This is a genomic window from Streptomyces sp. NPDC051173 (assembly GCF_040689515.1).
Taxonomy (GTDB): domain Bacteria; phylum Actinomycetota; class Actinomycetes; order Streptomycetales; family Streptomycetaceae; genus Streptomyces.
Genome location: NZ_JBFBBD010000033.1, coordinates 1 through 54418 on the forward strand (window position 1 = coordinate 1; position 54418 = coordinate 54418).

59 protein-coding genes and 4 tRNA genes (1 of these 63 cut by a window edge) are annotated in these 54418 nt (G+C 68.9%); 55 read left to right on the forward strand and 8 right to left on the reverse strand.

Features of this window, described 5'->3' with window-relative positions:
* Positions 1–177: 177 nt before the first annotated feature.
* A complete protein-coding gene (locus AB0435_RS18690) occupies positions 178–1410 on the reverse strand; it encodes a sensor domain-containing protein (RefSeq protein ID WP_366003502.1) in 1233 nt (410 codons plus the stop codon).
* 172 nt (positions 1411–1582) lie between these two features.
* On the opposite strand from AB0435_RS18690, the gene AB0435_RS18695 reads away from it, so the two are divergent.
* The 12 genes from AB0435_RS18695 to AB0435_RS18750 all read left to right on the forward strand — a co-directional run bounded on the left by AB0435_RS18695 (position 1583) and on the right by AB0435_RS18750 (position 13094).
* Positions 1583–2008 (forward strand): NADH-quinone oxidoreductase subunit A, encoded by a 426-nt coding sequence (locus AB0435_RS18695; protein ID WP_366003503.1) that lies wholly within the window; start codon positions 1583–1585, stop codon positions 2006–2008.
* Complete coding sequence (locus AB0435_RS18700; RefSeq protein ID WP_366003504.1) at positions 1999–2604, forward strand: NADH-quinone oxidoreductase subunit B family protein; 606 nt, start codon at positions 1999–2001, stop codon at positions 2602–2604. The genes AB0435_RS18695 and AB0435_RS18700 overlap by 10 nt, the downstream gene beginning before the upstream one ends.
* Positions 2601–3953 carry an NADH-quinone oxidoreductase subunit C gene (locus AB0435_RS18705; RefSeq protein WP_366003505.1) on the forward strand — a complete coding sequence of 451 codons (1353 nt, stop codon included), beginning with the start codon at positions 2601–2603 and terminating at the stop codon, positions 3951–3953. Before AB0435_RS18700 ends, AB0435_RS18705 begins: the two co-directional genes overlap by 4 nt.
* On the forward strand, positions 3946–4911 hold the full coding sequence (locus AB0435_RS18710) for a complex I subunit 1 family protein (protein ID WP_366003506.1): 966 nt from the start codon (positions 3946–3948) through the stop codon (positions 4909–4911). The genes AB0435_RS18705 and AB0435_RS18710 overlap by 8 nt, the downstream gene beginning before the upstream one ends.
* The gene (locus AB0435_RS18715) at positions 4911–5480 is read left to right on the forward strand and encodes an NADH-quinone oxidoreductase subunit I (RefSeq protein WP_366003507.1); all 570 of its coding nucleotides are present in this window, start codon (positions 4911–4913) and stop codon (positions 5478–5480) included. Before AB0435_RS18710 ends, AB0435_RS18715 begins: the two co-directional genes overlap by 1 nt.
* A complete protein-coding gene (locus AB0435_RS18720; protein ID WP_366427452.1) occupies positions 5477–6118 on the forward strand; it encodes an NADH-quinone oxidoreductase subunit J in 642 nt (213 codons plus the stop codon). The genes AB0435_RS18715 and AB0435_RS18720 overlap by 4 nt, the downstream gene beginning before the upstream one ends.
* Complete coding sequence (gene nuoK / locus AB0435_RS18725; RefSeq protein WP_366003509.1) at positions 6118–6483, forward strand: NADH-quinone oxidoreductase subunit NuoK; 366 nt, start codon at positions 6118–6120, stop codon at positions 6481–6483. The genes AB0435_RS18720 and nuoK overlap by 1 nt, the downstream gene beginning before the upstream one ends.
* Positions 6480–8471 (forward strand): NADH-quinone oxidoreductase subunit L, encoded by a 1992-nt coding sequence (locus AB0435_RS18730; protein WP_366427453.1) that lies wholly within the window; start codon positions 6480–6482, stop codon positions 8469–8471. Before nuoK ends, AB0435_RS18730 begins: the two co-directional genes overlap by 4 nt.
* Before the next feature lie 17 nt (positions 8472–8488).
* Entirely contained in the window at positions 8489–10048 is a 1560-nt protein-coding gene (locus AB0435_RS18735) for an NADH-quinone oxidoreductase subunit M (protein WP_366003561.1), read from the forward strand.
* Positions 10048–11577 carry an NADH-quinone oxidoreductase subunit N gene (locus AB0435_RS18740; RefSeq protein ID WP_366003511.1) on the forward strand — a complete coding sequence of 510 codons (1530 nt, stop codon included), beginning with the start codon at positions 10048–10050 and terminating at the stop codon, positions 11575–11577. Before AB0435_RS18735 ends, AB0435_RS18740 begins: the two co-directional genes overlap by 1 nt.
* A 164-nt stretch (positions 11578–11741) precedes the next feature.
* Positions 11742–12605, forward strand: a complete 864-nt coding sequence (gene htpX / locus AB0435_RS18745; RefSeq protein WP_366003512.1) for a zinc metalloprotease HtpX — start codon at positions 11742–11744, stop codon at positions 12603–12605.
* A 96-nt stretch (positions 12606–12701) separates the two neighbouring features.
* Positions 12702–13094 carry a YccF domain-containing protein gene (locus AB0435_RS18750; RefSeq protein WP_366003513.1) on the forward strand — a complete coding sequence of 131 codons (393 nt, stop codon included), beginning with the start codon at positions 12702–12704 and terminating at the stop codon, positions 13092–13094.
* Positions 13095–13229: 135 nt separating this feature from the next.
* Here AB0435_RS18750 and AB0435_RS18755 read toward each other — a convergent pair whose 3' ends face one another.
* Entirely contained in the window at positions 13230–13718 is a 489-nt protein-coding gene (locus AB0435_RS18755; protein WP_366003514.1) for a YajQ family cyclic di-GMP-binding protein, read from the reverse strand.
* Between the two features lie 187 nt (positions 13719–13905).
* Here AB0435_RS18755 and AB0435_RS18760 point away from each other — a divergent pair.
* A tRNA-Tyr gene (locus tag AB0435_RS18760) sits at positions 13906–13987 on the forward strand.
* 138 nt (positions 13988–14125) lie between these two features.
* On the opposite strand, the gene AB0435_RS18765 is transcribed toward AB0435_RS18760, so the two are convergent.
* Together AB0435_RS18765 and AB0435_RS18770 are read right to left on the reverse strand one after the other, a co-directional pair.
* Positions 14126–14788: an NAD(P)H-binding protein gene (locus AB0435_RS18765; RefSeq protein WP_366003515.1), complete on the reverse strand. Its 663-nt coding sequence runs from the start codon at positions 14786–14788 to the stop codon at positions 14126–14128.
* A 70-nt stretch (positions 14789–14858) separates the two neighbouring features.
* Positions 14859–16133 (reverse strand): amidohydrolase family protein, encoded by a 1275-nt coding sequence (locus tag AB0435_RS18770; protein WP_366003516.1) that lies wholly within the window; start codon positions 16131–16133, stop codon positions 14859–14861.
* 194 nt (positions 16134–16327) lie between these two features.
* Between AB0435_RS18770 and AB0435_RS18775 the strand changes: the two genes are divergently transcribed.
* From AB0435_RS18775 to AB0435_RS18800, 6 genes are all read left to right on the forward strand, one after another.
* Positions 16328–16400: transfer RNA gene (locus AB0435_RS18775), tRNA-Thr, on the forward strand.
* A 49-nt stretch (positions 16401–16449) separates the two neighbouring features.
* Positions 16450–16522, forward strand: a tRNA-Met gene (locus AB0435_RS18780).
* An 84-nt stretch (positions 16523–16606) separates the two neighbouring features.
* Positions 16607–16771 (forward strand): 50S ribosomal protein L33, encoded by a 165-nt coding sequence (rpmG, locus tag AB0435_RS18785; RefSeq protein WP_087927546.1) that lies wholly within the window; start codon positions 16607–16609, stop codon positions 16769–16771.
* A gap of 150 nt (positions 16772–16921) precedes the next feature.
* Complete coding sequence (locus AB0435_RS18790) at positions 16922–17374, forward strand: MaoC family dehydratase N-terminal domain-containing protein (protein ID WP_366427454.1); 453 nt, start codon at positions 16922–16924, stop codon at positions 17372–17374.
* The gene (locus AB0435_RS18795; protein ID WP_366003518.1) at positions 17374–17805 is read left to right on the forward strand and encodes a MaoC family dehydratase; all 432 of its coding nucleotides are present in this window, start codon (positions 17374–17376) and stop codon (positions 17803–17805) included. Before AB0435_RS18790 ends, AB0435_RS18795 begins: the two co-directional genes overlap by 1 nt.
* A gap of 377 nt (positions 17806–18182) precedes the next feature.
* Positions 18183–19238, forward strand: coding sequence for a UDP-N-acetylmuramate dehydrogenase (locus tag AB0435_RS18800; protein WP_366003519.1), 1056 nt, complete (start codon positions 18183–18185; stop codon positions 19236–19238).
* A gap of 10 nt (positions 19239–19248) precedes the next feature.
* Here the strand turns inward: AB0435_RS18800 and AB0435_RS18805 are convergent, their stop codons facing one another.
* Both AB0435_RS18805 and AB0435_RS18810 read right to left on the reverse strand, forming a co-directional pair.
* On the reverse strand, positions 19249–20268 hold the full coding sequence (locus tag AB0435_RS18805; RefSeq protein WP_366003520.1) for an adenosine deaminase: 1020 nt from the start codon (positions 20266–20268) through the stop codon (positions 19249–19251).
* A gap of 122 nt (positions 20269–20390) precedes the next feature.
* Positions 20391–21635 (reverse strand): pyridoxal phosphate-dependent aminotransferase, encoded by a 1245-nt coding sequence (locus AB0435_RS18810; protein ID WP_366003521.1) that lies wholly within the window; start codon positions 21633–21635, stop codon positions 20391–20393.
* 230 nt (positions 21636–21865) lie between these two features.
* Here AB0435_RS18810 and AB0435_RS18815 point away from each other — a divergent pair.
* From AB0435_RS18815 to tuf, 13 genes are all read left to right on the forward strand, one after another.
* Positions 21866–21938: transfer RNA gene (locus AB0435_RS18815), tRNA-Trp, on the forward strand.
* Between the two features lie 109 nt (positions 21939–22047).
* Complete coding sequence (gene secE / locus AB0435_RS18820; protein ID WP_366003522.1) at positions 22048–22338, forward strand: preprotein translocase subunit SecE; 291 nt, start codon at positions 22048–22050, stop codon at positions 22336–22338.
* A gap of 80 nt (positions 22339–22418) precedes the next feature.
* On the forward strand, positions 22419–23324 hold the full coding sequence (gene nusG, locus AB0435_RS18825; RefSeq protein ID WP_366003523.1) for a transcription termination/antitermination protein NusG: 906 nt from the start codon (positions 22419–22421) through the stop codon (positions 23322–23324).
* Positions 23325–23485: 161 nt separating this feature from the next.
* Positions 23486–23920 carry a 50S ribosomal protein L11 gene (gene rplK / locus AB0435_RS18830; RefSeq protein WP_366003524.1) on the forward strand — a complete coding sequence of 145 codons (435 nt, stop codon included), beginning with the start codon at positions 23486–23488 and terminating at the stop codon, positions 23918–23920.
* Between the two features lie 169 nt (positions 23921–24089).
* Entirely contained in the window at positions 24090–24806 is a 717-nt protein-coding gene (rplA, locus tag AB0435_RS18835; protein ID WP_366427455.1) for a 50S ribosomal protein L1, read from the forward strand.
* Between the two features lie 406 nt (positions 24807–25212).
* On the forward strand, positions 25213–25776 hold the full coding sequence (rplJ, locus tag AB0435_RS18840) for a 50S ribosomal protein L10 (RefSeq protein ID WP_361521904.1): 564 nt from the start codon (positions 25213–25215) through the stop codon (positions 25774–25776).
* A 110-nt stretch (positions 25777–25886) separates the two neighbouring features.
* Entirely contained in the window at positions 25887–26270 is a 384-nt protein-coding gene (gene rplL / locus AB0435_RS18845; protein ID WP_366003526.1) for a 50S ribosomal protein L7/L12, read from the forward strand.
* A 590-nt stretch (positions 26271–26860) separates the two neighbouring features.
* Positions 26861–30343, forward strand: coding sequence for a DNA-directed RNA polymerase subunit beta (gene rpoB / locus AB0435_RS18850; protein WP_366003527.1), 3483 nt, complete (start codon positions 26861–26863; stop codon positions 30341–30343).
* 123 nt (positions 30344–30466) lie between these two features.
* Complete coding sequence (locus AB0435_RS18855) at positions 30467–34366, forward strand: DNA-directed RNA polymerase subunit beta' (protein WP_366003528.1); 3900 nt, start codon at positions 30467–30469, stop codon at positions 34364–34366.
* Between the two features lie 437 nt (positions 34367–34803).
* Positions 34804–35175, forward strand: a complete 372-nt coding sequence (rpsL, locus tag AB0435_RS18860) for a 30S ribosomal protein S12 (RefSeq protein ID WP_003948652.1) — start codon at positions 34804–34806, stop codon at positions 35173–35175.
* A gap of 2 nt (positions 35176–35177) precedes the next feature.
* The gene (gene rpsG / locus AB0435_RS18865) at positions 35178–35648 is read left to right on the forward strand and encodes a 30S ribosomal protein S7 (RefSeq protein ID WP_030368420.1); all 471 of its coding nucleotides are present in this window, start codon (positions 35178–35180) and stop codon (positions 35646–35648) included.
* 39 nt (positions 35649–35687) lie between these two features.
* Positions 35688–37811 (forward strand): elongation factor G, encoded by a 2124-nt coding sequence (gene fusA, locus AB0435_RS18870; RefSeq protein ID WP_366003530.1) that lies wholly within the window; start codon positions 35688–35690, stop codon positions 37809–37811.
* A gap of 183 nt (positions 37812–37994) precedes the next feature.
* Complete coding sequence (gene tuf, locus AB0435_RS18875) at positions 37995–39188, forward strand: elongation factor Tu (protein ID WP_366003531.1); 1194 nt, start codon at positions 37995–37997, stop codon at positions 39186–39188.
* Between the two features lie 95 nt (positions 39189–39283).
* Here tuf and AB0435_RS18880 read toward each other — a convergent pair whose 3' ends face one another.
* Both AB0435_RS18880 and AB0435_RS18885 read right to left on the reverse strand, forming a co-directional pair.
* Positions 39284–40147, reverse strand: a complete 864-nt coding sequence (locus tag AB0435_RS18880) for a metallophosphoesterase (protein ID WP_366427456.1) — start codon at positions 40145–40147, stop codon at positions 39284–39286.
* A 123-nt stretch (positions 40148–40270) separates the two neighbouring features.
* Entirely contained in the window at positions 40271–42385 is a 2115-nt protein-coding gene (locus tag AB0435_RS18885; RefSeq protein ID WP_366003533.1) for a PIG-L family deacetylase, read from the reverse strand.
* 612 nt (positions 42386–42997) lie between these two features.
* On the opposite strand from AB0435_RS18885, the gene rpsJ reads away from it, so the two are divergent.
* From rpsJ to AB0435_RS19000, 23 genes are all read left to right on the forward strand, one after another.
* A complete protein-coding gene (rpsJ, locus tag AB0435_RS18890) occupies positions 42998–43306 on the forward strand; it encodes a 30S ribosomal protein S10 (protein WP_003948644.1) in 309 nt (102 codons plus the stop codon).
* A gap of 13 nt (positions 43307–43319) precedes the next feature.
* Positions 43320–43964 (forward strand): 50S ribosomal protein L3, encoded by a 645-nt coding sequence (gene rplC / locus AB0435_RS18895; protein WP_366003534.1) that lies wholly within the window; start codon positions 43320–43322, stop codon positions 43962–43964.
* A 7-nt stretch (positions 43965–43971) separates the two neighbouring features.
* The gene (gene rplD / locus AB0435_RS18900) at positions 43972–44622 is read left to right on the forward strand and encodes a 50S ribosomal protein L4 (protein WP_366003535.1); all 651 of its coding nucleotides are present in this window, start codon (positions 43972–43974) and stop codon (positions 44620–44622) included.
* Positions 44622–44954 carry a 50S ribosomal protein L23 gene (gene rplW, locus AB0435_RS18905; RefSeq protein ID WP_116212450.1) on the forward strand — a complete coding sequence of 111 codons (333 nt, stop codon included), beginning with the start codon at positions 44622–44624 and terminating at the stop codon, positions 44952–44954. The genes rplD and rplW overlap by 1 nt, the downstream gene beginning before the upstream one ends.
* Positions 44955–44993: 39 nt before the next feature.
* Complete coding sequence (gene rplB / locus AB0435_RS18910; RefSeq protein ID WP_366003536.1) at positions 44994–45830, forward strand: 50S ribosomal protein L2; 837 nt, start codon at positions 44994–44996, stop codon at positions 45828–45830.
* Between the two features lie 12 nt (positions 45831–45842).
* Positions 45843–46124, forward strand: a complete 282-nt coding sequence (rpsS, locus tag AB0435_RS18915) for a 30S ribosomal protein S19 (RefSeq protein ID WP_366003538.1) — start codon at positions 45843–45845, stop codon at positions 46122–46124.
* Between the two features lie 42 nt (positions 46125–46166).
* Entirely contained in the window at positions 46167–46514 is a 348-nt protein-coding gene (rplV, locus tag AB0435_RS18920; protein ID WP_004571827.1) for a 50S ribosomal protein L22, read from the forward strand.
* Complete coding sequence (gene rpsC, locus AB0435_RS18925) at positions 46514–47341, forward strand: 30S ribosomal protein S3 (protein WP_366003539.1); 828 nt, start codon at positions 46514–46516, stop codon at positions 47339–47341. The genes rplV and rpsC overlap by 1 nt, the downstream gene beginning before the upstream one ends.
* A gap of 5 nt (positions 47342–47346) precedes the next feature.
* On the forward strand, positions 47347–47766 hold the full coding sequence (rplP, locus tag AB0435_RS18930; protein WP_116212444.1) for a 50S ribosomal protein L16: 420 nt from the start codon (positions 47347–47349) through the stop codon (positions 47764–47766).
* Complete coding sequence (rpmC, locus tag AB0435_RS18935; RefSeq protein WP_116212442.1) at positions 47766–47990, forward strand: 50S ribosomal protein L29; 225 nt, start codon at positions 47766–47768, stop codon at positions 47988–47990. The genes rplP and rpmC overlap by 1 nt, the downstream gene beginning before the upstream one ends.
* A complete protein-coding gene (rpsQ, locus tag AB0435_RS18940; RefSeq protein WP_235484793.1) occupies positions 47990–48271 on the forward strand; it encodes a 30S ribosomal protein S17 in 282 nt (93 codons plus the stop codon). Before rpmC ends, rpsQ begins: the two co-directional genes overlap by 1 nt.
* 135 nt (positions 48272–48406) lie before the next feature.
* Positions 48407–48775 (forward strand): 50S ribosomal protein L14, encoded by a 369-nt coding sequence (gene rplN / locus AB0435_RS18945; protein WP_099199421.1) that lies wholly within the window; start codon positions 48407–48409, stop codon positions 48773–48775.
* Positions 48776–48778: 3 nt separating this feature from the next.
* A complete protein-coding gene (rplX, locus tag AB0435_RS18950) occupies positions 48779–49102 on the forward strand; it encodes a 50S ribosomal protein L24 (protein WP_366003540.1) in 324 nt (107 codons plus the stop codon).
* Positions 49102–49662 carry a 50S ribosomal protein L5 gene (gene rplE, locus AB0435_RS18955; RefSeq protein ID WP_366427457.1) on the forward strand — a complete coding sequence of 187 codons (561 nt, stop codon included), beginning with the start codon at positions 49102–49104 and terminating at the stop codon, positions 49660–49662. The genes rplX and rplE overlap by 1 nt, the downstream gene beginning before the upstream one ends.
* A 5-nt stretch (positions 49663–49667) precedes the next feature.
* On the forward strand, positions 49668–49853 hold the full coding sequence (locus AB0435_RS18960; RefSeq protein ID WP_030368403.1) for a type Z 30S ribosomal protein S14: 186 nt from the start codon (positions 49668–49670) through the stop codon (positions 49851–49853).
* A gap of 211 nt (positions 49854–50064) precedes the next feature.
* The gene (gene rpsH, locus AB0435_RS18965) at positions 50065–50463 is read left to right on the forward strand and encodes a 30S ribosomal protein S8 (RefSeq protein ID WP_087927570.1); all 399 of its coding nucleotides are present in this window, start codon (positions 50065–50067) and stop codon (positions 50461–50463) included.
* A 21-nt stretch (positions 50464–50484) separates the two neighbouring features.
* On the forward strand, positions 50485–51024 hold the full coding sequence (gene rplF, locus AB0435_RS18970; RefSeq protein ID WP_366003542.1) for a 50S ribosomal protein L6: 540 nt from the start codon (positions 50485–50487) through the stop codon (positions 51022–51024).
* A 3-nt stretch (positions 51025–51027) separates the two neighbouring features.
* Positions 51028–51411 carry a 50S ribosomal protein L18 gene (rplR, locus tag AB0435_RS18975; protein ID WP_366003543.1) on the forward strand — a complete coding sequence of 128 codons (384 nt, stop codon included), beginning with the start codon at positions 51028–51030 and terminating at the stop codon, positions 51409–51411.
* 46 nt (positions 51412–51457) lie between these two features.
* Positions 51458–52060: a 30S ribosomal protein S5 gene (gene rpsE / locus AB0435_RS18980; protein ID WP_116212431.1), complete on the forward strand. Its 603-nt coding sequence runs from the start codon at positions 51458–51460 to the stop codon at positions 52058–52060.
* Entirely contained in the window at positions 52060–52242 is a 183-nt protein-coding gene (gene rpmD / locus AB0435_RS18985; RefSeq protein ID WP_030368398.1) for a 50S ribosomal protein L30, read from the forward strand. Before rpsE ends, rpmD begins: the two co-directional genes overlap by 1 nt.
* Position 52243: 1 nt before the next feature.
* The gene (gene rplO, locus AB0435_RS18990) at positions 52244–52699 is read left to right on the forward strand and encodes a 50S ribosomal protein L15 (protein WP_361521864.1); all 456 of its coding nucleotides are present in this window, start codon (positions 52244–52246) and stop codon (positions 52697–52699) included.
* Between the two features lie 212 nt (positions 52700–52911).
* On the forward strand, positions 52912–54225 hold the full coding sequence (gene secY / locus AB0435_RS18995) for a preprotein translocase subunit SecY (protein ID WP_366003545.1): 1314 nt from the start codon (positions 52912–52914) through the stop codon (positions 54223–54225).
* Positions 54225–54418 carry the start of an adenylate kinase gene (locus AB0435_RS19000; protein WP_366003546.1) on the forward strand. The gene runs 463 nt beyond the window's last position, so only the first 194 of its 657 coding nucleotides appear in the window; the start codon lies at positions 54225–54227; its stop codon lies beyond the right edge, outside the window. Before secY ends, AB0435_RS19000 begins: the two co-directional genes overlap by 1 nt.

Sequence of the window (54418 nt, forward strand, 5' to 3'; positions counted from 1 at the left end):
ACCTCCCAGCGGTAGCTGGGGGAGTTTGAGGACGCGCCCGCAGGGCGCTGGGGTCCGGGGTCTCCCCGGTTTCGGGAAGGGGCGGGGTAGGGGAACAAGCCCGCCGTTGGGGGCACCTCCCAGCGGTAGCTGGGGGAGCAAGCAACCCGCCGCCCGACAACGCCGAGCAACCAAGAACTACCGGTCACGCCAAGGCAACTCCGCCGTCACCACCGTAGGCCCGCCCACCGGCGACTCCACCACGAACAGCCCGTCCACCGACCCCAGCCGCTCCGCCAGGCCCGCCAGCCCGCTGCCGGAGTCCGTCGACGCGCCGCCCTTGCCGTCGTCGCGGACCTGGATGAGCAGGCGGTCCTGCTTCCGCCACAGCTCGATCTCGGCGGTGCGGGCGGCGCTGTGCTTGCTGATGTTCTGGAGGAGTTCGGAGACCGTGAAGTAGGCGATGCCCTCGATCGCCGGCGCGGGCCGGGCAGCCAGGTCCACCGAGACGCTGACCGGCACGGTGCAGCGGGCCGCGACCGACGACAGCGCCGCGTCCAGGCCGCGGTCCGTCAGGACGGCCGGGTGGATGCCGCGGGCGAGGTCGCGCAGTTCCTGGAGGGCGAGCTTCACCTCGCCGTGCGCCTCGTCGACCATCCTCGCCGCGGCCTCCGGGTCCTCCAGCACCTTCTCCTTCGCCAGGCCCAGCCCCATCGCGAGCGCCACGAGGCGGGCCTGGGCGCCGTCGTGCAGGTCGCGTTCGATGCGGCGCAGGTCGGCGGCCGCGGTGTCCACGACGATGCCGCGGTCCGACTCCAGCTCGGCGACCCGCCGTTCCAGCTCGCTGGACGGGGACAGCAGCCCGCGCACCATGGCCCGGTCCACGTTCGCGAGCCCGCGCGCCAGGTGGCCGAGAACGGGCCACGCGACGAACAGCGCGCAAAGGGTCACGCCGAAAGTGAGAACACCCCATGGCAATCGTATGAACGAGTACAGCGTCGCCCGCCAGGCCACCGGGTCCTTCACCGCCGCCCACGTCCAGGCGAGGAACCCCTCGTTCCGGGGGTGCCGCGACAGCGGGATCGGCTCGTCGATCCGGACGCCCAGCAGACTTCGCGCCCGTCCCCGCTCCAGCCGGCCGAGGCCCCGCGCCCCGAGCAGTCCGACCGCCAGCACCGGCAGCCCGATCACGGTCACCGACAGGGCCGCGCCCGCGTACAGCCACAGCGACACATAGACGAAGCCCGCGATTCCCACCGGCAGATCGAGCAGGAGGTGGGCGACTTCCCGCCACGTCGAGGCGTCGAAGGCGAAGCGGACGGGCGGCAGCCGGTCCTGGTCGGACCCGGCCCCGCCGTCACGGGGGGTCGTGGGGCCGGTGCTCCCGGTGATGCTTCCGGTGGTGCTGCGTGCGGCACTGCTGGCGGTCATACGCCCAGCCTGCCGGGCCGGACGGGCCGACGCCATGGGGGGCGTGGGTGCGCCCGGGTGGGGATAACCCCACCTCCCGCCGGACAGCGCTTCTCATCGTGACCTTGTCAGGGCCTAGACTCCCGTGCGTAAAGAATCGTCGAAATGTGCTGGACAGGGAGCGAGGGCGGACGTGCCGGAGGCCACCGTGCGCACCGACAGTGCGGGCGTCCCCGACGTCCAGCTGGCGACGGACTACTTTCACAGCTATTCGGTCGTCGGACTGCTCGCGGTCGTCGGCGTGCTCTTCGTCGCCGTCGCCTTCGCGTCCGGGCGGCTGCTGCGGCCCGTGGTGCCGACACCCGAGAAGCTGCTGACGTACGAGTGCGGCGTCGACCCCGTCGGCGAGGGCTGGGCACACACCCAGATCCGCTACTACGTCTACGCCTTCCTCTACGTGATCTTCGCGGTGGACTCGATCTTCCTGTTCCCCTGGGCGACGGTCTTCGCCGCGCCGGGCTTCGGCGGCGCCACGCTCGTGGAGATGTTCATCTTCCTCGGCTTCCTGGCCGTGGGTCTGTTGTACGCATGGAAGAAGGGCGTCCTCGAATGGACGTGACACCGGTGGACCTGCCCGAGCCCCGACGGCTGGGCGCCCTGTCCCGGCTCGCGCCCGAACCCATGAAGGTGGTCCTCAACTGGGGCCGCCGCTACAGCCTGTGGGTCTTCAACTTCGGCCTCGCCTGCTGCGCGATCGAGTTCATCGCCGCGTCCATGGCCCGGCACGACTTCATCCGGCTCGGCGTCATCCCCTTCGCCCCGGGCCCCCGCCAGGCGGACCTCATGATCGTCTCGGGCACGGTGACGGACAAGATGGCCCCCGCGGTCAAGCGGCTGTACGAGCAGATGCCGGAGCCGAAGTACGTCATCTCCTTCGGCGCGTGCTCCAACTGCGGCGGCCCGTACTGGGACTCGTACGCGGTGACCAAGGGGGTCGACCAGATCATCCCGGTCGACGTCTACGTCCCCGGCTGCCCGCCCCGCCCCGAGGCGCTGCTCCAGGGCATCCTCAAGCTCCAGGAGAAGATCGCCCAGGAGTCCCTGCGGGACCGCTACGCCACCGCCTCCGGCCCGTCGGCCGCGGCCCTGAAGAGCGGCCTGGTGACGCCGCCGCCGGCGCCGGGCGCGGCCGACTCCGGGGAGGCCGGACGATGAGCGAGCCCACGAACCCGGACGAGCGGCATCCGGCCTCCGCCGATGACGGGGCCGCACAGGACGAGGCCGCCGGTGCGGCTCCGCAGGACGAGGCTCCTGAGCCCGCCGCCGAGGCGGCCGCGCCGCCCGTCGGCTGGCTGCCGCGCGGCGCCGATGAGCTGTTCGGCGAGGGCGCGAGCGCCGAGGAGGCGTACGGGCTGCTCACCGTCGACGTGCCCGCCGCCGCGTGGCTCACCGCGCTCGAAACGGCCCGCACCACGCTGGGCTGCACGTTCTTCGACTGGCTGAGCGCGGTCGACGAGCCCGGTACGGGCTTCCGCATCTGCGCCCACCTCGTGGCCCTGCCGGGCCCGGACGGCGGGGTGCGCCGCCTCGTCCTGCGCACCACCGTGCCGCACGACGAACCCGCGCTGCCGACCGCGACCGGCGTCTACGCCGGTGCGGCGTGGCACGAACGCGAGACCCACGAGATGTTCGGCGTGGACTTCACCGGGCACCCCCACCTCGTACCGCTGCTGCTCCCCGAGAACTTCGAGGGGCACCCCCTGCGCAAGGACTTCGTGCTGGCGGCGCGCGTCGCGAAGGCGTGGCCGGGTGCGAAGGAACCGGGCGAGTCCGAGGGCGGCGGCCCCAAGCGCCGCCAGATGCTCCCGCCGGGCGTCCCCGACCCCAACGAGTGGGGCCCCCTCAAGGGCCAGCTCCCCCCGGCCCCGGCCCGCCCGGCACGCGGAGCCCGCGCGGCGGGCGCACCCGCCGCGGGGGACCGCCCCGTACGGCGGACCCGCGGCGTCAGCGACCCGACGACGGAACCGGCCCCGCCGACGGAACGCCCGGCTCGTCGCAGCCGCAGCGTGAGCGAAGGCTCTGCGAGCCAGCAGGCCGGTGCGGAGGAGATGCCGCCTGCGGCGGACGGCTCGGCGAGCCGTCCCGCTGCGCGCCGTTCGCGCAGCGTGAGTGAGGGTTCGGCGAGTCAGCAGGCCGCCGAGTCGGCTCCGGCTGTGGACCGGCCCGCGCGTCGTAGTCGCAGCGCGGCCGACGGTTCCGCGAGCCAGGGCGCGGCGCCCCGTGCACAGAGCACCGCGCCACAGTCGTCCGATGCCCCGTGGCACCACGCCCGCCCCGCGTTCGAGGACGACAAGACCCCGCCTGCCCCGGCGGAGCCCGCACCCCCCGCGGCAGCGGAACCCGTACCCCCCGCGGTAGCGGAGCCCGCAGCAGCGCAACCCGCGGCCGCGGACACCCCGGACACCCCGGACCAGCCGGCCGGTCAAGAGCGGCCCGCCGACGGCCCGGAGACGGCCGCCGGCGCCCGGCCCGAGACGACGGAAGGAGGTGACGCTCGTGAGTGACACCCTCGACGTCGCGCTGCGTCTCGTCGCCGTGTTCGCCGTCTTCCTCGTGCTGCCGCTGGCGATCGGGCAGACCGAGCACAAGGTCATGGCCCATATGCAGGGGCGGCTCGGGCCGATGTACGCCGGTGGGTTCCACGGCTGGGCACAGCTCGTCGCGGACGGCGTGAAGTTCGCGCAGAAGGAGGACGTCGTGCCCGCGGGCGCGGACCGGCGGATCTTCCAGCTCGCGCCGGCCGTTGCCCTCCTGCCGTACCTCCTGGTGCTGATCGCGATCCCGGTCGGGCCGGGCAACGCCGTCGGCCAGTTCATCGACGCGGGCATCTTCTTCGTCCTCGCCGTCATGGGCGTCGGCGTCCTCGGCTCGCTGATGGCCGGCTGGGCGTCCGCGAACAAGTTCTCGCTGCTCGGCGGCCTCCGCACCGCCGCCCAGCTGATGGCGTACGAGCTGCCGATGCTGCTCGCGGCGGCCTCGGTCGCCATGGCGGCGGGCACGGTCTCGCTGCCGGGCATCGTGGATGCCTTCCACTGGTGGTGGGTGCCCTGGCAGGTCGTCGGCGGCCTCGTCTTCTTCACGGCCGGGCTCGCCGAGCTGCAACGCCCGCCGTTCGACATGCCGGTGGCCGACTCCGAGATCATCTTCGGCGCCTACACCGAGTACACCGGCCTCCGCTTCGCGCTCTTCCTCCTCTCCGAGTACGCGGGCATCGTCGTCCTCTGCGGTCTGACGACGGTCCTCTTCCTCGGCGGCTGGCACGGCCCGTTCGGAGCCGACGGCCTCGGCTGGCTGTGGACGCTGCTCAAGACGCTCGTCCTCGCCTTCGTGGTCATCTGGCTGCGCGTCACCTATCCCCGAATGCGTGAGGACCAGCTGCAGAAGCTGGCCTGGACGGTCCTCATCCCGCTCGCCCTGGCGCAGATCGCGCTGACCGGTGTCGTCAAGGTGGTGATCCAGTAATGCCGCTCCCCGGTACCGGCCTCGCCAAGGGCCTCGCCGTCACCCTGCGCACGATGACGAAGCGTTCGGTCACGGCCCAGTACCCGGACGTACAGCCCGAACTGCCGCCCCGCACCCGCGGTGTCATCGGCCTGTTCGAGGAGAACTGCACGGTCTGCATGCTGTGCGCCCGTGAGTGCCCGGACTGGTGCATCTACATCGACTCCCACAAGGAGACGGTGCCCCCGGCGGTCCCCGGCGGCCGCGAGCGCAGCCGGAACGTCCTCGACCGGTTCGCCATCGACTTCTCGCTCTGCATGTACTGCGGCATCTGCATCGAGGTGTGCCCCTTCGACGCGCTCTTCTGGTCCCCGGAGTTCGAGTACGCGGAGACCGACATCCACGACCTCACCCACGAGCGCGACAAGCTGCGCGAGTGGATGTGGACGGTGCCGGAGCCGCCCGCGCTGGACCCGGCGGCCGAGGAGCCGAAGGAGCTCGCGGCGGCCCGCAAGACCGCGGAGAAGATGGCGGCCCAGCGGGACAAGGAGAAGGAGAACGAGAAGGAGAAAGAGGAGGGAGAAGCGTGACCGGCACCGCAGCGCTCGCCGCGCAGGCGCACGGCACCCATACCCTCGCCGCGCAGACGCACGGCTTCCTCTCGACGTCCGGCGTGGAGGTCGTCTTCCTCCTGGTCGGCCTGGTCACCCTCGGGGCGGCCCTGGTCACCGTCACCACCAAGCAGCTGGTGCACGCCGCGCTGTGGCTGGTGGTGACCCTCGGCGGGCTCGCGGTCGAGTACCTCCTGCTCACGGCGGAGTTCATCGCCTGGGTGCAGGTGCTGATCTACGTGGGCTCCGTCGTCGTCCTGCTGCTCTTCGGGCTGATGCTCACGAAGGCGCCCATCGGCCGCTCCCCGGACGCCGACTCGGCCAACCGCTACCCCGCCCTCGGGGTCGCGGTCGCCGCGGCCGTCGCCCTGGTGTGGGTGGTCGCCGACGCCTTCCGTACGACCTGGATCGACCTTGGTGGTGCCCCGCAGGGCACCACCAAGGTCTCCGGAGAGATCCTCTTCCGGCACTGGGTGCTGCCCTTCGAGGCCCTGTCGGTGCTGCTGCTCGCGGCCCTCGTCGGCGCGGTCGTCCTCTCGCGGCGCAAGGCCGACGCCAAGGCCGACGCCGAAGCCGACGCCGGGACGGCCGGGAGCAAGGCAGGGGGGAAGCGCTGATGCACCTCGTCTATCCCGCCGTCCTCGCCGCCCTCCTCTTCTGCACCGGCCTCTACGGCGTGCTCGCCCGGCGCAACGCGATCCTCGTCCTGATGTCGGTCGAGCTGATGCTCAACGCCGTCAACCTCAACCTCGTCGCCTTCGACGTGTGGCTGCGCGACACGCTCCACGCGGGCCAGGCGCTCACCCTCTTCGTCATCGCGATCGCCGCCGCCGAGATCGGCATCGGCCTGGCGATCGTGCTGCTCGTGTACCGCAACCGCGGCACCGCCGACATCGACCGGCTCCGCGACCTCGACGAGGACGCCCCCGGACCCGACGCCGGACCGGATGACCGCGAGGAGAAGGCGGAGGCCGCCGCGTGACGACCACGACCACCGCCGTACTCGTCCCCCTGCTGCCCTTCCTCGGCGCCGTCGCGGGCCTCCTGCTCGGCCGCCGCGCGCCCGGCTTCGTACGGCCCCTCGCCGTGCTGCCGACCCTCGCCGCGGCCGTGCTCGCCGTCGTCGTCGCCTGCCGGCAGGGCGGGGGAGAGCCCCTCGACGCCGCCACGCGGCTCACCCCCACCGGGTCCGTGCCCATCGACCTCGCGCTGCACCTCGACGGCTTCGCCGTCCTCGTGGCCGTGCTCGTCGGCGTCGTCGCGACCTGCGTCCAGCTCTACTCGACGGCCTATCTGCGCGACGACCCGCGCTACCCCTCCTACGCGGCCCTCGTCTCCCTCTTCACCTCCGCCATGCTGCTCGTCGTCTACTCCGGCGACCTCATGGTGCTGCTGGTCGGCTGGGAGATCATGGGCATCTGCTCGTACTTCCTGGTCGGCCACTACTGGGAGACCGAGGCCGCGCGCAGCGCCTCGCTCAAGGCGTTCCTGGTCACGAAGCTCGGCGACGTGCCCTTCCTGATCGGCATCCTCGCGCTGGCCGCCGATGCCGGAACGTTCCGGATCAACGGCATCCTCAGCGCCGTCGCCGCAGGCTCCGTCGGCCACCCGACGCTCATCGCGCTGCTGCTGCTCGCGGGCGTCGCGGGCAAGTCCGCGCAGTTCCCGCTGCACACCTGGCTGCCCGACGCGATGGCGGGCCCCACGCCCGTCTCCGCGCTGATCCACGCCGCGACGATGGTCGCCGCCGGTGTCTACTTCGTCGCCCGGCTCCTCCCGCTCTTCACCGCCTCCTCGGCGGCGCTGGTGGTGCTCGCCGTGATGGCGGCGGTCACGATGGTGGGCTCGGCGCTCGCCGCGCTCGCCCAGGACGACATCAAGCGCGTCCTCGCCTACTCGACCGTCGGCCAGCTCGGCTACATGACCGGCGCCCTCGCCGTGGGCGACCGCGACGCGGCCGTCTTCCACCTCATCACCCACGGCGCGTTCAAGGCCCTCCTCTTCCTCGGGGCAGGCGTGATCATCCACGCCGCCGGCACCAACTCGCTGGGCGCCATGGCCCGCATGGGCGGCCTCGCCAAGCGCATCCCCGACGCGTACTGGACGATGACCGTCGCCCTGCTCGCGCTCGCCGCGATCCCCCCGTTCAGCGGCTTCTTCTCCAAGGAGGCCGTCCTCGGCGCGGCCGAGCACGCCACCGGCGCGGACGCGCACGGCATCCCGCACGCGGCCGGCTGGACCGTCCTCGTCGCCGGGCTGCTCACCGCCCTCCTCACCGCCGCCTACGCCACCCGGCTGTGGCTGCGCGCCTTCCACGGCAAGGGCCCCGAGGCCCCCGACCACGGCAGGCAGCCCGCCGTCATGAACGCCGTCCTGTGGGTCCTCTTCATCCCCACCCTCGGGCTCGGCCTGGCCGCGTGGAAGCTCCCCGGCTTCTTCGACGGCCGCTCCCTCACCCCGGCCCTCACCACCTCCGTCCTCGGCACCGGCGCCGCCCTCGTCGGCGTGCTGGTCATGTACGCCGCCTGGCGGCGCACCGCCCCCCTCGCGGCCCGTGCGCCCCTGGGCGCCGTCGCCGCCGACCCGGACGCGGCCCCCTACGTCTCCGAGGAGGAGACCATCGCCACCCACGTGGCGGCCTACGGCCACATCGCGGGCGCCCACGACCCGGCCGACCCCGGCCGCCTCCTCCTCGGCCCCCTGCACCGCCACGCCGTCGCCGGCTTCCACCTCGACGCCGTCTACTCCGCCCTCTTCGTACGACCCGTGCGCGCCGCCGCCCGGCTCGTCCGCTACCTCGACCGCGAGGTCGTCGACGCCTACGTCAGCGGCGCCGGAAGCGCCCCCCGCCTGCTCGGCGCGGCCGTCCGCCGCGCCCAGACCGGCAATGTGCAGACCTATCTCAGCGCCCTGCTCGCCGGCTCCGTCGTCCTGGCCGTCGCCGCCGTGCTCGTAGCCACCGGAGCCTGACCGTGAGTCATACCGTCATGCAGACCCTCCTCGCTGCGACCGTCGTCGTCCCCCTCCTCGGCGCCGTCGCCGCCCTGCTCCCGGCACCGCCCGGCCTCAAGGGCAGCAGCCCGGAGCAGGCCGTGCTCCGCCACGGCGTCACCGTCACCGGCGTGGTCCTGGCCCTGACCGTGGCCCTCGCCGCGGGCTTCGACCACGACCACCCCGCGCGGATGCAGGCCACCACCGACATCAGCTGGATCCCCGCCCTCGGCATCCGGATCCACCTCGGCGTCGACGGCGTCTCGCTCCCCCTCCTCGTGCTCACCGCGCTGCTGACCTTTCTCAGCGCGGTCTACAGCTACTTCAAGATGCCGTCGGGCCCGTCTCCCAAGGCATTCGTCGCGCTGCTCCTCGTGCTCGAGGCCGGCACCCTCGCGAGCTTCGCCGTCCTCGACCTGGTGCTGTTCTTCCTGGCCTTCGAGATGGTGCTCATCCCGATGTACTTCCTCATCGCCCGCTGGGGCGGCGACGGCAGGGAGCGCGCCGCCTGGCGGTTCATCCTCTACACCCTGCTCGGCTCCGTCGTGATGCTGCTCGGCCTCCTCCTCATCGGCATCAAGGGCGGCACCTTCGACATGGTGGCACTCGCCACTGACAATGGCTCAGGGCTCAGCCACACCACGCAGGTCGTCGCCGTTCTGGCCATCGGCACCGGACTGGCCGTCAAGGCCCCGATGTGGCCCTTCCACAGCTGGCTGCCCGACGCCCACACCGCCGCCCCGACCGTGGGCTCCGTCCTCCTCGCGGGCGTCCTGCTGAAGATGGGCACGTACGGCTTCGTCCGCATCGTCCTGCCCATCGCCCCCGAGGGCGCGCACACCTTCGCGCCCTACCTCGCCGCCTTCGCGGTCGTCGGCATCATCTACGGCTCGCTGGCCTGCCTCGCCCTCGCCCGCCGCGGCGCCAAGGGCGACCTCAAGCGCCTGATCGCCTACTCCTCGGTGGGCCACATGGGCTTCGTCCTCCTGGGCATCGCCACCCTCACCCCCACCGGCGTCAACGGCGCCCTCTTCGCCAACATCGCCCACGGCCTCATCACCGGCCTCCTCTTCTTCCTCGTCGGCGCCATCAAGGACCGGCACGGCACCAGCGACCTCGACGCCCTCTCCGGCGCGACCGGCGCCGCGCTCTACGGCAGGGCACCGCGCCTGGGCGGCCTCCTCGCCTTCGGCGCCGTCGCCTCGCTCGGCCTGCCCGGACTCGCCGGGTTCTGGGGCGAGATGCTCGCGATGCTCGGCTCCTTCCACCCCGCCGAGGGACTCAGCCGCCCCGCCTACCTCACCTACATGGCGCTCGCCGGCCTCGGCACGCTGCTCACCGCCGCGTACATGCTGATCGTGGTGCGCCGGGTGTGCATGGGCGGCGACGGCGACGGCAGGCCCGGGGGCGCGCCCGCCCTCACCGACGTCCAGACCTACGAGTTCGCCGCCTGGACCCCCCTCGTCGCCCTCACCGTCCTCGCCGGACTCTGGCCCGCGGCCCTCCTCGGCCTCACCGACCCGGCCGTTCAGCAGCTCCTCCGAGGAGGCAACTGATGGTCCCCCTCGCCGGAAGCGCGGTCCAGTCCGTCGACTGGCTCGCCATCGCCCCGCCCACCGTCGTCGCCGTGACGGCGCTCGTCGTCCTGGTCGCCGACCTCTTCCTCCCCGCGCGGAAGAAGCCGCTCCTCGGCGGGATCTCGATCGCCGGCCTCACCCTCGCCGGGCTCTCCCTGCTGCCGCTCCTCGACGGCGACCGCTCCACCTTCTGCCTGACGTCGGGCACGCGCGCGTGCAGTTACACGGCGGACCACTTCACCCTCGTCATCCAGTTCCTCGTGCTGGGCGGCGCCCTGCTGACGGCCCTGCTGTCCGTCAGCGACCTCGTCGACTTCGCGCTCCCCTCGGGCGAGTTCTGGTTCCTGCTGCTGTCCTCCGTCGCGGGCGCGGCCCTGCTGCCCGCCTCCCGGGACCTCGCGACCCTCGTCGTCGCCCTCGAAGTGGCCTCCCTGCCCGCCTTCGCCCTCGTCGGCCTGCGCCGTGACGACAGCCGCTCCTCCGAGGCGGCCCTGAAGTTCTTCCTCTCCTCGGTCGCCGCCACCGCCGTGACGCTCCTCGGCGTCAGCTTCGTCTACGCCGCGACCGGCACCCTGCACCTCACCCAGGTGGCCGACGCCCTCACGCACGTGGACCCGCGCCTCGGCACCCTCGCCCAGGCGGGCGTGGCCCTGACGCTCGTCGGCTTCGCCTTCAAGACCGCCGCCGTCCCCTTCCACTTCTGGGTGCCCGACACCTACGTGGGCGCCCCGCTGCCCATCGCGGCCTATCTCTCGGTCGTCGGCAAGGCGGTCGGCTTCACCGGCCTCATCCTCGTGACGGTCGTCGCGTTCCCGTCCTACGCGGACGTCTGGGGACCGGCCCTCGCCGTCCTCGCCGCGCTCACCATGACCATCGGCAACGCCGGCGCCCTGCGCCAGCGCCCGGACCGCACCCGCAGCGCCGTGCGCCTCCTCGCCTGGTCCTCCGTCGGCCAGGCCGGCTATCTGCTGGTGCCGATCGCGGCCGCCGGATACACCGACGACCCGGGCCACGCCATCGGCTCCACCGTCGCCTACGCCCTGATGTACGCGGCCGTGAACCTCGGCGCCTTCGCCGTCGCCGCGCTCGTCGCCCGTACGCACCCGGCGCACCGCGTCGCGGACTACCGGGGCCTCTACGCCCGCAGCCCCCTGGCGGCCCTGGCGCTCGGCTTCTTCCTGCTCTGCCTGGCCGGCCTGCCGCCCGGCATCATCGGGCTGTTCGCCAAGGTCACCGTCTTCTCCGCGGCCGTGGACGCGGGGCTGGGCTGGCTGGCGGTCGTCATGGCCGTCAACGTCGTGATCGCCCTCTACTACTACCTCCAGTGGACGGCGCTGCTCTTCCGCGCACCGGAGGCGCAGGAGGGACACGAGGGCCAGGAGGCGGAACGGCCCGTGCGGATCCCGCTGCCGCTGGCCGCCGCGACGGCGCTCGCGGCCCTCGCCGGCATCGCGCTGTCCGGCGCCCCGCAGCTCGTCCTGCGCTTCGCCTCGGGGGCGTTGCTGTAGGCGCCCTCACCCGTACGGCCCAGGCGCCCCCTCGCGCGCGCAAGGGAACCAGCGGCCTTCGTCTGGCGTTGATCGGTCAGGAAGGTTCCACTGGAGGCTCCACTGCGAAGTGGCAGCGCACCACCGCAAAGGGTTCCCCTGCCGCACGATTTGGAGGGCGTACCGTGCACCGCCGGCACAACGGGCTCAGGACCGCAGTCCTCCTCGGGGGGCTGTCCGCGCTCATCATCGCCATCGGCAGCCTCTTCGGGCGCATGGGCCTGGTCGTCGCCGTCGTGGTGGCGCTCGGTACGAACGCCTACGCCTATTGGAACAGCGACAAGCTGGCCCTGCGGGCGATGCGGGCCCGGCCGGTGAGCGAGTTCGAGGCGCCGCAGCTCTACCGCATGGTGCGCGAGCTCTCCACGGCCGCCCGCCAGCCCATGCCCCGGCTGTACATCTCACCCACCGAGGCGCCCAACGCCTTCGCCACCGGCCGCAATCCGCGCAACGCCGCCGTCTGCTGCACCGACGGCATCCTGCGCCTGCTCGACGAGCGCGAGCTGCGCGGCGTCATCGGCCACGAGCTCAGCCATGTCTACAACCGCGACATCCTGATCTCCTCGATCGCGGGCGCGCTCGCCTCGGTGGTGATGTTCCTGGTGAACTTCGCCTGGCTGATCCCCTTCGGCAGATCGGACGACGACGAGGGCCCCGGCATCGTCGGCATGATCATGGTCATGCTGCTGGGCCCCATCGCGGCCTCCCTCATCCAACTCGCCGTCAGCCGCTCGCGGGAGTACGAGGCGGACGCCTCCGGCGCGCGCCTGACCGGCGACCCGCTGGCCCTCGCCGCCGCCCTGCGCAAGCTCGAAGCGGGCACCCAGCGGCTCCCGTTGCCCCCCGAGCCGCGCATCGAGACCGCGAGCCACATGATGATCGCGAACCCTTTCCGGGCGGGCGAGGGGCTGTCCAAGCTCTTCTCCACCCACCCCCCGATGGCCGAGCGCATCAGCCGCCTCGAAGGCATGGCGGGCCGCCGGATCTGACCGCGGCCGCCGCCCCGGGCGTCCCCGCGCAACCACCCTCAGCCGCGCGAGCGTCCTGCTCGCCAGAAGCTGGTTTCGCGTGGGAGGCTGTTTTTCATGAGGTTCATCCTGAATGTCATCTGGCTGGTCCTCTGCGGCCTTTGGATGGCGATCGGCTATGTGGTCGCGGGTCTGATCTGCTGCGTTCTGATCGTCACGATCCCTTTCGGGATCGCTTCTTTCCGCATCGCGGGCTTCGCCCTGTGGCCTTTCGGGCGGACGACCGTGGAGCGGCGCGACGCCGGGGCGGGCTCGCTGATCGGCAATGTCATCTGGCTCGTGTTCGCGGGCTGGTGGCTGGCGCTCGGGCACATCTTCACCGGTATCGCCCTGTGCCTCACGATCATCGGGATTCCGCTGGGCATCGCGAACTTCAAGCTGATCCCGATCTCCCTGATGCCGCTGGGCCGCGAGATCGTCCCGACGGACCGCCCCTTCGCCACCCGCTGAGCGGCACACCGACGCGCGGGCGGAGCGCCGCACGGACGACGAGGGCGCGCCGGGGAGGATCACTCCCCGACGCGCCCTCGTCGTCACGACGCCCCTGGCCACGGCGGTCCGTGGCCGGTGCGGCCGGCGGTGGTTCTAGCGGTAGTTGACGAACTGGATCGCGAAGTCCAGGTCCTTGCCCTTGAGGAGGGCCTGGACCGCCTGGAGGTCGTCACGGCTCTTGGAGCTGACGCGCAGCTCGTCGCCCTGGACCTGCGCCTTGACGCCCTTCGGGCCCTCATCGCGGATGATCTTGGCGACCTTCTTCGCGTTCTCCTGCGAGATCCCCTCCTCGACCGAGGCGAAGATCTTGTACTCCTTGCCGGAGGGCTGCGGCTCGCCCGCGTCCAGGGACTTCAGCGAGATGCCCCGCTTGACCAGCTTGGTCTCGAAGATGTCGAGGACGGCCTTGACCCGCTCCTCGGCATTGGCACGCATCTCGATCTTCTCGCCGGACCACTCGATCGAGGCGCCGACGCCCTTGAAGTCGTAGCGCTGCGAGATCTCCTTGGCGGCCTGGTTGAGGGCGTTGTCGACCTCCTGCCGCTCGACCTTCGAGACGATGTCGAAACTGGAGTCGGCCATATTGAGTTGGCTCCTCATACGTAGATCCATCAGGGGGTACGGCCCGTGGCCGCTCCGCAAGCCTAGTCACCCGGACCCCGCGCGAGGGGTGATGAATCGAGTGGCGGAGCACCCCTGGTCATCGGGTATGGTTTACGTCGTTGCCACGGAGCACCACCGCGAGGCGGAATCCGGGGCGGCAACCCTTGGCGGTGTGCCCGAGTGGCCAAAGGGAGCAGACTGTAAATCTGCCGGCTCAGCCTACCCAGGTTCGAACCCTGGCGCCGCCACATGTGAAGGACCTTCTCCTCGGAGAAGGTCCTTCTGTGTTTTCCGGATACCTCGCGGATTCCCGGGCCGATTCCCGGCCCGCGGGCAGAATGTGATCTCCCGCACTTTCCCGGGAGTGGCTCGTTCGGCCCCCCGGCTCAGCCCTCCGCCACGCCCTTCACCGCCTCGTCCACCGGCGTGTCGCCCGCGATCAGCTCCAGCGTGCGCCCCGCCGTGCCGGGCTCGGCCAGCAGCGCCGCCAGGACCGCCGCCACGTCGTCCCGGGACACCGCGCCGCGGCCCGTCGCCTCGCCCAGGGCGACCCGGCCCGTACCGGGCTCGTCGGTGAGGCTGCCCGGCCGCAGGACCGTCCAGTCCAGCCCGGCCCGGGCCCGTACGTCCGCGTCGGCCGCGCCCTTCGCCCGGAGGTACGCGGCGAAGACCGGGTCGGTGCCCTCCGGGGGCTCGCGGTCGGCGCCCATCGAGGAGACCACCAGGAAGCGCCGGACCCCCGCCGCCTCCGCCGCGTCGGCGAACAGGGCGGCCGCGCCGCGGTCCACGCTGTCCTTGCGCTCCATGCCGCTCCCCGCCCCCGCCCCGGCCGCGAAGACGGCCGCGTCGGCGCTCTCCAGATGCCGGACGATGTCCGCGACCGACGCCGACTCCAGATCGCACACGACCGGCTCCGCGCCCGCGGCGAGGAGGTCCCCGGCCTGCTCCGGCCTGCGGATGATCCCCGCGACCTCGTCCCCGCGCCCGGCGAGCAACCGCTCCAGCCGCAGCGCGATCTGACCATGTCCACCAGCGATGACAATGCGCATGATCCGACCGTACGCGCCACGGCCCGCGCCGCCACGCGGAAGGGCGCGAACCGGCCTGATCAGGCGCCCCTCAGGAGGGCTCGCCGCCGCGCGAGGCCTGCCGCGGCAGCTCCAGTGCCGCCGCGGCCGAGGAGTCGCAGTACTCCCGCACTGCGCTGGTCCGCGCCACCACACGCCCCCGGTGCACCACCAGACGGCTGTACGCGAGCGACAGCACGCCCTCGATCCGCCGCCCCCGCACGGCCAGGAGCTCCGCGGGGAAGCCCGCCTCGACCCGGACCGGGGGCAGCCCCATCGCGGCCCGCGCGCCGCCGCTGACGGCCTCGTAGGCCTCCTGCGGGCGCAGCTCGCCCCGCGAGGCCAGCAGGAAGGCGGCCTCCAGCGGGTCGCCGCGGCCGACCGGGTTGGCCGCGTCCCGCAGCGCCCCGCTGCCGGCCGTCACCCGCACCCCGGCCGCCCGCAGCAGCCGCACCGGCGCGCAGCGCGAGACCCGGGCCCCGCGCTGCTCCAGGGCCGCGCAGTCGCCCTGCGGCAGGCACACCACGGTCACCCCGGCGGCCGCCAGCTGCTCGGCGGCCCGCACGGCCTGCTCGTACGGGAGCCGGGCCAGGCCGCCGCAGGGGCCGAGGGAGACGCCGGGGCGCAGGCCGCCGGCCATGGCGGCGAGGCGCGCGAGCCGGGCGGGGTCGGCGCCGTCGGTGTGCAGGTCGACGGCACAGCCGTGCTCGGCGGCGAGGTCCAGGACGGCCTCGGCGTAGCCGGTGGGGTCGGGGTCGAGGTCGGGGCAGCCGCCCACGGCCGCGCCCATCTTCACGGCGTCCCGCAGCATGGCCAGCCCGTCGGCCCCCGCGACCCCGGTGAGCAGCCGGGGGACCGCCACCGTGGTCAGGTCGGTGAGCCCGCGCAGCGCCCGTCTCGCCTGGAGGACGGCTTCGAGCGAGCGCAGGCCCTGGACGTCGCCGATCCGTACGTGCGAGCGCAGCGCGGTGGCGCCGTGGCCGAGCTGGAGCAGGGCGGCCTCGGTGGCGCGGCGCTGGACGTCCTCGACGGAGCACGGGACGGGTCCGTCGGCGTCCGCCGTGAGCGCGGTGTCGCCGTGGCCGTGGGGCTCGGCGGGGGCGGGCAGCAGCAGATAGCCGCCGAGGTCGACGCGCGGCCCGGGGGCGAGGCTGCCGGAGGTCCCGACGGCCTCGATGGTCCCGCCGCTGAGCCGTACGTCCACGGTGCGGCCGTCGGCGAGCCGGGCGCCGCACAGCACCAGGGCGCTGTCGCCGGGCGCGGCGCCGGGGACGGGCGGGGTGTCACCCCCGGGGTTTCTCGGGGGCTGCGGCTGGCTGTCGGGCATCGCGCTCCTCCGGGGTCCGGGGCGTGCATGATCACGCAGCGTGTTCCGAGCCTAGGGCGCGTTCGGATCGGCTTCGAGCAGGTGACGAATAGTCGTACTGGTGTGGTGTGAGAGGGGCGGGAAGAGCCCTTCGGGGCGGCCGCCGGATACGGATTTCACCTTCGGCGGCCAACCGTGTAATGTCTTCCTCGCTCGCCCCAATAGCTCAGTCGGCAGAGCGTCTCCATGGTAAGGAGAAGGTCTACGGTTCGATTCCGTATTGGGGCTCTGGTGTGTGAGGTTCCTCGCCTTCGGGCGGGGATCTCTCCCGCATCAAAGCGGTGTAGCTCAGTCGGTAGAGCAAGCGGCTCATAATCGCTGTGTCACCGGTTCAAGTCCGGTCACCGCTACATGTAGTAGCCGATTGTGGGGTCGGTCCTCCGGTCGGCTACTCTTGTCTGCGTTCATCCGTCCATCCGTCAAGGAGCACTCACGTGGCTGCCACCGACGTCCGCCCGAAGATCACGCTGGCCTGCGTGGAGTGCAAGGAGCGGAACTACATCACCAAGAAGAACCGGCGTAATGACCCGGACCGTCTTGAGATGAAGAAGCACTGCCCGCGCTGCAAGGCGCACACTGCGCACCGCGAAACGCGCTAGACACAGGCTCGTTCATGAGGCCGTCCCCAGATCCTGGGGGCGGCCTCATGGCGTATCCGCGACCGTTCGCGGAATCGGCGCCGGTTCCCCCGGATCCCGTGAACCGGTTCCCACGAATCCATCGCAGCCCACTCAGGAGGTGCCGAGCCCATGGCACTCGACCAGTCCTTCGTCGGACGGACCTATCCGGCCACCGAGCCGTACGAGGTCGGCCGGGAGAAGATCCGCGAATTCGCCGAGGCCATCGGTGATGCCAATCCGGTCTACACCGACCCCGAGGCCGCCAAGGCGCTCGGTCACCCGGATGTGATCGCTCCGCCGACCTTTGTGTTCGCGATCACCTTCCGGGCCGCCGGCCAGGTCGTCCAGGACCCGCAGCTGGGCCTGGACTACGACCGAGTGGTGCACGGCGACCAGAAGTTCGCCTACACCCGCCCGGTCCGCGCGGGCGACCGGCTGACGGTCACCTCCAAGATCGAGACGATCAAGTCGATGGCGGGCAACGACCTGGTGACCGTCCGTGGCGACGTGCACGACGAGTCCGGTGAGCATGTGGTGACCGCGCACACGATGCTGGTGGCGCGCGCCGCCGAGGAGGCGTGATGGCAGCGAGCATTTCCTACGACGACGTCGAGGTCGGCACCGAACTGCCGGTGCAGTCCTTCCCGGTGACCCGGGCCACTCTCGTCCGCTACGCGGGCGCCTCGGGCGACTTCAACCCGATCCACTGGAACGAGAAGTTCGCCAAGGAGGTCGGGCTGCCGGACGTCATCGCGCACGGCATGTTCACCATGGCCGAGGCGGCTCGCGTGGTGACGGACTGGACCGGCGACCCGGGCGCGCTCGTGGAGTACGGCGTGCGGTTCACCAAGCCGGTCGTCGTGCCGAACGACGACGAGGGCGCGGTCATCGAGGTCGGCGGCAAGGTCGCGGCCAAGGATGACGAGTCCCGCACGGTCCGCGTCGACCTGCTGGTCAAGAGCGCAGGCCAGAAGGTCCTGGGCATGTCCCGTGCGGTCGTCAGGCTCGCCTGACGCCACCGTCCGGAACGTTCGAAGTAAGGGGCACTCGCCGTGGGCGGGTGCCCCTTACTTCAGTCCCCGAGCCGCGCCCCTGACGGGCCCCGTCAGGGGCGCGGGGAACTGCGCGACCAGCCCCGTACGCCCCGCAGTCGCACACGGAGCTCACGCGGCGCCTCAGCGGGCGCAGCCGAAAACCGGATCATCCCCGGCAATGGGCCCGGGCGGAGCCCTGACGCACGCCCCGCAGCCGCGCACGGCGCTCACGCGGCACCTCGGCGGGCGCGGCCGGATCGCCCCGGCAACGGGTAAGGGCGGAGCCCTGGCGCAAGGCCCCCCGAGCAGGGGTGACCCACAGAGGGCGGCTCAGCGCAGCGTTTACGCTGGGGCGCGTGCAGGAATTCCACGATGCCCCCCTCGCCCCCCTGACCACCTTCCGCCTCGGTGGCCCCGCGACCCGCCTGGTCACCGCCACCACCGACGACGAGGTGATCGCGGCCGTACGCGAAGCCGACGTGGCGGGCACCCCGCTGCTGATCATCGGCGGCGGCAGCAACCTGGTCGTCTCCGACAAGGGCTTCGACGGCACCGCCCTGCGCATCGCCACCACCGGCTTCACCCTCGACGGCACCGACCTCGAACTCGCCGCCGGTGAGAACTGGTCCGACGCCGTGGCCCGCACCGTCGAGGCCGGGCTCGCCGGCATCGAGTGCCTCGCCGGGATCCCCGGCTCCGCCGGCGCCACCCCGATCCAGAACGTCGGCGCGTACGGCCAGGAGGTCTCCGCGACGATCACCGAGGTCGTCGCCTACGACCGCCGCGCCGACGAGGTCGTCACCCTCGCCGCCGAGGAGTGCGCGTTCTCCTACCGCCACAGCCGCTTCAAGCAGGACCCCACGCGCCACGTCGTGCTCCGCGTCCGCTTCCGGCTGGAGGACGCGGGCGGGCTGTCCGCGCCGCTCAAGTACGCCGAGACGGCCCGCGCCCTCGGCGTGGAGGCGGGGGAGCGCGTCCCCGCGGCCAAGGCCAGGGAGACGGTGCTGAAGCTGCGCTCGGGCAAGGGCATGGTGCTCGACCCGGAGGACCACGACACCTGGTCCGCGGGCTCCTTCTTCACCAACCCGATCCTCACGGAGGCCGAGCACGCCGCGTTCCTGGAGCGGGCCGCCGAGCGGCTCGGCGCGGGCGTCCTGCCGCCCTCGTACCCGGCGGGGGAGGGCTTCATGAAGACCTCCGCGGCCTGGCTGATCGACAAGGCCGGCTACACGAAGGGGTACGGCGAGGGCGCCGCCCGCATCTCGACGAAGCACACCCTGGCGCTCACGAACCGCGGCGGCGCCACCACGGAGGACCTGCTGGCCCTCGCCCGCGAGGTCCGGGACGGCGTCCACGCGGCGTTCGGCGTGACCCTCGTCAACGAGCCGGTGACGGTGGGCTGCGCGCTCTGACGCGCCCGCCCTACGCCGTCAGCCAGCCGTCCACGCCGGACAGCAGCTTCTCCCGGACGTCCTCCGGGGCCCGTGACGCACGGATCGACTGGCGGGCCAGTTCCGCCAGTTCCGCGTCCGTGAAGCCGTGGTGCTCCCGCGCCACGTCGTACTGCGCGGCCAGCCGCGAGCCGAAGAGCAGCGGGTCGTCCGCGCCGAGGGCTATCGGCACGCCCGCCTCGAAGAGCACCCGCAGGGGCACGTCGGACGGCTTCTCGTAGACGCCCAGCGCCACGTTCGACGTCGGGCAGACCTCACAGGCCACCCCGCGCTCCGCGAGCTTGCGGAGCAGCCGGGGGTCCTCCGCGGCGCGCACGCCGTGCCCGACGCGGCCCGCGCGCAGGTCGTCCAGGCAGTCGCGGACGCTGCTGGGGCCCGCGAGCTCGCCGCCGTGCGGCGCGGCGAGGAGGCCGCCTTCCCGGGCGATCTCGAAGGCGCGGTCGAAGTCACGGGCGAGGCCGCGCCGCTCGTCGTTGGAGAGCCCGAAGCCGATGACGCCGCGGTCGGCGTAGCGCACCGCGAGCCGGGCCAGCGTGCGGGCGTCGAGCGGGTGCTTCATGCGGTTCGCGGCGACGATGACGCGGATGCCGAGACCGGTGTCGCGGGACGCGCTGTCGACGGCGTCGAGGATGACCTCCAGCGCCGGGATCAGCCCGCCGAGCCGGGGCGCGTACGAGGTGGGGTCGACCTGGATCTCCAGCCAGCCCGAGCCGTCGCGCACGTCCTCCTCGGCGGCCTCGCGCACCAGCCGCTGGATGTCCTCGGGGGAGCGCAGGCAGGACCGGGCGATGTCGTAGAGCCGCTGGAAGCGGAACCAGCCGCGCTCGTCGGTGGCGCGCAGCTGGGGAGGCTCGCCGCCACTGAGCGCCTCGGGCAGGTGCACCCCGTACTTGTCGGCCAGCTCCAGCAGGGTCGACGGGCGCATGGACCCGGTGAAGTGCAGGTGCAGATGGGCCTTCGGCAGCGTACGGACGTCGCGAACGTTCTCCATCGGCCGATACTGCCGCATGGGACGGGGTGACCGGAAGGCACTTTCCCTGATCGGGGACGGAACCGAAAGCAAATACGGGCCCCCGGCCGCAGCCGGGGGCCCGTATCGGGGGAGCGCCGTGCCTACTTGGCCTCCGCCAGCAGCTTCTGGAGCCGGGAGATGCCCTCGACCAGGTCCTCGTCGCCCAGGGCGTAGGACAGGCGCAGGTAGCCCGGCGTGCCGAACGCCTCGCCCGGCACCACCGCGACCTCGACCTCGTCGAGGATCAGCGCGGCCAGCTCCACCGAGGTGGCGGGCCGCTTGCCGCGGATCTCCTTGCCCAGCAGCCCCTTCACGGACGGGTAGGCGTAGAACGCGCCCTCCGGCTCCGGGCAGACGACGCCGTCGATCTCGTTGAGCATCCGCACGATGGTCCGGCGGCGGCGGTCGAAGGCGGTGCGCATCTCCGCGACGGCGTCCAGGTCACCGGAGACCGCGGCCAGGGCGGCGATCTGCGCGACGTTGGAGACGTTGGAGGTGGCGTGCGACTGGAGGTTGGTCGCGGCCTTGACCACGTCCTTCGGGCCGATGATCCAGCCCACGCGCCAGCCCGTCATCGCGTACGTCTTGGCGACACCGTTGACCACGATGCACTTGTCGCGCAGCTCCGGGACGACCACCGGCAGGGAGCAGAACTCCGCGTCGCCGTAGACCAGGTGCTCGTAGATCTCGTCCGTCAGCACCCACAGGCCGTGCTCGGCGGCCCAGCGGCCGATCTCCTCGACCTGCGCACGGCTGTAGACCGCGCCGGTCGGGTTCGAGGGGGAGACGAAGAGCAGGACCTTGGTCCGCTCGGTGCGGGCCGCCTCCAGCTGCTCGACCGAGACGCGGTAACCGGTGGTCTCGTCGGCGACGACGTCGACCGGCACACCGCCCGCGAGGCGGATCGACTCCGGGTAGGTGGTCCAGTACGGGGCGGGCACGACGACCTCGTCGCCCGGGTCGAGGATCGCGGCGAAGGCCTGGTAGATGGCCTGCTTGCCGCCGTTGGTGACGAGCACCTGGGAGGCGTCGACCTCGTAGCCGGAGTCGCGCAGCGTCTTGGCGACGATCGCGTTCTTCAGCTCGGGCAGGCCGCCCGCGGGGGTGTAGCGGTGGTACTTCGGAGTGCGGCACGCCTCCACCGCGGCCTCGACGATGTAGCCGGGGGTCGGGAAGTCGGGCTCGCCCGCGCCGAAGCCGATGACCGGGCGGCCGGCGGCCTTGAGGGCCTTGGCCTTGGCGTCCACGGCGAGGGTGGCGGACTCGGAGATCGATCCGATACGGGCCGACACCCGGCGCTCGGTGGGGGACTGTACGGGGGGCTCGGAAGGAGTCGCAGCGCTCATGCAGGCATCGTCGCAGACCGGGCGGGACCGGGGCACACGCGTTGTCCGCAGTGCCACCGTCGTGGGCCCGGCCCGCCCGTGCGGCGCCTGGGCCGTGGGCGCCCCGGGTGGCGCTGTTCGACGCGGGCCCCCGGAGCACGTACACTCATCCGTCGTTGGCCCCTCACCAGCACGTCCGCTGCACGCACACCGTGCGTACGCCGGGATGCGGTAGGTTGGGGGAACCACAAAGGGTCGTAGCTCAATTGGTAGAGCACTGGTCTCCAAAACCAGCGGTTGGGGGTTCAAGTCCCTTCGGCCCTGCTACACGCATCGTTTCCAGGGTGCGTGCATGCGTACGTACTGAAATGCACCGCCGTGCGGCTCAACCGGGCGCGGCACGGCTCACGACCCGGATTCAGGTGAGGACGTAGTGACGGAAGCCCTGGGCTCCACCGCGACGCCTGAGAGCGGTCGTCCCGAGGACGAGGTGGCCTCCAAGAAGGGCCGCCGTGGCGGGAAGCGCGGGAAGAAGGGCCCCTTCGGCCGCCTCGCGCTGTTCTACCGCCAGATCGTCGCAGAGCTCCGCAAGGTCGTCTGGCCCACGCGGAACCAGCTTTCGACGTACACCACAGTCGTGATCGTCTTTGTCGTCATCGTCATTGGCCTGGTCACCGTGATTGACTATGGGTTCTCCAACGCCGTCAAGTACGTCTTCGGCTGAGCCCGCGCGTAGGGCGGCTGCTCCTCGGAGAGCCGCCCCTTCGCTCGTTCCACCCCTTGAAGCCAGGAAGAAGCAGCCACGTGTCTGACCCGAACCTGAACGACGCCGTCGACTCCGTCGAGGCGGCAGAGGCCGACGTGGTCGCGGCTGCCTCGGCCGAGGTCGAGGGCGACGCTGCGGCCATCGCTGACGAAGAGGGCGCGCAGGAGATCGTCGAGAACGCCGACGGCGCCGACGAGCTCGACGCCGAGGACGCCGCCGCCGGCGAGCCCGCCGAGCAGGCCGCCCTCCACATCGAGGACGACGCCGAGTCCGAGGCCGCCGCCGCGGTCGAGGCCGACGAGGTGCCCGCCGAGGAGCAGGCTCCGGTCGACCCCGTCGCCGCGCTCCGCGACGAGCTGCGCGGTCTGCCCGGCGAGTGGTACGTCATCCACACCTACGCGGGCTACGAGAACCGCGTGAAGACCAACCTCGAGCAGCGCGCCGTCTCGCTCAACGTCGAGGACTACATCTTCCAGGCCGAGGTGCCGCAGGAAGAGGTCGTCCAGATCAAGAACGGCGACCGCCGCACCGTCCGCCAGAACAAGCTCCCCGGCTACGTGCTGGTGCGCATGGACCTGACGAACGAGTCCTGGGGCGTCGTCCGCAACACCCCGGGCGTCACCGGCTTCGTGGGCAACGCCTACGACCCGTACCCGCTGACCCTGGACGAGATCGTCAAGATGCTCGCCCCGGAGGCCGAGGAGAAGGCCGCCCGCGAGGCCGCCGAGGCCGAGGGCAAGCCGGCGCCGTCCCGCAAGGTCGAGGTCCAGGTGCTGGACTTCGAGGTGGGCGACTCGGTCACCGTCACGGACGGCCCGTTCGCGACGCTCCAGGCCACGATCAACGAGATCAACGCCGACTCGAAGAAGGTCAAGGGCCTCGTCGAGATCTTCGGCCGCGAGACCCCGGTCGAGCTCAGCTTCGACCAGATCCAGAAGAACTAGTTCTTCCTGGACATACGCCTCCGAACAGGTCAGACCGGCTGCTCGCAGCCTGTCTGACCTGCTCGGTTTTTGGCCGCAGCATGTTACCTGTTACCGTGGTGTGGTATGCCTGTGCGCACTGTGCGCGGGCAAAAAACTCTCACTAGGACCCGGAGAGAGCAATGCCTCCCAAGAAGAAGAAGATCACAGGGCTGATCAAGCTCCAGATCAGCGCCGGTGCCGCGAACCCGGCTCCGCCGGTCGGCCCCGCGCTGGGTCAGCACGGCGTCAACATCATGGAGTTCTGCAAGGCCTACAACGCCGCGACCGAGTCGCAGCGTGGCATGGTCGTGCCGGTGGAGATCACGGTCTACGAAGACCGTTCCTTCACCTTCGTGACGAAGACCCCGCCGGCCGCGAAGCTGATCCTCAAGGCCGCGGGCGTGGAGAAGGGCTCCGGCGAGCCGCACACCAAGAAGGTCGCGAAGATCACCCGCGACCAGGTGCGTGAGATCGCCACCACCAAGATGCCCGACCTGAACGCCAACGACCTGGACGCCGCCGAGAAGATCATCGCCGGCACCGCCCGTTCCATGGGCGTCACGGTCGAGGGCTGACGAACGAGTTCGCGCAGTGGCCGACCGAGCGCAGCGAGGTCGTCCGCGTAGCGAGCGAGTGAGGAAGCCCGAGCGACAGAGCGAGGGCTGACAGCCTCCCACCCGCAGTAACCGTGGAAGGGCCCAGCGCGGTCCGTACCACGACTCCATTCACCACTGAGGAGAAGCAGTGAAGCGCAGCAAGACTCTCCGCGCTGCGGACGCCAAGGTCGAGGCGGAGCGCCTGTACGCCCCCCTCGAGGCCGTCCGTCTCGCGAAGGAAACCTCCGCCACCAAGTTCGACGCGACCGTCGAGGTTGCCATGCGCCTGGGTGTCGACCCGCGCAAGGCCGACCAGATGGTCCGCGGCACCGTGAACCTTCCGCACGGCACCGGTAAGACCGCCCGGGTCCTGGTCTTCGCGACCGGTGACCGTGCTGCGGCCGCGGAAGCCGCCGGCGCCGACATCGTCGGCTCCGACGAACTGATCGACGAGGTTGCGAAGGGCCGTCTGGACTTCGACGCCGTCGTCGCCACCCCGGACCTCATGGGCAAGGTCGGCCGCCTCGGCCGCGTGCTCGGTCCGCGTGGTCTGATGCCGAACCCGAAGACCGGCACGGTCACCCCGGACGTGGCGAAGGCTGTCACGGACATCAAGGGCGGCAAGATCGAGTTCCGCGTCGACAAGCACTCGAACCTGCACTTCATCATCGGCAAGGTGTCGTTCGACGAGACCAAGCTGGTCGAGAACTACGCCGCCGCGCTCGAGGAGATCACCCGCCTCAAGCCGTCCGCCGCGAAGGGCCGCTACATCAAGAAGGCGTCCATCACGACGACCATGGGCCCCAGCATCCCGCTGGACTCCAACCGCACCCGCAACCTCCTGACCGAGGACGAGACGGTCTGAACTGACCGCTCGTAGCGAGTGATCGTTGCAAAGAGCCGGGCCCCGCACCTCTCCAGAGAGGCGCGGGGCCCGGCTCTTTTGCGTGATACCAGCGCGATGCCAGTGCGGCACCGAGGGCGGCAGGAGCGCCTGAGGGTGGCCGATTTGCCTCGGGCTGCCCGTTCACGTACCTTGTTCCAGAAGCCAAAGACCGCTGGTCGTTGCTGTGCCTTCGTAGCGAAGGTGTGGTGGCCGAAGGATCCGCTAGCTGCGGGCGACCTGCGCAGGTGATTTGTGGATGAACTCCCGGGAGGACCTCTGGTCCGGCCGGTCGAGTACACGCCCCGAGCGCCTGCGCCGGGGCGTTTCGTTTTGCCCAGGTCCCTTCGCGTAGCGGTCCGAATCACCCGGAAGGAGGCCGAGGCTCATGGCGAGGCCCGATAAGGCTGCCGCGGTTGCCGAGCTGACGGACAAGTTCCGCAGCTCCAACGCCGCTGTGCTGACCGAGTACCGCGGTCTCACCGTGGCGCAGCTCAAGACGCTGCGTCGTTCGCTCGGTGAGAACGCCCAGTACGCCGTGGTGAAGAACACGCTGACCAAGATCGCGGCCAACGAGGCCGGGATCACGCTGGAGGACGAGCTCTTCGCTGGTCCGACGGCTGTTGCCTTCGTCACCGGTGACCCGGTGGAGTCGGCGAAGGGTCTTCGTGACTTCGCCAAGGACAACCCCAACCTGATCATCAAGGGCGGTGTCCTTGATGGCAAGGCGCTGTCCGCCGATGAGATCAAGAAGCTTGCGGACCTCGAGTCCCGCGAGGTTCTGCTCGCCAAGCTGGCGGGCGCCATGAAGGGCAAGCAGTCCCAGGCTGCCGCGCTCTTCCAGGCGCTTCCCTCGAAGTTCGTCCGCACCGCGGAGGCGCTTCGTGCCAAGAAGGCCGAGCAGGGCGGTGCCGGTACGCCGGCTCCCGTCGAGGCCGAGGCTGCCGAGTAATTCGGGCTCACGCCTGAACCACTCGCGCCCGTCACGGTCGCAGCGGGCCCGTAGTACGCCCGCCGAAATGTACATCCGGCACCAGCCGAATTAGTGGAAGGACCGCCATCATGGCGAAGCTCAGCCAGGACGACCTGCTCGCCCAGTTCGACGAGATGACCCTCATCGAGCTCTCCGAGTTCGTTAAGGCCTTCGAGGAGCGCTTCGACGTCACCGCCGCCGCCCCGGTCGCCGTTGCCGCCGCCGGTGGCGCCGCTGCCGCCGCCGAGGCCGTCGAGGAGCAGGACGAGTTCGACGTCATCCTCACCGCCGCCGGTGACAAGAAGATCCAGGTCATCAAGGTCGTGCGCGAGCTGACCTCCCTGGGCCTGAAGGAGGCCAAGGACCTCGTCGACGGCACCCCGAAGCCGGTCCTCGAGAAGGTCGCCAAGGACGCCGCGGAGAAGGCCGCCGAGGCCCTCAAGGGCGCCGGCGCCTCCGTCGAGGTCAAGTGACCCTCGGAGTCTGCTGACTCTCTCCTGCGCGGCCCGGCACGTCCGGGCAGCGTATAAGTTTCAAGGGCGATCACCCATGCGGGTGGTCGCCCTTGGGCGTTCCCGCGACGGCTGCCTTGCCCCGGGCGCGGGGGCGAGTATGGTGATCTTCGTTGTCCGCCGGAAGCGCGTGAGAGGGAGCCGGTCCGGCGGCCGTGGGGACGCCACGGGAGGCGTCCGGAGGCCGAGGGGCCTTGACGAACGGCACGCCGCGCGCAATTCTCAGGACGCGTCGTCACATCGATCCGCAGCCGAGGCATGGATCGACGGCGAAGAGGGAAGCCTTGCTCCAGGCAATGAGGAACAACAGGATCCCGGAGGGAGAGATTGGTATCGCACCGGTCTCCGGAAATCCGCTCTGGACATCAGTGGGCCAAGTGGCTACACTGACCCTTTGCGCTGCCTGTTAGCTGCTCCCTGCCCGTCACCAGGGGCATGCCCACTGTCGAGCACTGCCGATGGAAACCCGCTGACCTGGGATTTCCTATCCAATTGCACGCAGTGGGGCCGGTACGCGCGTAGTGAGTCCGAGCCCTCGGAAGGACCCCCTCTTGGCCGCCTCGCGCAACGCCTCGACTGCCAATACGAACACCGGCGCCAGCACCGCCCCGCTGCGCATCTCTTTTGCGAAGATCAAGGAGCCCCTCGAGGTTCCGAACCTCCTTGCGCTGCAGACCGAGAGCTTCGACTGGCTGCTCGGCAACGCCGCCTGGAAGGCTCGCGTCGAGGCTGCGCTGGACAGCGGTCAGGACGTCCCCACCAAGTCCGGTCTGGAGGAGATCTTCGAAGAGATCTCCCCGATCGAGGACTTCTCCGGGTCGATGTCGCTGACCTTCCGCGACCACCGCTTCGAGCCGCCGAAGAACTCCATCGACGAGTGCAAGGAGCGCGACTTCACGTACGCGGCCCCGCTCTTCGTCACGGCTGAGTTCACCAACAACGAGACCGGCGAGATCAAGTCGCAGACGGTCTTCATGGGCGACTTCCCGCTCATGACCAACAAGGGCACCTTCTGCATCAACGGCACCGAGCGTGTCGTCGTCTCGCAGCTGGTCCGCTCGCCGGGCGTCTACTTCGACTCCTCCATCGACAAGACGTCCGACAAGGACATCTTCACCGCCAAGATCATCCCGTCCCGGGGTGCCTGGCTGGAGATGGAGGTCGACAAGCGCGACATGGTCGGTGTCCGCATCGACCGCAAGCGCAAGCAGTCCGTGACCGTCCTGCTCAAGGCTCTCGGTTGGACGACCGAGCAGATCCTCGAGGAGTTCGGCGAGTACGAGTCCATGCGCGCCACCCTGGAGAAGGACCACACCCAGGGCCAGGACGACGCGCTGCTCGACATCTACCGCAAGCTGCGCCCGGGCGAGCCGCCGACGCGCGAGGCCGCGCAGACGCTGCTCGAGAACCTCTACTTCAACCCCAAGCGCTACGACCTCGCGAAGGTCGGCCGCTACAAGGTGAACAAGAAGCTCGGCGCGGACGCCCCCCTCGACGCCGGTGTGCTGACCGTCGACGACGTCATCGCGACGATCAAGTACCTGGTCAAGCTGCACGCGGGTGAGCTGGACACGGTCGGCGAGAACGGCACCTCGATCGTCGTCGAGACCGACGACATCGACCACTTCGGCAACCGTCGTCTGCGCAACGTCGGCGAGCTCATCCAGAACCAGGTCCGCACGGGTCTGGCTCGTATGGAGCGCGTCGTCCGCGAGCGGATGACCACCCAGGACGTCGAGGCGATCACGCCGCAGACCCTGATCAACATCCGGCCGGTCGTCGCCTCCATCAAGGAGTTCTTCGGCACCAGCCAGCTGTCCCAGTTCATGGACCAGACGAACCCGCTGTCGGGCCTGACCCACAAGCGCCGTCTGTCCGCGCTGGGCCCCGGCGGTCTGTCCCGTGAGCGGGCCGGCTTCGAGGTGCGAGACGTTCACCCGTCGCACTACGGCCGCATGTGCCCGATCGAGACGCCCGAAGGCCCGAACATCGGTCTGATCGGCTCGCTCGCCTCGTACGGCCGCGTCAACGCCTTCGGCTTCGTCGAGACCCCGTACCGCAAGGTCGTGGGCGGTGTCGTCACCGATGACGTGGACTACCTGACTGCCGACGAGGAAGACCGCTTCGTCATCGCCCAGGCGAACGCCCCCCTCACCGAGGACATGCGTTACGCCGAGTCCCGCGTGCTGGTCCGCCGCCGTGGCGGCGAGATCGACTACATCGCCGGCGACGACGTCGACTACATGGACGTCTCCCCGCGCCAGATGGTGTCGGTCGCGACCGCCATGATCCCCTTCCTCGAGCACGACGACGCCAACCGCGCGCTCATGGGATCGAACATGATGCGCCAGGCCGTTCCGCTGATCAAGGCGGAGGCCCCGCTGGTCGGCACCGGCATGGAGTACCGCTGCGCGGTCGACGCCGGTGACGTCATCAAGGCGGAGAAGGACGGTGTGGTCCAGGAGGTCTCCGCGGACTACGTCACCGTCGCCAACGACGACGGCACGTACAACACGTACCGGGTCGCCAAGTTCTCCCGCTCCAACCAGGGCACGTCCTTCAACCAGAAGGTCGTCGTGGACGAGGGCGCCCGCGTCATCTCCGGCCAGGTGCTCGCCGACGGTCCGTCCACGGACGAGGGCGAGATGGCGCTCGGCAAGAACCTGCTCGTGGCGTTCATGCCGTGGGAGGGTCACAACTACGAGGACGCGATCATCCTGTCGCAGCGCCTCGTGCAGGACGACGTCCTCTCCTCGATCCACATCGAGGAGCACGAGGTCGACGCCCGTGACACCAAGCTCGGCCCGGAGGAGATCACCCGGGACATCCCGAACGTCTCCGAGGAGGTCCTCGCCGACCTCGACGAGCGCGGCATCATCCGTATCGGTGCCGAGGTCGTCGCCGGCGACATCCTCGTCGGCAAGGTCACGCCCAAGGGTGAGACCGAGCTGACGCCGGAGGAGCGCCTGCTCCGCGCGATCTTCGGTGAGAAGGCCCGTGAGGTCCGTGACACCTCGCTGAAGGTGCCGCACGGTGAGATCGGCAAGGTCATCGGCGTCCGCGTCTTCGACCGCGAAGAGGGCGACGAGCTGCCGCCGGGCGTGAACCAGCTGGTCCGCGTCTACGTCGCGCAGAAGCGCAAGATCACCGACGGTGACAAGCTCGCCGGCCGCCACGGCAACAAGGGTGTCATCTCCAAGATCCTTCCGGTCGAGGACATGCCCTTCCTCGAGGACGGCACCCCGGTCGACATCATCCTCAACCCGCTCGGTGTCCCGTCCCGAATGAACCCGGGACAGGTCCTCGAGATCCACCTCGGCTGGCTCGCCAGCCGCGGCTGGAAGGTCGAGGGCGACGAGGACTGGATGAAGCGGCTCCAGGCGATCGGCGCCGACGAGGTCGCCGCCGGCACCAACGTCGCGACCCCGGTCTTCGACGGCGCCCGCGAGGACGAGATCGCCGGTCTCTTCGAGTCGACGATCCCCAACCGCGACGGTGACCGCCTGGTCCTGCCCTCCGGCAAGGCCCGGATGTTCGACGGCCGCTCCGGCGAGCCGTTCCCGGACCCGATCTCGGTCGGGTACATGTACATCCTCAAGCTGCACCACCTGGTCGACGACAAGCTGCACGCCCGCTCGACCGGTCCGTACTCCATGATCACCCAGCAGCCGCTGGGTGGTAAGGCCCAGTTCGGTGGCCAGCGCTTCGGTGAGATGGAGGTGTGGGCGCTGGAGGCATACGGCGCCGCCTACGCCCTCCAGGAGCTGCTGACCATCAAGTCCGACGACGTCACCGGCCGCGTGAAGGTCTACGAGGCCATCGTCAAGGGCGAGAACATCCCCGAGCCCGGCATTCCCGAGTCCTTCAAGGTGCTCATCAAGGAAATGCAGTCGCTGTGCCTCAACGTGGAGGTGCTGTCCTCGGACGGCATGTCCATCGAGATGCGCGACACGGACGAGGACGTCTTCCGCGCGGCGGAAGAGCTCGGTATCGACCTGTCCCGGCGCGAGCCGAGCAGCGTCGAAGAGGTCTGACGGGTCTGGTGGGGGGCTTCTACGGAAGCCCCCCACCGTCCCCGGACCCCCAGACCATGATGTAGAGCCCACTAACTCGCTGGCGCGAGGGGGCACAAACCCTGAAAGAGGGATTGACGAACAGTGCTCGACGTCAACTTCTTCGACGAGCTGCGGATCGGCCTGGCGACCGCGGACGACATCCGAACCTGGTCCCACGGCGAGGTCAAGAAGCCGGAGACCATCAACTACCGCACCCTGAAGCCCGAAAAGGACGGACTCTTCTGCGAGAAGATCTTCGGTCCGACCCGGGACTGGGAGTGCTACTGCGGCAAGTACAAGCGTGTCCGCTTCAAGGGCATCATCTGTGAGCGCTGTGGCGTCGAGGTCACGCGCGCCAAGGTGCGCCGTGAGCGGATGGGCCACATCGAGCTCGCCGCCCCCGTCACCCACATCTGGTACTTCAAGGGCGTCCCGTCGCGCCTGGGCTACCTGCTCGACCTCGCCCCGAAGGACCTCGAGAAGGTCATCTACTTCGCCGCCTACATGATCACGTGGGTGGACGAGGAGCGCCGCACGCGCGACCTGCCCTCGCTGGAGGCCCACGTCTCCGTCGAGCGCCAGCAGATCGAGCAGCGCCGCGACGCCGACCTGGAGGCCCGCGCCAAGAAGCTCGAGGCCGACCTGGCCGAGCTGGAGGCCGAGGGTGCCAAGGCCGACGTGCGCCGCAAGGTGCGCGAGGGCGCCGAGCGTGAGATGAAGCAGCTGCGCGACCGTGCGCAGCGCGAGATCGACCGCCTCGACGAGGTGTGGAGCCGCTTCAAGAACCTCAAGGTCCAGGACCTCGAGGGCGACGAGCTGCTCTACCGCGAGCTGCGCGACCGCTTCGGCACCTACTTCATGGGTGCGATGGGCGCCGCCGCGCTGCAGAAGCGCCTGGAGTCCTTCGACCTCGACGAGGAGGCCGAGCGCCTCCGCGAGATCATCCGGACCGGCAAGGGCCAGAAGAAGACCCGTGCGCTCAAGCGCCTCAAGGTCGTCTCCGCCTTCCTGCAGACCCGCAACAGCCCCAGCGGCATGGTGCTCGACTGCATCCCCGTGATCCCGCCGGACCTGCGTCCGATGGTGCAGCTGGACGGTGGCCGCTTCGCGACCTCCGACCTGAACGACCTGTACCGCCGTGTGATCAACCGCAACAACCGCCTCAAGCGTCTCCTTGACCTCGGTGCCCCCGAGATCATCGTGAACAACGAGAAGCGGATGCTGCAGGAGGCCGTCGACGCGCTGTTCGACAACGGCCGCCGCGGTCGCCCGGTCACCGGTCCCGGTAACCGCCCGCTGAAGTCCCTCAGCGACATGCTGAAGGGCAAGCAGGGTCGTTTCCGTCAGAACCTGCTCGGCAAGCGTGTGGACTACTCCGCGCGTTCCGTCATCGTCGTCGGTCCGCAGCTGAAGCTGCACCAGTGCGGTCTGCCCAAGGCCATGGCGCTGGAGCTCTTCAAGCCGTTCGTGATGAAGCGCCTGGTCGACCTGAACCACGCGCAGAACATCAAGTCGGCCAAGCGCATGGTCGAGCGCGGCCGCACCGTCGTGTACGACGTCCTCGAAGAGGTCATCGCCGAGCACCCGGTGCTGCTGAACCGTGCGCCCACGCTGCACCGCCTCGGCATCCAGGCCTTCGAGCCGCAGCTGGTCGAGGGCAAGGCCATCCAGATCCACCCGCTCGTCTGCACCGCGTTCAACGCGGACTTCGACGGTGACCAGATGGCCGTCCACCTGCCGCTCTCCGCGGAGGCGCAGGCCGAGGCCCGCATCCTGATGCTGTCCTCGAACAACATCCTCAAGCCGGCCGACGGCCGTCCGGTCACCATGCCGACCCAGGACATGGTGCTCGGTCTGTTCTTCCTCACCACCGACGAGGCGGAGCGCAAGGTCATCGGCGAGGGCCGGTCCTTCGGCTCGACGGCCGAGGCGATCATGGCGTTCGACGCCCGTGAGCTCTCGCTCCAGGCGAAGGTCGACATCCGCTTCCCGATCGGCACCGTCCCGCCGCGTGGCTGGACCCCGCCGGCGCAGGAAGAGGGCGAGCCGGAGTGGCAGCAGGGTGACACCTTCCGCCTGCGGACGACCCTGGGCCGCGCGCTCTTCAACGAGCTGCTGCCCGAGGACTACCCGTTCGTCGACTACTCGGTGGGCAAGAAGCAGCTCTCCGAGATCGTCAACGACCTGGCCGAGCGCTACCCCAAGGTCATCGTGGCGGCGACGCTCGACAACCTGAAGGCGGCGGGCTTCCACTGGGCGACCCGTTCCGGCGTCACCGTGTCGGTCTCCGACATCGTCGTTCCCGAGGCGAAGAAGGAGATCGTCAAGGGCTACGAGGCGCAGGACGAGAAGGTCCAGAAGCAGTACGAGCGCGGTCTGATCACCAAGGACGAGCGCACGCAGGAGCTCATCGCGATCTGGACCAAGGCGACCAACGAGGTCGCCGAGGCGATGAACGCGAACTTCCCCAAGACGAACCCCATCTTCATGATGGTTGACTCGGGTGCCCGAGGAAACATGATGCAGATGCGTCAGATCGCCGGTATGCGTGGTCTGGTGTCGAACGCGAAGAACGAGACCATCCCGCGACCCATCAAGGCGTCGTTCCGTGAGGGTCTGTCCGTGCTGGAGTACTTCATCTCCACCCACGGTGCCCGTAAGGGTCTCGCGGACACCGCCCTGCGTACCGCCGACTCGGGTTACCTGACCCGTCGTCTGGTGGACGTCTCGCAGGACGTGATCATCCGCGAGGAGGACTGCGGCACCGAGCGTGGCCTCAAGCTGCAGATCGCGTCCAAGGGTGCCGACGGCGTGCTCCGCAAGGCGGACGACGTCGAGACCAGCGTCTACGCCCGCATGCTCGCCGAGGACGTCGTCGTCGACGGCAAGGTCATCGCGCCGGCCAACGTCGACCTGGGCGATGTGCTCATCGACCAGCTCGTCGCCCACGGCGTCGAGACGGTCAAGACCCGCTCGGTCCTCACCTGTGAGTCCGCGGTCGGCACCTGTGCCTTCTGCTACGGCCGTTCGCTGGCCACCGGCAAGCTGGTCGACATCGGTGAGGCCGTCGGCATCATCGCGGCCCAGTCCATCGGTGAGCCGGGTACCCAGCTGACGATGCGTACCTTCCACACCGGTGGTGTGGCCGGTGACGACATCACCCAGGGTCTGCCCCGTGTCGTCGAGCTCTTCGAGGCCCGTACGCCCAAGGGTGTCGCCCCGATCTCGGAGGCGGCCGGCCGCGTCCGTATCGAGGAGACCGAGAAGACCAAGAAGATCGTCGTCACCCCGGACGACGGCTCCGAGGAGACCGCCTTCGGCATCTCCAAGCGTGCCCGTCTGCTGGTCAGTGAGGGTGAGCACGTCGAGGTGGGCCAGAAGCTCACCGTGGGTGCCACCAACCCGCACGACGTTCTGCGCATCCTGGGTCAGCGCGCCGTCCAGGTCCACCTGGTCGGCGAGGTCCAGAAGGTCTACAACTCGCAGGGTGTGTCGATCCACGACAAGCACATCGAGATCATCATCCGGCAGATGCTGCGCCGCGTGACGATCATCGAGTCCGGCGACGCGGAGCTGCTGCCGGGCGAGCTCGTGGAGCGCTCGCGCTTCGAGGGCGAGAACCGTCGTGTGGTCACCGAGGGCGGTCACCCCGCCTCCGGCCGTCCGCAGCTGATGGGTATCACCAAGGCCTCGCTCGCCACCGAGTCGTGGCTGTCGGCGGCGTCCTTCCAGGAGACGACCCGGGTGCTCACCGACGCGGCGATCAACGCCAAGTCGGACTCCCTGATCGGCCTCAAGGAGAACGTCATCATCGGTAAGCTCATCCCGGCCGGTACGGGCCTGTCCCGCTACCGCAACATCCGGGTGGAGCCCACCGAGGAGGCCAAGGCCGCGATGTACTCGGCCGTCGGTTACGACGACATCGACTACTCGCCCTTCGGCACCGGCTCCGGCCAGGCGGTCCCGCTGGAGGACTACGACTACGGTCCGTACAACCAGTAAGTCGCAAGTCGAACGCACAGGGCGGCCATCCCTTTCCGGGGGTGGCCGCCCTGCGGCGTGTTGTCACTCTCACTCGTTCGGCCGGTAGAGTGATCGTCATCTTCGGCGACGCCCCGGTCACCCGTGCGGGGCCCGGGGAAACGGGCCCCGAGCTGCGCCGTGCCGCGCGCGCCGGGGTGTCCACCGCGTGTGCATTTGTTTTGACCGCAGCCCATGCGCTAGGTACGCTCTGACCTTGTGCCTGGGGTGTCCCTGGGCTCTCGTGCGTGCCTTTAGACCGTGCGGGAGACCCGGACCGTCAGCGGTCCGAGACACCGAAATCTGCGCCTAGCCGTCTTCGGCGGTGGTCTGCAGCCTTCGACACACCCGACCGCGTGGGTCGGTGGTAGCTCCCAGGTTAGTTTTATCGTGATCGGCACACAGAAACCGGAGAAACGGTGCCTACGATCCAGCAGCTGGTCCGAAAGGGCCGGCAGGACAAGGTCGAGAAGAACAAGACGCCCGCGCTCGAGGGTTCGCCCCAGCGTCGTGGCGTCTGCACGCGTGTTTTCACGACCACCCCGAAGAAGCCGAACTCGGCGCTCCGTAAGGTCGCGCGTGTGCGTCTGACCTCCGGCATCGAGGTCACCGCTTACATTCCGGGTGAGGGCCACAACCTGCAGGAGCACTCGATCGTGCTCGTGCGCGGTGGCCGTGTGAAGGACCTGCCGGGTGTTCGCTACAAGATCATCCGCGGCTCCCTCGACACGCAGGGCGTCAAGAACCGTAAGCAGGCTCGCAGCCGCTACGGCGCCAAGAAGGAGAAGTAAGAATGCCTCGTAAGGGCCCCGCCCCGAAGCGCCCGGTCATCATCGACCCGGTCTACGGTTCTCCTCTTGTCACCTCCCTGATCAACAAGATCCTGCTGCACGGAAAGCGCTCCACCGCCGAGCGCATCGTGTACGGCGCCATGGAGGGTCTGCGCGAGAAGACCGGTAACGACCCGGTCATCACCCTCAAGCGCGCCCTCGAGAACGTCAAGCCGGCTCTTGAGGTCAAGTCCCGCCGTGTCGGTGGCGCCACCTACCAGGTGCCGGTCGAGGTCCGTCCGGGCCGCGCCTCCACCCTCGCGCTCCGCTGGGTCGTGGGTTACTCCCGCGCCCGTCGCGAGAAGACGATGACCGAGCGCCTCATGAACGAGCTCCTGGACGCCTCCAACGGTCTGGGCGCTGCGGTCAAGAAGCGTGAGGACACGCACAAGATGGCCGAGTCCAACAAGGCCTTCGCGCACTACCGCTGGTAGTCGCTACCCCCATCGAGAACCGAGAGAAGACTGAGCCATATGGCCACCACTTCGCTTGACCTGGCCAAGGTCCGCAACATCGGGATCATGGCCCACATCGACGCGGGCAAGACGACCACCACCGAGCGGATCCTGTTCTACACCGGTGTTTCGTACAAGATCGGTGAAGTCCACGACGGCGCTGCCACGATGGACTGGATGGAGCAGGAGCAGGAGCGCGGCATCACGATCACGTCTGCCGCGACGACCTGCCACTGGCCGCTGAACGACGTCGACCACACCATCAACATCATCGACACCCCGGGCCACGTCGACTTCACCGTCGAGGTGGAGCGTTCGCTGCGCGTCCTCGACGGTGCCGTGACGGTGTTCGACGGCGTCGCCGGTGTTGAGCCCCAGTCCGAGACCGTTTGGCGTCAGGCGGACCGCTACGGCGTTCCGCGTATCTGCTTCGTCAACAAGCTCGACCGCACGGGTGCCGAGTTCCACCGCTGCGTCGACATGATCGTCGACCGCCTCGGTGCGGTGCCGCTGGTCATGCAGCTGCCGATCGGTGCCGAGGCCGACTTCAAGGGCGTGGTCGACCTCGTCCAGATGAAGGCGCTGGTCTGGTCCGCCGAGGCCGCCAAGGGCGAGATGTACGACGTCGTCGACATCCCGGCCACGCACACCGAGGCCGCCGACGAGTGGCGCGGCAAGCTCCTCGAGGGCGTCGCCGAGCACGACGACGAGATGATGGAGCTGTTCCTGGAGGGCAAGGAGCCCACCGAGGAGCAGCTGATGGCGGCCATCCGCCGCATCACGCTGGCCTCCAAGGGCAGCGCCGACTCCGTCACCGTCACCCCGGTGTTCTGTGGCACCGCGTTCAAGAACAAGGGCGTTCAGCCCCTGCTCGACGCGGTCGTGCGGTACCTGCCGTCGCCGCTGGACATCGAGGCTGTTGAGGGCCACGCGGTCAACAACGCCGACGAGGTCGTGAAGCGCAAGCCGTCCGACGACGAGCCGTTCGCCGGCCTTGCCTTCAAGATCATGAGCGACCCGCACCTCGGCAAGCTCACCTTCGTCCGGGTTTACTCGGGCCGCATGGAGACCGGCACCCAGGTGCAGAACTCCGTGAAGGGCAAGAAGGAGCGCATCGGCAAGATCTACCGGATGCACGCGAACAAGCGTGAGGAGATCGAGTCGGTGGGTGCCGGTGACATCGTCGCCGTCATGGGTCTGAAGCAGACCACCACCGGTGAGACCCTCTGCGACGCGGCGAAGCCGGTCATCCTCGAGTCCATGGACTTCCCGGCCCCGGTGATCCAGGTCGCCATCGAGCCGAAGTCCAAGGGCGACCAGGAGAAGCTGGGTGTCGCCATCCAGCGTCTCGCCGAGGAGGACCCGTCCTTCCAGGTCCACACGGACGAGGAGACGGGCCAGACCATCATCGCGGGTATGGGCGAGCTGCACCTCGACGTGCTGGTCGACCGTATGCGCCGTGAGTTCCGCGTCGAGGCGAACGTCGGCAAGCCGCAGGTCGCGTACCGCGAGACGATCCGCAAGGCCGTCGAGCGCATCGACTACACGCACAAGAAGCAGACTGGTGGTTCCGGCCAGTTCGCCAAGGTGCAGATGGCCATCGAGCCCCTCGAGGGCGATGGCTACGAGTTCGAGAACAAGGTCACCGGTGGCCGCATCCCGCGGGAGTACATCCCGTCCGTGGACGCGGGTTGCCAGGAGGCCATGGAGTTCGGCGTGCTGGCCGGCTACCCGCTGACCGGCGTGAAGGTGACGCTGCTCGACGGCGCCTACCACGACGTCGACTCGTCCGAACTCGCCTTCAAGATCGCCGGTTCCATGGCGTTCAAGGAGGGTGCTCGCAAGGCGTCCCCGGCTCTTCTCGAGCCGATGATGTCCGTCGAGGTCACCACCCCCGAGGACTACATGGGCGATGTGATCGGTGACATCAACTCCCGCCGTGGCCAGATCCAGGCCATGGAGGACCGTCACGGCGCCAAGCTCGTCAAGGGCCTGGTTCCGCTGTCGGAGATGTTCGGCTACGTCGGAGACCTCCGCAGCAAGACCTCGGGTCGCGCAAGCTACTCGATGCAGTTCGACTCCTACGCCGAGGTTCCGCGGAACGTCGCCGAGGAGATCATCGCGAAGGCCAAGGGCGAGTAACCGCGTCTCCGCACGCAAAGCTCACGCTTTAGGCTTTACACCGACTGTCGGGGCATTCCGGTGCGTACCGTGAGGAACGTGTTCCTTTCGATACGCGGCGGCTGCCCCGGCGGACGGCACCCCAGCAAAGATCACCTGGCGCCGATGAGTAAGGCGTACAGAACCACTCCGTAGGAGGACCCAGTGGCGAAGGCGAAGTTCGAGCGGACTAAGCCGCACGTCAACATCGGCACCATCGGTCACGTCGACCACGGTAAGACCACTCTTACCGCGGCGATCACCAAGGTGCTGCACGACGCGTACCCGGACCTGAACCCCTTCACGCCGTTCGACGAGATCGACAAGGCGCCCGAAGAGCGTCAGCGCGGTATCACGATCTCGATCGCTCACGTTGAGTACCAGACCGAGTCGCGTCACTACGCCCACGTCGACTGCCCCGGTCACGCGGACTACATCAAGAACATGATCACCGGTGCCGCCCAGATGGACGGCGCGATCCTCGTGGTCGCCGCGACCGACGGTCCGATGCCGCAGACCAAGGAGCACGTGCTCCTGGCTCGCCAGTCCGGCGTTCCGTACATCGTCGTCGCCCTGAACAAGGCCGACATGGTGGACGACGAGGAGATCCTGGAGCTCGTCGAGCTCGAGGTCCGTGAGCTCCTCAACGAGTACGAGTTCGACGGCGACAACACCCCCGTCGTCCAGGTCTCGGCGCTCAAGGCGCTCGAGGGCGACAAGGAGTGGGGCGAGAAGCTCCTCGGCCTCATGAAGGCCGTGGACGAGAACATCCCGCAGCCCGAGCGTGACGTCGACAAGCCGTTCCTGATGCCGATCGAGGACGTCTTCACGATCACCGGTCGTGGCACCGTCGTCACCGGTCGTATCGAGCGTGGTGTCCTGAAGGTCAACGAGACCGTCGACATCATCGGCATCAAGACCGAGAAGACCACCACCACGGTCACCGGCATCGAGATGTTCCGCAAGCTGCTCGACGAGGGCCAGGCCGGTGAGAACGTCGGTCTGCTCCTCCGTGGCATCAAGCGCGAGGACGTCGAGCGCGGCCAGTGCATCATCAAGCCGGGTTCGGTCACGCCGCACACCGAGTTCGAGGCCACGGCGTACATCCTGTCGAAGGACGAGGGTGGCCGTCACACCCCGTTCTTCAACAACTACCGTCCGCAGTTCTACTTCCGTACGACTGACGTGACCGGTGTTGTGACCCTCAAGGAGGGCACGGAGATGGTCATGCCCGGCGACAACGCCGAGATGACCGTTTCCCTGATCCAGCCCGTCGCCATGGAGGAGGGCCTGCGCTTCACCATCCGTGAGGGCGGCCGCACCGTCGGCGCCGGCCAGGTCACCAAGATCAACAAGTAAGTCTTCTTGCTTGAAGGTCTGACCTAGACGGTCAGGAGGGGCCCGCACATCTTCGGATGTGCGGGCCCTTCCGCTTTTTCACGCCTGTGCGGTGCTCACGCCTCGTACGGCAGGATCTGCCGCAGCAGGCCCCGGGGGTGGCCGCGGCGGCGCCACTCGCGCGGGTAGCCGATCGAGACCTCCTCGAAGCGGACGCCGTCGTACCAGGTGGTGCGGGGGATGTGCAGATGGCCGTAGACGACGGCGGCGGTGTTGAAGCGCCGGTGCCAGTCGCGGGTCAGCACGGTGCCGCACCACTGCGCGAACTCGGGGTACGTGAGGACGCCCGTGGGCTCGCGCACCAGCGGCCAGTGATTGACCAGGATCAGCGGCACCGACGGGTCGTGCGCGGCCAGCCGGGCCTCGGTGGCGGCCACCCGGGCGCGGCACCAGTCGTCGGCCGCCGGATAGGGCTCCGGGTGCAGCAGGTACTCGTCCGTGCACACGATGCCGGCCGCGTGGGCCTGTTCCAGGGACTCCCGCTTGGAGGCTGCGGTGGGGGTGCGGAAGGTGTAGTCGTAGAGCGTGAACAGCGGGGCGACGGCCACCGGCCCGCCCTCGCCCTCCCACACCGGATACGGGTCCTCGGGCGTGACCACGCCGAGGCGGCGGCAGAGCCCGACGAGGTGCTCGTAGCGCTCCTGGCCGCGCAGGGCCACCGGGTCGCCCGGGGGAGTCCACAGCTCGTGGTTGCCCGGCGCCCAGATCACCTTGGCGAAGCGGGAGGCGAGCAGCGCCAGGGCCCGCTCGACGTCGGCGGCCTCCTCGGCGACGTCCCCGGCCACGATCAGCCAGTCCTCGTCCGTGCCGGGGCGCAGGGACTCCATGATCGGTACGTTGTCGGTCATGCCGATGTGCAGGTCGCTGACGGCGAGGAGCCGCCGGCCGCTATCGGGTGATCCGGGAGTCGTCGACGGCATCGACGCAACGTAGCAAGGCCGCCCGCGCGCGGCAGCGATCTACGTCATGGCGTGGAATCGCTCGTACTGGGGAAAGGCATCGCCCCCGGAGGGTGAATTCCGGGGGCGATCGGCGGCTTGCCCTCAGCTGCTCGCGGGGCGCCAGGCCCAGGGGCTCGCGTCCGTGCCCATGGCCACCACGCACAGCTGGTGGCCCCCGTCGGTGAGCACCGCCGCGGTGCCCACGGCGACCTGGTCGGGCGCGGTCCTCGGCGAGGCGTCGCCGGAGCCGGCGTCCACCACCTGGAGCTTCCCGTCGACGGCCCGGCCCAGGACCGTCACGGTGTCGCTGGCGCCGCGTACGGCCAGGGTGTGGGCGTCGAGCGGGCCGTATCCCGAGAACTCCTTGAGCTCGGTGGTGGCGACGTCGTCGGAGCCGGGCTTGAAGCGGTAGACGGACGGCTGGACGGCCTCAGGGGTGCGGTAGACGACCGCGAGGCGCCCGTCCGGGTCCAGGGTGGCACCGGGGAGCCCGCCGGGCTGGGGGAGGCCCTTGAGGGGCATCGCGCGGACCGGCTTGTCCGGCGCGTCCTGGCTCCAGTGGTGCACGGTGTCCCGGCCGGTGCCGAAGACGTGCACCCGCTTGTCCTGGTCCAGGGTGACCGTCAGGCCGTCCTGGATCTCCTGGCCGTGCAGGCTCTGCCACTTGCCCCACTTGCCGTCGGCCTCGCGGACGCGGCTGGAGACGCCCTTGCCGGCGTTGCGCACGAAGAGGTGCACCCGGCCGTCCGGGGTGGCGATCGCGGCGGGCATGCCGACGCGGCGGCCGCGGTCGGCCTTGTGCTCGGGGTTGCCGAGCGGCTTCCAGTCGTCCTTGAACGCGCCGTCGGGGGAGCCCTGCTCCAGCACGACGATCTCGCGGGTGTCCGGCCGCCCCTGGCCCGCCAGGGCCGAGAACCGCAGGCCGAACAGCAGCCGCCGCCCGGCGGTGTCCTTGACGGAGGCCAGGGCGGGGGCGAGGGGGCCGCCGCCGAGGTTCTGCGGATCGCCCCAGCGGCCGCTCCCGGCGGACGTCTCCTGCCAGCGCACCGCCTGCAGGCCGAGCACGCCGTACGCCTCCAGACGGCCCGACTTGTCGGTGTCCGGGGCCGTCGTGGCGCCCTCGTAGCGGTAGTGCGTGGAGCGGATCCAGCCCTTGCGGTTCTTGATCGGGCGGTCGCCGCCCTGGCCGTAGTCGCCGCAGCCGGCGGGGTTGCCGCACTCCCACTTGGGGTCGCCGCCGTACGCCTCCACCAGGCGGTGCTTCTGCTCCACGACCTCGGGGGGCAGGTTGTGCGGCCAGCGCTGGTTGTAGTAGCCGCGGAACGCCGTGGTCACGAAGCGCGGGGTGTGCCCGTCACGCTTCGTGGCGTCGGCGACCCACTGCGACATCGCCTTCCAGGTGAAGAGCGCGGTCGGCGTGTGGTCGCGGTGGTCCGAGCAGGCGCCGTAGTCGTTGTCCTTGGGGTGCGTGGCGTCGTGGACCTGGTAGTCGGGGTCCGGGTCCATCGTGTGGATCACGGACGGCTTGAAGCGGTCCATGATCCCGGCCAGCGTGTCCACCAGCGTGCCGTGGGTGTACTTGCTCACCGTGGTGCACGGCGAGCCCGTGGCGACCATGCTCTGCATCTCGGCGGACGGGCGCTCCCAGAGCAGCGGCAGGCGCATCTCGTGGGCGGAGAGCATGGCGATGTTGAGGAAGACCAGCTGGGCGCGGCGGTTGCCGTTGGACAGCTCGTTGGTCTCCGCCTGGACGCCGTTGCCGAGGTCCAGGACGGACTTCTTCCAGCCGGTGAACTTGTCCACGCCCAGCATCTCGGCGTACGCCTGGCGGAGGCCCTGGTGGCGGGCCGAGGAGTAGCCGGCCTTGTCGGGCTTGCCCTTGGGCATGCCCTCGATCCAGTTCTGGCCCACGGCCTCGCCGGCCGTCACATAGACCGAGACGACGGGCACCCCGGACTCCACGATGTGCAGGGCGTCGGGGTTCATGAAGAACAGGTCGTCGTCGGGGTGCGCCATGACCTGGAGCAGCAGGGGGTTCTTCACACCGCTGAACGACTGCGTGGCATGGGGGTCCACCGCCCTTATCGGGCTGGCCGCCGCCTTCGGCTTGTGCGCGCCGCCGCCGCTGCTGCACCCCGCCGCGACCGCGAGGGAGGTGGCGGCCAGGCCGGCGAGCGCGGTCCGGCGGGATATCACCATGCGCTGTGAGGTGTTCAACTAAGTGACTCCGTCTCGTTGTGCAGCACGCAGTCCCCGGCTGCCCCAGCGTGTTAGGGGACGTGATGGGGAACGCGCGGGTTGCTCAAGACCACGGCAAACCACGGCAAAGGCGGGTAAGGCCACGGAGGCCCAGGGGGCCGGCGCGGCGGTCGGGTCGGCCGACCGCTGGTGGGCGGCCTGGGCCTACGCGACCATAGTGTCCCGTATGTCGGCGAGGTGGTTTGACAACTGAGCCGGTCGGGGTACCTTCTTCGGCTGCGATTGGCGCCCCTTCGGGGGCGTATGGCACACTGTTCAGGTTGCTCGGTTGTGAGCTGATGCTTGCGCGCCTCCCGCCGGGAGGACTGGAAGCGAGTCCCGCAGTACTCGTCACCCTTTTTCAGGGGTGGAAGTACGGGAATCTTCCGGGAAGCGTATGCGCGGCCCCGGCCAGGCGCCCGGTGGGTGTCCTTCCCCCACAACCCCCTTCACCAGGGATTTCCTTTTGGGGAATCTTCCGGAGGGGGCGCGACACGCCCGACCGCGTGGGTCGGAGAAGGACGGTGCCTCGCAAGAGGTGCGGCACACCGGGTCCCAGAGCGTTACGAGAGACAGGACTACGAAGTAGCCATGGCGGGACAGAAGATCCGCATCCGGCTCAAGGCCTACGACCACGAGGTCATCGACTCCTCGGCGAAGAAGATCGTCGAGACGGTGACCCGCACTGGTGCGTCGGTCGCAGGCCCGGTGCCGCTGCCCACTGAGAAGAACGTGTACTGCGTCATCAAGTCGCCGCACAAGTACAAGGACTCGCGCGAGCACTTCGAGATGCGCACGCACAAGCGCCTCATCGACATCCTCGACCCCACGCCGAAGACGGTTGACTCGCTCATGCGCCTCGACCTGCCGGCGGGCGTCGACATCGAGATCAAGCTCTGAGGTGACGCGCGAGATGGCAAAGAACATTAAGGGCGTCCTGGGCGAGAAGCTCGGCATGACCCAGGTCTGGGACGAGAACAACCGGGTCGTCCCGGTGACCGTCGTCAAGGCCGGGCCCTGTGTCGTCACCCAGGTCCGCACCAACGACAGCGACGGCTACGAGTCGGTCCAGATCGCCTTCGGCGAGATCGACCCGCGCAAGGTGAACAAGCCCCTCAAGGGTCACTTCGCCAAGGCCGACGTCACCCCGCGCCGCCACCTGGTGGAGCTGCGTACCGCTGACGCCAGCGAGTACACGCTCGGCCAGGAGATCACCGCTGCCGCGTTCGAGTCGGGCGTCAAGGTCGACGTCACCGGCAAGAGCAAGGGCAAGGGCTTCGCCGGTGTCATGAAGCGTCACAACTTCAAGGGCCTCGGCGCCGGTCACGGCACCCAGCGCAAGCACCGCTCCCCCGGTTCCATCGGTGGCTGCGCCACCCCGGGCCGCGTGTTCAAGGGCCTCCGCATGGCGGGCCGCATGGGCAACGAGCGGGTCACCACCCAGAACCTGACCGTCCACGCCGTTGACGCGGAGAAGGGCCTGCTCCTGATCAAGGGCGCGGTTCCTGGTCCGAACGGCGGCCTCGTCCTGGTCCGTACCGCGGCCAAGGGGGCCTGAGGTAACGATGAGCACCATTGACATCCTTTCGCCGGCAGGCGACAAGGCCGGGACCGTCGAGCTCCCCACGGAGATCTTCGACGCGAAGGTCAGCATCCCGCTGATCCACCAGGTCGTCGTCGCACAGCTGGCCGCGGCCCGTCAGGGCACGCACAAGACCAAGACCCGTGGCGAGGTCCGCGGCGGCGGCCGCAAGCCGTACCGCCAGAAGGGCACCGGTCGCGCCCGTCAGGGCTCGACCCGCGCGCCGCAGTTCGCCGGTGGTGGCGTCGTGCACGGTCCCGTGCCGCGTGACTACTCGCAGCGGACCCCGAAGAAGATGAAGGCCGCCGCCCTGCGCGGTGCCCTCACCGACCGGGCGCGCCACTCCCGCATCCACGTCGTCTCCGGCGTCGTCGAGGGTTCGGCCTCCACCAAGGCCGCCAAGACGCTGTTCGGCAAGATCTCGGAGCGCAAGAACCTGCTCCTGGTCGTCGACCGTGCCGACGAGGCCGCGTGGCTGTCCGCCCGCAACCTGCCCCAGGTCCACATCCTGGAGCCGGGCCAGCTGAACACGTACGACGTGCTCGTCTCGGACGACGTGGTCTTCACCAAGGCCGCTTTCGAGTCCTTCGTGGCCGCGAAGACGGCCGGCGAGCTCGAAGGGAGCGACGCCTGATGAGTGAGGCGACTGTCGCCGTGGTCACCAGCAAGACCTACACGGACCCCCGTGACATCCTGGTCAAGCCGGTGGTTTCGGAGAAGAGCTACGCGCTTCTCGACGAGAACAAGTACACGTTCATCGTCGACCCGCGCGCGAACAAGACCCAGATCAAGCAGGCCGTCGAGGCGGTCTTCTCGGTCAAGGTCACCGGGGTCAACACGATCAACCGTCAGGGTAAGCGCAAGCGCACCAAGACCGGTTTCGGCAAGCGCGCCAACACCAAGCGCGCCATCGTGACCCTCGCCGAGGGCGACCGAATCGACATCTTCGGCGGCCCGGTCTCCTAACGGAGTCCGAGTCGTCCGGAATCGGACGAGGACTGAGAAATGGGTATCCGCAAGTACAAGCCGACGACCCCGGGCCGTCGTGGCTCCAGCGTCGCCGACTTTGTCGAGATCACGCGGTCCACGCCGGAGAAGTCGCTGGTCCGCCCGCTGCACAGCAAGGGCGGCCGTAACAACGCCGGTCGTGTGACCGTTCGCCACCAGGGTGGTGGCCACAAGCGCGCCTACCGCGTGATCGACTTCCGTCGTCACGACAAGGACGGCGTGCCGGCCAAGGTCGCTCACATCGAGTACGACCCGAACCGCACCGCGCGCATCGCGCTTCTGCACTACGCAGACGGCGAGAAGCGCTACATCATCGCCCCCGCGAAGCTCCAGCAGGGTGACCGGATCGAGAACGGCCCCAAGGCCGACATCAAGCCGGGCAACAACCTTCCGCTGCGCAGCATCCCGGTCGGTACCACGATCCACGCGATCGAGCTCCGCCCCGGTGGCGGCGCCAAGTTCGCCCGCTCTGCCGGTTCGTCCGTGCAGCTGCTGGCGAAGGAGGGCCAGTACGCCCACCTGCGCATGCCGTCCGGTGAGGTCCGCCTGGTCGACGTCCGCTGCCGCGCCACCGTCGGCGAGGTCGGCAACGCCGAGCAGTCGAACATCAACTGGGGCAAGGCCGGCCGTATGCGCTGGAAGGGCGTTCGCCCGACCGTGCGTGGTGTGGCGATGAACCCGGTCGACCACCCGCACGGTGGTGGTGAGGGTAAGACCTCCGGTGGTCGCCACCCGGTCTCCCCGTGGGGTCAGAAGGAGGGTCGTACTCGTTCTCCCAAGAAGGCGAGCAACAAGTACATCGTCCGCCGCCGCAAGACGAACAAGAAGCGCTAGGAGCGGGTTTAGATGCCGCGTAGTCTCAAGAAGGGACCCTTCGTCGACGGCCACCTCATCAAGAAGGTGGATGTCCAGAACGAAGCTGGTACCAAGAACGTCATCAAGACCTGGTCCCGTCGCTCCATGATCGTGCCGGCCATGCTGGGCCACACGCTCGCGGTGCACAACGGCAAGACGCACGTCCCGGTGTTCGTCACCGAGTCGATGGTCGGCCACAAGCTCGGCGAGTTCTCGCCGACCCGCACCTTCCGCGGCCACGTCAAGGACGACCGCAAGTCGAAGCGCCGCTAAGGCGGGGTGTGAACGACTATGACTGACACCGAAGGGACAACCATGGAAGCCAGGGCCCAGGCGCGGTACATCCGCGTCACGCCCATGAAGGCCCGCCGCGTGGTGGACCTCATCCGTGGCATGGATGCCACGGAGGCTCAGGCGGTCCTGCGTTTCGCCCCGCAGGCCGCGAGCGTGCCGGTTGGCAAGGTGCTTGACAGCGCCATCGCCAACGCTGCACACAACTACGACCACACCGACGCCTCTTCGCTGGTCATCAGCGAGGCGTACGTGGACGAGGGCCCGACCCTGAAGCGGTTCCGTCCGCGCGCCCAGGGCCGTGCCTACCGGATCCGTAAGCGGACCAGCCACATCACCGTGGTCGTCAGCAGCAAGGAAGGAACCCGGTAATGGGCCAGAAGGTTAACCCGCACGGGTTCCGCCTCGGCATTACCACCGACTTCAAGTCGCGTTGGTACGCCGACAAGCTGTACAAGGACTACGTCAAGGAAGACGTTGCCATTCGTCGCATGATGACGAAGGGCATGGAGCGCGCCGGTATCTCGAAGGTTGAGATCGAGCGCACCCGCGACCGCGTCCGCGTCGACATCCACACCGCTCGTCCGGGCATCGTCATCGGCCGCCGCGGCGCCGAGGCCGACCGCATCCGCGGCGAGCTGGAGAAGCTGACCGGCAAGCAGGTTCAGCTCAACATCCTCGAGGTCAAGAACCCCGAGGTGGACGCTCAGCTGGTGGCCCAGGCCGTCGCCGAGCAGCTGTCCTCCCGCGTCTCCTTCCGTCGCGCCATGCGTAAGAGCATGCAGTCGACGATGAAGGCCGGCGCCAAGGGCATCAAGATCCAGTGTGGTGGCCGTCTCGGCGGCGCCGAGATGTCCCGCTCCGAGTTCTACCGCGAGGGTCGTGTGCCGCTGCACACGCTGCGCGCGAACGTGGACTACGGCTTCTTCGAGGCCAAGACGACCTTCGGTCGCATTGGCGTCAAGGTCTGGATCTACAAGGGCGACGTCAAGAACATCGCCGAGGTCCGCGCCGAGAACGCCGCGGCGCGTGCGGGCAACCGCCCGTCCCGTGGTGGCGCCCAGGACCGCCCGGCCCGCGGTGGCCGTGGTGGCGAGCGTGGCGGCCGCGGCCGCAAGCCGCAGCAGAACGCCGGTGCCGAGGCCCCCAAGGCCGAGGTCGCCGCTGCTCCGGCTGAGTCCACCGGAACGGAGGCCTGACCGACATGCTGATCCCTCGCAGGGTCAAGCACCGCAAGCAGCACCACCCCAAGCGACGTGGTATGGCCAAGGGTGGCACCGAGCTCGCTTTCGGTGAGTACGGCATCCAGGCCCTGACCCCGGCCTACGTGACGAACCGTCAGATCGAGTCCGCTCGTATCGCCATGACGCGTCACATCAAGCGTGGCGGCAAGGTGTGGATCAACATCTACCCCGACCGTCCGCTGACGAAGAAGCCGGCCGAAACCCGCATGGGTTCCGGTAAGGGTTCTCCGGAGTGGTGGGTCGCGAACGTTCACCCCGGTCGGGTGATGTTCGAGCTGTCCTTCCCGAATGAAAAGGTCGCCAAGGAGGCGCTCACCCGCGCCGCCCACAAGCTTCCGATGAAGTGCCGCATTGTTCGGCGCGAGGCAGGTGAGTCGTGATGGCCGCTGGTATCAAGGCGACCGAGCTGCGTGAGCTCAACGGCGAGGACCTCGTCGCGAAGCTCCGTGAGGCCAAGGAAGAGCTGTTCAACCTCCGCTTCCAGGCGGCGACCGGGCAGCTCGAGAACCACGGTCGGCTCAAGTCCGTCCGTAAGGACATCGCCCGGATCTACACCCTGATGCGCGAGCGCGAGCTGGGCATCGAGACGGTGGAGAGCGCCTGATGAGCGAGAAGAATGTGACTGAGACGAACGACCGCGGCTTCCGCAAGACCCGTGAGGGTCTCGTCGTCAGCGACAAGATGGACAAGACCGTCGTCGTCGCTGTCGAGGACCGTGTCAAGCACGCGCTGTACGGCAAGGTCATCCGCCGTACGAACAAGCTCAAGGCGCACGACGAGCAGAACGCTGCCGGCGTCGGCGACCGCGTCCTCATCATGGAGACGCGTCCGCTGTCGGCGAGCAAGCGCTGGCGCATCGTCGAGATCCTCGAGAAGGCCAAGTAAGGAAATTCCCGCAAGGGAATTCCGCAATTACCGTCTGAGGGGGTTTCCCCTCGGATAAGTTCCGCCAGGCTCGGCGTGGGGTCTCGATCCGTTCGAGACCCCCGCCGGGAACCGGCAGACGATCAGGAGATAGACGTGATCCAGCAGGAGTCGCGACTTCGGGTCGCCGACAACACTGGTGCCAAGGAGATCCTTTGCATCCGTGTTCTCGGTGGTTCGGGTCGCCGCTACGCGGGCATCGGTGACGTCATCGTCGCCACCGTCAAGGACGCGATCCCCGGTGGCAACGTGAAGAAGGGTGACGTCGTCAAGGCCGTCATCGTTCGCACCGTCAAGGAGCGCCGCCGTCCGGATGGCTCGTACATCCGCTTCGACGAGAACGCCGCTGTCGTTCTCAAGAACGACGGTGACCCCCGCGGCACCCGTATCTTCGGCCCCGTGGGCCGAGAGCTGCGCGAGAAGAAGTTCATGAAGATCGTCTCGCTCGCGCCGGAGGTGCTGTAACCGATGAAGATCAAGAAGGGCGACCTGGTTCAGGTCATCACCGGTAAGGACAAGGGCAAGCAGGGCAAGGTCATTCAGGCCATGCCCGCTGAGGACCGTGTTCTCGTCGAGGGTGTCAACCGGGTCAAGAAGCACACGAAGGCCGGCCAGACCGCTCGTGGTTCCAAGACCGGCGGCATCGTGACGACCGAGGCCCCCATCCACGTCAGCAACGTTCAGCTGATCGTGGAGAAGGACGGCCAGAAGGTCGTCACTCGTGTCGGCTACCGCTTCGACGACGAGGGCAACAAGATCCGCGTTGCCAAGCGCACCGGTGAGGACATCTGATGACTGCCACCACCAACGCACCGCGTCTCAAGCAGCGCTACCGTGACGAGATCGCCGGGAAGCTCCGCGAGGAGTTCTCCTACGAGAACGTCATGATGGTCCCCGGCCTGACCAAGATCGTGGTCAACATGGGTGTGGGCGACGCCGCCCGCGACTCCAAGCTGATCGAGGGCGCCATCCGCGACCTCACCACGATCACCGGCCAGAAGCCGGCCGTGACCAAGGCCCGCAAGTCGATCGCGCAGTTCAAGCTGCGCGAGGGGCAGCCGATCGGCTGCCACGTCACCCTCCGCGGTGACCGCATGTGGGAGTTCCTGGACCGTACGCTGTCGCTCGCGCTCCCGCGCATCCGCGACTTCCGTGGTCTGTCCCCGAAGCAGTTCGACGGTCGGGGCAACTACACCTTCGGTCTCACGGAGCAGGTCATGTTCCACGAGATCGACCAGGACAAGATCGACCGCGTCCGGGGTATGGACATCACCGTGGTCACCACGGCGACCAACGACGACGAGGGTCGCGCCCTCCTTCGTCACCTCGGCTTCCCCTTCAAGGAGGCGTAAGCGAGATGGCGAAGAAGTCTCTTATTGCCAAGGCTGCCCGCAAGCCGAAGTTCGGTGTGCGTGCCTACACGCGCTGCCAGCGCTGTGGCCGTCCGCACTCCGTTTACCGCAAGTTCGGCCTGTGCCGCGTGTGCCTTCGTGAGATGGCTCACCGTGGCGAGCTGCCGGGCGTGACCAAGAGCTCCTGGTAATTCCCTACTTGGGAATTCAGGACTCTCGGTAAGCAACTCTGGTCGGCGGGCCCCAGCCTCCACACTCCCGTAGAGTGGAAGGGTTGGGCGCTCGCCGCCCAAAGACCGTCTTACTACGCCGTAGGTCCCCGCGCCGCACCCGTCCCGACTCTGTTCGGGGAGAGGGATGGCGCAGATAGGAAACCCCGGCGAGAGAGGCCGAAGGCCAAACATGACCATGACCGATCCGATCGCAGACATGCTGACCCGTCTGCGAAACGCTAACTCGGCATACCACGACTCCGTGTCGATGCCGCACAGCAAGATCAAGTCGCACATCGCGGAGATCCTCCAGCAGGAGGGCTACATCACCGGCTGGAAGGTCGAGGACGCCGAGGTCGGCAAGTCCCTGACCCTCGAGCTGAAGTTCGGCCCGAACCGCGAGCGCTCGATCGCCGGCATCAAGCGCATCTCGAAGCCGGGCCTGCGGGTCTACGCAAAGTCCACCAACCTGCCGAAGGTCCTCGGCGGCCTGGGCGTGGCGATCATCTCCACGTCCCACGGTCTCCTGACCGGCCAGCAGGCCAGCAAGAAGGGCGTGGGTGGGGAAGTCCTCGCCTACGTCTGGTAATCGGGAACGGAGGAATAGCCAATGTCGCGTATTGGACGGCTGCCCATCCAGGTTCCCGCTGGTGTGGACGTCACCATCGATGGCCGTACGGTGCATGTGAAGGGCCCCAAGGGTTCCCTCACGCACGCCGTTGCCGCGCCCATCGAGATCGCTAAGGACGAGGACGGCACTCTTGTCGTCACCCGCCCGAACGACGAGCGTCAGAACAAGGCCCTGCACGGCCTGTCCCGCACGCTGGTGGCGAACATGATCACCGGCGTGACCGCGGGCTACAGCAAGGCGCTCGAGATCAGCGGTGTCGGCTACCGCGTCCAGGCGAAGGGCTCCAACCTGGAGTTCGCCCTGGGCTACAGCCACCCGATCCTGATCGAGGCCCCCGAGGGCATCACCTTCAAGGTGGAGTCCCCGACCAAGCTCAGCGTCGAGGGCATCGACAAGCAGAAGGTCGGCGAGGTCGCGGCGAACATCCGCAAGCTGCGGAAGCCCGACCCGTACAAGGCCAAGGGCGTCAAGTACGCCGGCGAGGTCATCCGCCGCAAGGTCGGAAAGGCTGGTAAGTAAGCCATGGCATACGGTGTGAAGATCGCCAAGGGCGACGCTTACAAGCGTGCCGCCAAGGCCCGCCGCCATGTCCGCATTCGCAAGAACGTGTCGGGTACGGCGGAGCGTCCGCGCCTCGTCGTGACCCGCTCGAACCGCGGCATCACCGCCCAGGTCATCGACGACATCAAGGGTCACACCCTGGCGTCGGCGTCGACCCTGGACGCGTCGATCCGTGGTGGCGAGGGCGACAAGTCCGCGCAGGCCAAGCAGGTCGGCGCCCTGGTCGCCGAGCGTGCGAAGGCTGCCGGCGTCGAGACCGTCGTGTTCGACCGTGGTGGCAACAGGTACGCCGGGCGCATTGCCGCTCTGGCTGACGCCGCCCGCGAAGCCGGGCTGAAGTTCTAAGCCCCGGTTCCGGAGCTAGCGGACGTAACAGAGAGAGGTAAATCCAATGGCTGGACCCCAGCGCCGCGGAAGCGGTGCCGGTGGCGGCGAGCGGCGGGACCGGAAGGGTCGCGACGGTGGCGCTGCCGCCGAGAAGACCGCGTACGTTGAGCGCGTTGTCGCGATCAACCGCGTCGCCAAGGTTGTCAAGGGTGGTCGCCGCTTCAGCTTCACCGCGCTGGTCGTGGTGGGCGACGGTGACGGCACCGTAGGTGTCGGATACGGCAAGGCCAAGGAAGTTCCCGCGGCCATCGCCAAGGGCGTGGAAGAGGCCAAGAAGAACTTCTTCAAGGTCCCCCGCATCCAGGGCACCATCCCGCACCCGATCCAGGGCGAGAAGGCGGCGGGCGTCGTCCTGCTCAAGCCTGCTTCCCCCGGTACCGGCGTTATCGCCGGTGGCCCGGTGCGTGCGGTGCTCGAGTGCGCCGGCGTCCACGACATCCTGTCGAAGTCGCTCGGTTCTTCGAACCCGATCAACATCGTGCACGCCACGGTGACCGCGCTTCAGGGCCTTCAGCGCCCCGAGGAGATCGCGGCCCGTCGTGGCCTGCCGCTGGAGGACGTCGCCCCCGCCGCACTGCTGCGGGCGCGTGCAGGGGCGGGTGCGTAATGGCTCGCCTCAAGGTCACGCAGGTCAAGTCCTACATCGGTAGCAAGCAGAACCACCGCGACACCCTTCGTTCGCTTGGTCTCAAGCGCATGAACGATGTGGTCGTCAAGGAGGACCGTCCCGAGATCCGCGGCATGGTGCAGACCGTCCGCCACCTCGTGACGGTTGAGGAGGTCGACTGACATGGCGGAGCAGAACCCGCTGAAGGTCCACAACCTCCGGCCCGCCCCGGGCGCCAAGACCGCCAAGACCCGTGTGGGTCGTGGTGAGGCGTCCAAGGGTAAGACCGCAGGTCGTGGTACCAAGGGCACCAAGGCCCGTTACCAGGTTCCGGAGCGCTTCGAGGGTGGGCAGATGCCCCTCCACATGCGTCTCCCGAAGCTCAAGGGCTTCAAGAACCCGTTCCGCACCGAGTTCCAGGTCGTGAACCTGGACAAGCTGGCCGCGCTCTACCCGCAGGGTGGCGAGGTCACGGTGGCCGATCTGGTCGCCAAGGGTGCGGTTCGCAAGAACCAGCTCGTCAAGGTCCTGGGCCAGGGCGAGATCTCCGTGGCGCTGCAGGTGACGGTCGACGCCGTCTCCGGCTCCGCCAAGGAGAAGATTGCCGCTGCCGGCGGCACCGTCACCGAGCTCGTCTGAACTCGTTGATCTGACAACCGGGGATGTCCCAAAAGGGGCATCCCCGGTTGGTCGTTCCAAGGGGGGCACGGTCGCCGGTAAGGTGGCGTGCACTGTTAACCTCCGCGCGGACTGTCATGGATGGCGGCCTGTGCGGATTTTGACTGATACGTATTCGTCGATCCTCAAGACCGTCACCTCTCGCGTCCCGCGTGAGAGGCGCAGGAGGCACCGTGCTCACCGCGTTCGCCCGGGCGTTCAAGACGCCCGACCTGCGCAAGAAGCTGCTGTTCACGCTGGGCATCATGGTGCTCTTCAGGCTCGGTGCGCATGTACCGGTCCCGGGCGTCAGCTACTCCAACGTCCAGACGTGTATGGACCAGGCCAAGAGCGGCCAGGGCCTCTTCGGCCTCGTGAACATGTTCAGCGGTGGCGCGCTGTTGCACATCACGATCTTCGCGCTCGGGATCATGCCGTACATCACGGCAAGCATCATCCTGCAGTTGCTCACCGTGGTCATTCCCCGGCTGGAGGCCCTCAAGAAGGAGGGGCAGTCCGGGCAGGCCAAGATCACGCAGTACACGCGTTATCTGACCGTCGCCCTCGCCATCCTCCAGGGCACCGGCCTCGTGGCCACCGCGAGCAACGGCGCGCTGTTCAGCGGCTGTGCGGTCGGCAACCAGATCGTTCCGGACAAGTCCATCTTCGCCACCGCCACCATGGTCATCACCATGACCGCGGGCACCTGCCTGATCATGTGGCTCGGTGAGCTGATCACCGACCGCGGCATCGGCAACGGCATGTCCATCCTGATGTTCACGTCCATCGCGGCGGGCTTCCCGAGCGGCCTGTGGGGCATCAAGCTCCAGGGCAAGCTGATGGGCGGCTGGCTGGAATTCGCGCTCGTCATCATCTGCGGCCTGGCCATGGTCGCGCTGGTGGTCTTCGTCGAGCAGGCCCAGCGCCGCATCCCCGTGCAGTATGCGAAGCGCATGATCGGCCGCCGCTCCTACGGCGGCACGTCGACCTACATCCCGCTCAAGGTGAACCAGGCCGGCGTGATCCCGGTCATCTTCGCCTCGTCGCTGCTGTACATCCCGGCGCTGCTGGTGCAGTTCACCGGCTCCAAGGCGGGCTGGGCGACGTGGGTCAACTCCAACCTCGTCAAGGGTGACCACCCCGTCTACATGGTCACGTACTTCCTGCTGATCGTCTTCTTCGCCTTCTTCTACGTCGCCATCTCCTTCAACCCCGAAGAAGTTGCCGACAACATGAAGAAGTATGGTGGGTTCATTCCGGGCATCCGGGCCGGTCGTCCCACCGCGGAGTACCTGAGCTACGTGCTGAATCGCATCACGTGGCCCGGCTCTCTCTACCTGGGCCTGATCGCCCTGGTGCCCACCGTGGCACTGGTCACACTCAACGCAAACCAGAACTTCCCGTTCGGGGGAACCAGCATCCTGATCATCGTGGGTGTCGGTCTGGAGACTGTGAAGCAGATCGAGAGCCAGCTTCAGCAGCGCAACTACGAAGGGTTCCTCCGCTGATGCGAATCGTCCTCGTCGGGCCGCCCGGCGCCGGCAAGGGTACGCAGGCCGCGTACCTCGCCAAGAATCTCGCGATCCCGCACATCTCGACGGGTGACCTGTTCCGGGCGAACATCAGTCAGGGCACGCCGCTCGGGCAGAAGGCGCAGGAGTACATGCGCGCCGGTCAGCTCGTGCCGGACGAGGTCACCAT

What these genes read in the sequence shown, in the direction of transcription:
- AB0435_RS18690 (WP_366003502.1), bottom strand. Translation starts at nt 1,410, where the DNA reads ATGACCGCCAGCAGTGCCGCACGCAGCACCACCGGAAGCATCACCGGG.
- AB0435_RS18700 (WP_366003504.1), top strand. Translation starts at nt 1,999, where the DNA reads ATGGACGTGACACCGGTGGACCTGCCCGAGCCCCGACGGCTGGGCGCC.
- AB0435_RS18705 (WP_366003505.1), top strand. Translation starts at nt 2,601, where the DNA reads ATGAGCGAGCCCACGAACCCGGACGAGCGGCATCCGGCCTCCGCCGAT.
- AB0435_RS18715 (WP_366003507.1), top strand. Translation starts at nt 4,911, where the DNA reads ATGCCGCTCCCCGGTACCGGCCTCGCCAAGGGCCTCGCCGTCACCCTG.
- nuoK (WP_366003509.1), top strand. Translation starts at nt 6,118, where the DNA reads ATGCACCTCGTCTATCCCGCCGTCCTCGCCGCCCTCCTCTTCTGCACC.
- AB0435_RS18735 (WP_366003561.1), top strand. Translation starts at nt 8,489, where the DNA reads ATGCAGACCCTCCTCGCTGCGACCGTCGTCGTCCCCCTCCTCGGCGCC.
- AB0435_RS18740 (WP_366003511.1), top strand. Translation starts at nt 10,048, where the DNA reads ATGGTCCCCCTCGCCGGAAGCGCGGTCCAGTCCGTCGACTGGCTCGCC.
- AB0435_RS18750 (WP_366003513.1), top strand. Translation starts at nt 12,702, where the DNA reads ATGAGGTTCATCCTGAATGTCATCTGGCTGGTCCTCTGCGGCCTTTGG.
- AB0435_RS18755 (WP_366003514.1), bottom strand. Translation starts at nt 13,718, where the DNA reads ATGGCCGACTCCAGTTTCGACATCGTCTCGAAGGTCGAGCGGCAGGAG.
- AB0435_RS18765 (WP_366003515.1), bottom strand. Translation starts at nt 14,788, where the DNA reads ATGCGCATTGTCATCGCTGGTGGACATGGTCAGATCGCGCTGCGGCTG.
- AB0435_RS18770 (WP_366003516.1), bottom strand. Translation starts at nt 16,133, where the DNA reads ATGCCCGACAGCCAGCCGCAGCCCCCGAGAAACCCCGGGGGTGACACC.
- AB0435_RS18790 (WP_366427454.1), top strand. Translation starts at nt 16,922, where the DNA reads ATGGCACTCGACCAGTCCTTCGTCGGACGGACCTATCCGGCCACCGAG.
- AB0435_RS18795 (WP_366003518.1), top strand. Translation starts at nt 17,374, where the DNA reads ATGGCAGCGAGCATTTCCTACGACGACGTCGAGGTCGGCACCGAACTG.
- AB0435_RS18805 (WP_366003520.1), bottom strand. Translation starts at nt 20,268, where the DNA reads ATGGAGAACGTTCGCGACGTCCGTACGCTGCCGAAGGCCCATCTGCAC.
- AB0435_RS18810 (WP_366003521.1), bottom strand. Translation starts at nt 21,635, where the DNA reads ATGAGCGCTGCGACTCCTTCCGAGCCCCCCGTACAGTCCCCCACCGAG.
- rplK (WP_366003524.1), top strand. Translation starts at nt 23,486, where the DNA reads ATGCCTCCCAAGAAGAAGAAGATCACAGGGCTGATCAAGCTCCAGATC.
- rplJ (WP_361521904.1), top strand. Translation starts at nt 25,213, where the DNA reads ATGGCGAGGCCCGATAAGGCTGCCGCGGTTGCCGAGCTGACGGACAAG.
- rplL (WP_366003526.1), top strand. Translation starts at nt 25,887, where the DNA reads ATGGCGAAGCTCAGCCAGGACGACCTGCTCGCCCAGTTCGACGAGATG.
- rpsG (WP_030368420.1), top strand. Translation starts at nt 35,178, where the DNA reads ATGCCTCGTAAGGGCCCCGCCCCGAAGCGCCCGGTCATCATCGACCCG.
- fusA (WP_366003530.1), top strand. Translation starts at nt 35,688, where the DNA reads ATGGCCACCACTTCGCTTGACCTGGCCAAGGTCCGCAACATCGGGATC.
- AB0435_RS18880 (WP_366427456.1), bottom strand. Translation starts at nt 40,147, where the DNA reads ATGCCGTCGACGACTCCCGGATCACCCGATAGCGGCCGGCGGCTCCTC.
- rpsJ (WP_003948644.1), top strand. Translation starts at nt 42,998, where the DNA reads ATGGCGGGACAGAAGATCCGCATCCGGCTCAAGGCCTACGACCACGAG.
- rplC (WP_366003534.1), top strand. Translation starts at nt 43,320, where the DNA reads ATGGCAAAGAACATTAAGGGCGTCCTGGGCGAGAAGCTCGGCATGACC.
- rplD (WP_366003535.1), top strand. Translation starts at nt 43,972, where the DNA reads ATGAGCACCATTGACATCCTTTCGCCGGCAGGCGACAAGGCCGGGACC.
- rplW (WP_116212450.1), top strand. Translation starts at nt 44,622, where the DNA reads ATGAGTGAGGCGACTGTCGCCGTGGTCACCAGCAAGACCTACACGGAC.
- rplB (WP_366003536.1), top strand. Translation starts at nt 44,994, where the DNA reads ATGGGTATCCGCAAGTACAAGCCGACGACCCCGGGCCGTCGTGGCTCC.
- rpsS (WP_366003538.1), top strand. Translation starts at nt 45,843, where the DNA reads ATGCCGCGTAGTCTCAAGAAGGGACCCTTCGTCGACGGCCACCTCATC.
- rplV (WP_004571827.1), top strand. Translation starts at nt 46,167, where the DNA reads ATGGAAGCCAGGGCCCAGGCGCGGTACATCCGCGTCACGCCCATGAAG.
- rpsC (WP_366003539.1), top strand. Translation starts at nt 46,514, where the DNA reads ATGGGCCAGAAGGTTAACCCGCACGGGTTCCGCCTCGGCATTACCACC.
- rplP (WP_116212444.1), top strand. Translation starts at nt 47,347, where the DNA reads ATGCTGATCCCTCGCAGGGTCAAGCACCGCAAGCAGCACCACCCCAAG.
- rpmC (WP_116212442.1), top strand. Translation starts at nt 47,766, where the DNA reads ATGGCCGCTGGTATCAAGGCGACCGAGCTGCGTGAGCTCAACGGCGAG.
- rpsQ (WP_235484793.1), top strand. Translation starts at nt 47,990, where the DNA reads ATGAGCGAGAAGAATGTGACTGAGACGAACGACCGCGGCTTCCGCAAG.
- rplX (WP_366003540.1), top strand. Translation starts at nt 48,779, where the DNA reads ATGAAGATCAAGAAGGGCGACCTGGTTCAGGTCATCACCGGTAAGGAC.
- rplE (WP_366427457.1), top strand. Translation starts at nt 49,102, where the DNA reads ATGACTGCCACCACCAACGCACCGCGTCTCAAGCAGCGCTACCGTGAC.
- AB0435_RS18960 (WP_030368403.1), top strand. Translation starts at nt 49,668, where the DNA reads ATGGCGAAGAAGTCTCTTATTGCCAAGGCTGCCCGCAAGCCGAAGTTC.
- rpsH (WP_087927570.1), top strand. Translation starts at nt 50,065, where the DNA reads ATGACCATGACCGATCCGATCGCAGACATGCTGACCCGTCTGCGAAAC.
- rplF (WP_366003542.1), top strand. Translation starts at nt 50,485, where the DNA reads ATGTCGCGTATTGGACGGCTGCCCATCCAGGTTCCCGCTGGTGTGGAC.
- rplR (WP_366003543.1), top strand. Translation starts at nt 51,028, where the DNA reads ATGGCATACGGTGTGAAGATCGCCAAGGGCGACGCTTACAAGCGTGCC.
- rpsE (WP_116212431.1), top strand. Translation starts at nt 51,458, where the DNA reads ATGGCTGGACCCCAGCGCCGCGGAAGCGGTGCCGGTGGCGGCGAGCGG.
- rpmD (WP_030368398.1), top strand. Translation starts at nt 52,060, where the DNA reads ATGGCTCGCCTCAAGGTCACGCAGGTCAAGTCCTACATCGGTAGCAAG.
- rplO (WP_361521864.1), top strand. Translation starts at nt 52,244, where the DNA reads ATGGCGGAGCAGAACCCGCTGAAGGTCCACAACCTCCGGCCCGCCCCG.